This window comes from Andreprevotia lacus DSM 23236 (assembly GCF_900176275.1).
Taxonomy (GTDB): domain Bacteria; phylum Pseudomonadota; class Gammaproteobacteria; order Burkholderiales; family Chitinibacteraceae; genus Andreprevotia; species Andreprevotia lacus.
The window spans coordinates 1-47,983 of the sequence record NZ_FWXD01000027.1; the positions used below are offsets into that span (position 1 = coordinate 1).

Annotated in this window: 41 protein-coding genes, 1 tRNA gene and 1 pseudogene; 23 read left to right on the forward strand and 20 right to left on the reverse strand. The window is 61.2% G+C overall.

What is annotated here, in order from left to right:
- Positions 1 to 327 (forward strand): annotated as a pseudogene (locus tag B9A19_RS17420) (IS4 family transposase); the annotation flags it as partial.
- Positions 328 to 368: 41 nt separating this feature from the next.
- Here the strand turns inward: B9A19_RS17420 and B9A19_RS17425 are convergent.
- From B9A19_RS17425 to B9A19_RS17485, 13 genes are all read right to left on the reverse strand, one after another.
- Complete coding sequence (locus B9A19_RS17425; protein WP_084092441.1) at positions 369 to 1,388, reverse strand: type II secretion system protein GspK; 1,020 nt, start codon at positions 1,386 to 1,388, stop codon at positions 369 to 371.
- Between the two features lies 1 nt (position 1,389).
- Entirely contained in the window at positions 1,390 to 2,028 is a 639-nt protein-coding gene (locus tag B9A19_RS17430) for a prepilin-type N-terminal cleavage/methylation domain-containing protein (RefSeq protein ID WP_084092442.1), read from the reverse strand.
- Entirely contained in the window at positions 2,028 to 2,453 is a 426-nt protein-coding gene (locus B9A19_RS17435; protein ID WP_084092443.1) for a hypothetical protein, read from the reverse strand. The genes B9A19_RS17430 and B9A19_RS17435 overlap by 1 nt, the downstream gene beginning before the upstream one ends.
- The gene (locus tag B9A19_RS17440) at positions 2,453 to 2,860 is read right to left on the reverse strand and encodes a prepilin-type N-terminal cleavage/methylation domain-containing protein (RefSeq protein WP_084092444.1); all 408 of its coding nucleotides are present in this window, start codon (positions 2,858 to 2,860) and stop codon (positions 2,453 to 2,455) included. The genes B9A19_RS17435 and B9A19_RS17440 overlap by 1 nt, the downstream gene beginning before the upstream one ends.
- A gap of 11 nt (positions 2,861 to 2,871) precedes the next feature.
- Positions 2,872 to 3,381: a type II secretion system major pseudopilin GspG gene (gene gspG, locus B9A19_RS17445; protein WP_084092445.1), complete on the reverse strand. Its 510-nt coding sequence runs from the start codon at positions 3,379 to 3,381 to the stop codon at positions 2,872 to 2,874.
- The gene (locus B9A19_RS17450; protein ID WP_084092446.1) at positions 3,381 to 4,580 is read right to left on the reverse strand and encodes a type II secretion system F family protein; all 1,200 of its coding nucleotides are present in this window, start codon (positions 4,578 to 4,580) and stop codon (positions 3,381 to 3,383) included. The genes gspG and B9A19_RS17450 overlap by 1 nt, the downstream gene beginning before the upstream one ends.
- 23 nt (positions 4,581 to 4,603) lie before the next feature.
- Positions 4,604 to 6,364 (reverse strand): GspE/PulE family protein, encoded by a 1,761-nt coding sequence (locus tag B9A19_RS17455; protein WP_217807106.1) that lies wholly within the window; start codon positions 6,362 to 6,364, stop codon positions 4,604 to 4,606.
- 75 nt (positions 6,365 to 6,439) lie between these two features.
- Complete coding sequence (locus tag B9A19_RS17460) at positions 6,440 to 7,003, reverse strand: hypothetical protein (protein WP_084092448.1); 564 nt, start codon at positions 7,001 to 7,003, stop codon at positions 6,440 to 6,442.
- Positions 7,004 to 7,092: 89 nt separating this feature from the next.
- Complete coding sequence (locus B9A19_RS17465; RefSeq protein WP_084092449.1) at positions 7,093 to 8,934, reverse strand: hypothetical protein; 1,842 nt, start codon at positions 8,932 to 8,934, stop codon at positions 7,093 to 7,095.
- Positions 8,935 to 9,506: 572 nt separating this feature from the next.
- A complete protein-coding gene (locus tag B9A19_RS17470; RefSeq protein WP_176217000.1) occupies positions 9,507 to 11,909 on the reverse strand; it encodes a secretin GspD/PilQ domain-containing protein in 2,403 nt (800 codons plus the stop codon).
- Positions 11,910 to 11,975: 66 nt separating this feature from the next.
- Positions 11,976 to 12,419, reverse strand: a complete 444-nt coding sequence (locus tag B9A19_RS17475; protein ID WP_084092451.1) for a hypothetical protein — start codon at positions 12,417 to 12,419, stop codon at positions 11,976 to 11,978.
- A complete protein-coding gene (locus tag B9A19_RS17480; RefSeq protein WP_084092452.1) occupies positions 12,413 to 13,222 on the reverse strand; it encodes a hypothetical protein in 810 nt (269 codons plus the stop codon). Before B9A19_RS17480 ends, B9A19_RS17475 begins: the two co-directional genes overlap by 7 nt.
- 37 nt (positions 13,223 to 13,259) lie before the next feature.
- Complete coding sequence (locus B9A19_RS17485) at positions 13,260 to 14,342, reverse strand: hypothetical protein (protein WP_139798940.1); 1,083 nt, start codon at positions 14,340 to 14,342, stop codon at positions 13,260 to 13,262.
- A 434-nt stretch (positions 14,343 to 14,776) separates the two neighbouring features.
- Between B9A19_RS17485 and B9A19_RS17490 the strand changes: the two genes are divergently transcribed.
- The 7 genes from B9A19_RS17490 (at position 14,777) to B9A19_RS17520 (ending at position 23,722) form a co-directional block, all read left to right on the forward strand.
- On the forward strand, positions 14,777 to 15,382 hold the full coding sequence (locus tag B9A19_RS17490) for a methyltransferase domain-containing protein (RefSeq protein WP_084092454.1): 606 nt from the start codon (positions 14,777 to 14,779) through the stop codon (positions 15,380 to 15,382).
- A complete protein-coding gene (locus B9A19_RS17495) occupies positions 15,379 to 16,203 on the forward strand; it encodes an ABC transporter permease (RefSeq protein WP_217807107.1) in 825 nt (274 codons plus the stop codon). Before B9A19_RS17490 ends, B9A19_RS17495 begins: the two co-directional genes overlap by 4 nt.
- Complete coding sequence (locus B9A19_RS17500; RefSeq protein WP_084092455.1) at positions 16,193 to 17,506, forward strand: ABC transporter ATP-binding protein; 1,314 nt, start codon at positions 16,193 to 16,195, stop codon at positions 17,504 to 17,506. Before B9A19_RS17495 ends, B9A19_RS17500 begins: the two co-directional genes overlap by 11 nt.
- 86 nt (positions 17,507 to 17,592) lie before the next feature.
- The gene (locus B9A19_RS17505; RefSeq protein ID WP_245804376.1) at positions 17,593 to 19,041 is read left to right on the forward strand and encodes a methyltransferase domain-containing protein; all 1,449 of its coding nucleotides are present in this window, start codon (positions 17,593 to 17,595) and stop codon (positions 19,039 to 19,041) included.
- Between the two features lie 55 nt (positions 19,042 to 19,096).
- Positions 19,097 to 20,272: a glycosyltransferase family protein gene (locus tag B9A19_RS17510; RefSeq protein ID WP_084092457.1), complete on the forward strand. Its 1,176-nt coding sequence runs from the start codon at positions 19,097 to 19,099 to the stop codon at positions 20,270 to 20,272.
- A gap of 1 nt (position 20,273) precedes the next feature.
- Positions 20,274 to 22,442, forward strand: coding sequence for a glycosyltransferase (locus B9A19_RS17515; RefSeq protein ID WP_084092458.1), 2,169 nt, complete (start codon positions 20,274 to 20,276; stop codon positions 22,440 to 22,442).
- Complete coding sequence (locus B9A19_RS17520) at positions 22,442 to 23,722, forward strand: glycosyltransferase WbsX family protein (RefSeq protein ID WP_084092459.1); 1,281 nt, start codon at positions 22,442 to 22,444, stop codon at positions 23,720 to 23,722. The genes B9A19_RS17515 and B9A19_RS17520 overlap by 1 nt, the downstream gene beginning before the upstream one ends.
- A 95-nt stretch (positions 23,723 to 23,817) precedes the next feature.
- Here B9A19_RS17520 and B9A19_RS17525 read toward each other — a convergent pair whose 3' ends face one another.
- From B9A19_RS17525 to leuS, 5 genes are all read right to left on the reverse strand, one after another.
- Positions 23,818 to 25,740: a reprolysin-like metallopeptidase gene (locus tag B9A19_RS17525; RefSeq protein ID WP_176217001.1), complete on the reverse strand. Its 1,923-nt coding sequence runs from the start codon at positions 25,738 to 25,740 to the stop codon at positions 23,818 to 23,820.
- A 111-nt stretch (positions 25,741 to 25,851) separates the two neighbouring features.
- A complete protein-coding gene (rng, locus tag B9A19_RS17530; RefSeq protein ID WP_084092461.1) occupies positions 25,852 to 27,303 on the reverse strand; it encodes a ribonuclease G in 1,452 nt (483 codons plus the stop codon).
- A 7-nt stretch (positions 27,304 to 27,310) separates the two neighbouring features.
- Positions 27,311 to 28,324 (reverse strand): DNA polymerase III subunit delta, encoded by a 1,014-nt coding sequence (gene holA / locus B9A19_RS17535; protein WP_084092462.1) that lies wholly within the window; start codon positions 28,322 to 28,324, stop codon positions 27,311 to 27,313.
- Complete coding sequence (locus tag B9A19_RS17540) at positions 28,314 to 28,820, reverse strand: LPS-assembly lipoprotein LptE (RefSeq protein ID WP_084092463.1); 507 nt, start codon at positions 28,818 to 28,820, stop codon at positions 28,314 to 28,316. Before B9A19_RS17540 ends, holA begins: the two co-directional genes overlap by 11 nt.
- A gap of 54 nt (positions 28,821 to 28,874) precedes the next feature.
- The gene (leuS, locus tag B9A19_RS17545; protein ID WP_084092464.1) at positions 28,875 to 31,490 is read right to left on the reverse strand and encodes a leucine--tRNA ligase; all 2,616 of its coding nucleotides are present in this window, start codon (positions 31,488 to 31,490) and stop codon (positions 28,875 to 28,877) included.
- A gap of 59 nt (positions 31,491 to 31,549) precedes the next feature.
- On the opposite strand from leuS, the gene B9A19_RS17550 reads away from it, so the two are divergent.
- Positions 31,550 to 32,434, forward strand: a complete 885-nt coding sequence (locus B9A19_RS17550) for a FecR domain-containing protein (protein ID WP_084092465.1) — start codon at positions 31,550 to 31,552, stop codon at positions 32,432 to 32,434.
- A 203-nt stretch (positions 32,435 to 32,637) separates the two neighbouring features.
- Positions 32,638 to 32,865, forward strand: coding sequence for a hypothetical protein (locus B9A19_RS17555; protein ID WP_084092466.1), 228 nt, complete (start codon positions 32,638 to 32,640; stop codon positions 32,863 to 32,865).
- A gap of 124 nt (positions 32,866 to 32,989) precedes the next feature.
- On the opposite strand, the gene B9A19_RS17560 is transcribed toward B9A19_RS17555, so the two are convergent.
- A tRNA-Pro gene (locus B9A19_RS17560) sits at positions 32,990 to 33,066 on the reverse strand.
- Between the two features lie 66 nt (positions 33,067 to 33,132).
- Positions 33,133 to 34,101, reverse strand: coding sequence for an octaprenyl diphosphate synthase (gene ispB / locus B9A19_RS17565; protein WP_084092467.1), 969 nt, complete (start codon positions 34,099 to 34,101; stop codon positions 33,133 to 33,135).
- 224 nt (positions 34,102 to 34,325) lie between these two features.
- Here ispB and rplU point away from each other — a divergent pair, with 224 nt between their 5' ends.
- The 13 genes from rplU to B9A19_RS17630 all read left to right on the forward strand — a co-directional run bounded on the left by rplU (position 34,326) and on the right by B9A19_RS17630 (position 47,316).
- Positions 34,326 to 34,640 carry a 50S ribosomal protein L21 gene (gene rplU, locus B9A19_RS17570; protein WP_084092468.1) on the forward strand — a complete coding sequence of 105 codons (315 nt, stop codon included), beginning with the start codon at positions 34,326 to 34,328 and terminating at the stop codon, positions 34,638 to 34,640.
- A 17-nt stretch (positions 34,641 to 34,657) separates the two neighbouring features.
- Positions 34,658 to 34,930, forward strand: a complete 273-nt coding sequence (rpmA, locus tag B9A19_RS17575) for a 50S ribosomal protein L27 (protein WP_070529294.1) — start codon at positions 34,658 to 34,660, stop codon at positions 34,928 to 34,930.
- Positions 34,931 to 34,993: 63 nt separating this feature from the next.
- Positions 34,994 to 35,695, forward strand: a complete 702-nt coding sequence (locus B9A19_RS17580) for a substrate-binding periplasmic protein (RefSeq protein WP_084092469.1) — start codon at positions 34,994 to 34,996, stop codon at positions 35,693 to 35,695.
- Entirely contained in the window at positions 35,692 to 36,831 is a 1,140-nt protein-coding gene (obgE, locus tag B9A19_RS17585) for a GTPase ObgE (RefSeq protein ID WP_084092470.1), read from the forward strand. Before B9A19_RS17580 ends, obgE begins: the two co-directional genes overlap by 4 nt.
- Before the next feature lie 18 nt (positions 36,832 to 36,849).
- Positions 36,850 to 37,716 (forward strand): beta-1,6-N-acetylglucosaminyltransferase, encoded by an 867-nt coding sequence (locus tag B9A19_RS17590; protein ID WP_176217002.1) that lies wholly within the window; start codon positions 36,850 to 36,852, stop codon positions 37,714 to 37,716.
- 11 nt (positions 37,717 to 37,727) lie between these two features.
- Positions 37,728 to 39,002 (forward strand): hypothetical protein, encoded by a 1,275-nt coding sequence (locus B9A19_RS17595; RefSeq protein ID WP_084092472.1) that lies wholly within the window; start codon positions 37,728 to 37,730, stop codon positions 39,000 to 39,002.
- Between the two features lie 82 nt (positions 39,003 to 39,084).
- Positions 39,085 to 39,735 (forward strand): RING finger protein, encoded by a 651-nt coding sequence (locus B9A19_RS17600; RefSeq protein WP_084092473.1) that lies wholly within the window; start codon positions 39,085 to 39,087, stop codon positions 39,733 to 39,735.
- A 197-nt stretch (positions 39,736 to 39,932) separates the two neighbouring features.
- On the forward strand, positions 39,933 to 40,619 hold the full coding sequence (locus B9A19_RS17605) for a hypothetical protein (protein WP_084092481.1): 687 nt from the start codon (positions 39,933 to 39,935) through the stop codon (positions 40,617 to 40,619).
- Positions 40,609 to 41,163 carry a GNAT family N-acetyltransferase gene (locus tag B9A19_RS17610; RefSeq protein ID WP_176217003.1) on the forward strand — a complete coding sequence of 185 codons (555 nt, stop codon included), beginning with the start codon at positions 40,609 to 40,611 and terminating at the stop codon, positions 41,161 to 41,163. Before B9A19_RS17605 ends, B9A19_RS17610 begins: the two co-directional genes overlap by 11 nt.
- Positions 41,163 to 43,982, forward strand: a complete 2,820-nt coding sequence (locus B9A19_RS17615; protein ID WP_084092475.1) for an AAA family ATPase — start codon at positions 41,163 to 41,165, stop codon at positions 43,980 to 43,982. The genes B9A19_RS17610 and B9A19_RS17615 overlap by 1 nt, the downstream gene beginning before the upstream one ends.
- Before the next feature lie 23 nt (positions 43,983 to 44,005).
- Positions 44,006 to 44,356 carry an MmcQ/YjbR family DNA-binding protein gene (locus B9A19_RS17620; protein WP_084092476.1) on the forward strand — a complete coding sequence of 117 codons (351 nt, stop codon included), beginning with the start codon at positions 44,006 to 44,008 and terminating at the stop codon, positions 44,354 to 44,356.
- Positions 44,357 to 44,481: 125 nt separating this feature from the next.
- A complete protein-coding gene (locus B9A19_RS17625) occupies positions 44,482 to 46,140 on the forward strand; it encodes a methyl-accepting chemotaxis protein (protein WP_139798941.1) in 1,659 nt (552 codons plus the stop codon).
- 15 nt (positions 46,141 to 46,155) lie between these two features.
- Positions 46,156 to 47,316: a THUMP domain-containing class I SAM-dependent RNA methyltransferase gene (locus tag B9A19_RS17630; protein ID WP_084092478.1), complete on the forward strand. Its 1,161-nt coding sequence runs from the start codon at positions 46,156 to 46,158 to the stop codon at positions 47,314 to 47,316.
- Positions 47,317 to 47,983 lie beyond the last annotated feature (667 nt).

The following is a 47,983-nucleotide window of genomic DNA, read 5'->3' on the forward strand; positions in this document are numbered from 1 at the left end:
CGCAGCAAGCAACCGGCCTTGGTGCGTCAGGAGTTGTGGGGCGTGTTGATTGCCTACACCTTGTTGCGACGGCTGATGCGTCTGATGGCGGAGCAGCTGCAGGTGGCCCCGCAGCGAATCGGCTTTCATGTTGCAGCGATGGCGATCATCGATCTACTGCGCTTTGCGCCCTTGGAGTCTGCTGGAAACCTGCCTAAACGACTGGCATTGCTCTTTGAACAGGCACGGTTATTCGTGCTGCCGCCTCGGCGCGAGGGGCGGACTTATCCTCGAGTGGTCAAACGGCGTTCGGCGAAATACCCAAACAAAAATGCCAGTCAGGCTTAACTGACTGGCATTACGCGCGATGCGGGCTTTTTCATGCTGTCTCAAAAGCTGGCAAACGGGTCTTTCTTGAGTTCTTCTTCGATATCGATGCGATAGGCCGATACGTTGGGCATTTTGAGCAATGCCTTGCGCTCGACCGCACTGGCCAGCCGGAATTCTTGCAGATCGTTGCTGCGCCAGCCGTGCGTATCGCCATCCGGCGTGATCGTCATGGTGCTGCGCCAGGCGCGGCGACTGTCGGGTACGGCGATGGTGATGACCACCGTGGTGGAGGGGAACAGCACCGCTTTGTGGGTCTGCAGCATGTCGACCGCTTTCACATAGGGGCTGGCCAACACGCGCATTCCTTCAGTGCTCAGATCCTTGCGGGCCTGGATGAAGTTGCGTGCTTCTTCATTCGACATGCCCAATGCCGCGACCAGCGTGCGCCACGTCGCCGTTGCCGGGTTGACGCCGGTGCTGCTCGCCAGTACTACGTGGTTGAGGATGGGGTCCTCTTCATTCCACAATGCGGCAGCATCGCCCCAGCCGTAGACGCGTGCCAATTCGGTGGTGGAGACCAGTGGCTGGTTGCGTGGCGGCAACATGTGCCTGGCGAGATATTCACCCTTCTCGGCGCCTTGCAGGCGGCGCAGGTCGTCATCGTCGACGTAGTCTTCCAGCGTGTCGAGCAGGGTGGCGTTGGCTTCTGCCTTGATGCCATACGTGGTCAGCAAGGCTTCGCGCCACATGCGGGGTGCTGTCTGCAGGTTGATCAGGCCGCGTGCATCCTGCAGCGATAGTGCCATGCCGTTGCCCATGTCATACCAGCGGCCATCCAGCCGGATGGCGATTTCGTTGCCGCCGAGCCCGATGGCAGTGCGTCGAGTCGTTGCGAGCAGAAAATCGGCCTGGGCAATGGCGTCACGCGCTTGTTTTTCCTGTCTGGCAAAGTCTTGCTCGGCAACGGCCAGATGCAGTGCGGTGGAAATGCGTTGGCCCACATAGGCGCCCACCAGCGCCAGCAGGGCCAGCGCCGCGATGGTCATGACGAGAATGTAGCCGGAGTGTCGCTGGCGCATGTCAGGGCCCCAACTTGTCTGCGCCGATCAGGAAGCTGGGCGGCGTTTTGTCATCGCGCCACGGATCGCTGCTGACGCTGGCCAGCCAGTAGCTCACCTGGCGGGTGTTGTTATCGCTCATGACCTTGAGTGCGATTGCCTGTGGCACGTGTTCGTCCGGCTGGGTGAGGCTGGTCCAGTTGCTTAGCGGTTTGCCGGCCAGGTTGTAGTACTCGAAGCTGGCCGTGCCTTCGGCCCAGCGTGCCAGCTCTAGCTTGCTGCCGTCCTGCCCGGTGTAGTTGAGCACAGTGACGCCATCATCCAGTTTTTGCAGCCGTAGTTCGACTTGGGTAGGGGCGTCGACCGCTGAGGCGCTCAGCGGGTGCAGCGTGAGCGCCCGAAAGCCGGTTTCATCTGCGTCAAAGTGTTCCTGCACGCCAGCCTTGAGTGGTTGCAGCCCGGCAATGATCTGCCGGTACCACAGTTGCTGGCGTGTGCTCTGCTCGCCGGAAATCACTTCGGTGCTCAGTTTTTCGCGGATTTGCAGCACATAGAATGAGGCGCCCATCAGCAAGGTCATCACCAGCGCGGTCATCACCAGCGCAACCATAACCTCGATCAGCGTAAAGCCCTGCTGGCGCAGCGTGAGCGTCGTCCGCATCAGAAAGGCGCCTTGAAGCTGCGCGCCTTGAAGCCGCGCAAGACGATGGCGCTGTCCTCAAACCATTGTTGATCTGCTTGCTCCGGGTCACGTACCTGGTAGGTGTATTGGTACAAACGTGCATCGTAGCCGCCATAGCCACTCGGGTAGCCGGTTTGTGGCGCGGTGGACAGCATTTTGCGCTGCCAGCTGATCTTGAGCTCGCCCAGAGTAAGGTCTCCCTTGTCGGCAGTGCCGTCCGGCAGGCTGCGCATGAAGTCCTGTGTCATACGCATCGCTGCCATGCGCGCATACTCGCTGCGCAGCCGCATCACCGAGTGCAGACCGCTTTCGGCCCACAGCACGATGGCCACACCGACCGAGGTGACCAGCACCAGCGCCACCAGCACTTCAAGCATGACGAAGCCGTTGCGATGCACGCGCATTACAGATCGCTCTCGACCGGCATGCAGTCTGGTCCGGTGATCTGGTAGCGTGCGGCGGCTACGCCTTTGTCGTCGCTGATGTCTATGGTGGTGGTCGAGCACATCTGCTGGGCGGAAATACGCAGCGGCGGTGTGAAGCTGGCTTGCCAGTGCTCCGGCAAGGACAGAATGTCCTCACCACCTGCCGTACGCGGCTCGGTGAGTTTGTCGAGTACGATGGCATCGCCCGACAGCCGGGCCCAGCGCGGCAGCTGGGCGAGCTGGCCTTGGAACTGGTCCAGCGCAAAGCGCCGGCTGGATCGTTCCAGCTGGCCGACGTAGTTGGGGGCAACCAGGCCGATCAGCAGGCCCAGCAGGGCCAGCACGACCATGATTTCAAGCAGCGTGAAGCCTGCCGCCTTGCGCATGGCCAAGCTGCTTATTTGCCCTGCTGCTGCAGGTCGTCGCTGGTGGTGGTGCCGTTGCTGTTCTTGGGCAACATGCCAACATCGGCATCATTGCCCTCGCCACCCGGCTTGCCATCGGCGCCGAAGGAATAGATGCCGAACGGGTGGCCATTCGGGCCCGGTACTACGTATTGGTAGGGGTTGTTCCAAGGGTCATCCGGTAGCTCGTCTTCCAGATACGGGCCTTTCCAGCGTTTGGCCAGCTTTTCATCGCTGGGGCGGGTCACCAGCATGCGCAGGCCTTGCTCTGGCGTCGGGTAGGTGCCGATATCAAGGCGCATGGTTTCCAGCGCGCCGCGCAGTTGCTTGACCTGTGTGGCCGCGGTTTGCACCTTGGCGGTGTCGACACGCGCAAACAACTTCGGGCCGACCAGGCCGACCAGCATGCCGATGATGACCAGTACCACCAGCATTTCCAACAGGGTAAAACCGCCTTGGCGGTGTGCGCGGGCATGTAGGGCCCGGACGCTTGCGTATTTCATCAGAACTTAACCTCTGTCAAACTCGTCATCGCCAGCACCACGCCGACCATGACAAAACCAATTACCACGCCCAGGATCAGGATGCTGGCCGGCTCGATCAGCGACACCACGCGCCGCTGCAGCGACTGGTTCTTGTCGCTCCAGTAGTGGGCCACGTGTTGCAGCATCGGCCCCAGCTCACCCGATTGCTCACCCACACGGACCATGGAAAGCGATGTAGGTTCCAGCAATTGCTGGTGCTCGATCGCTTGCGACAGCTTGCGGCCGCGATTGACCTGCGTGCGCACGTCTTCCAAGCGCGCTGCCGTCTGGCGCAAGCGCACCGAACCGGCGGCCAGCTCAAGTGCACCCAGGATGGCGACGCGGCTTTGCAGCAACATCGCCAGGCCGTTGGTCCAGCGCGCGGTTTCGCCGCTATTGATCCATTCGCCGATGATGGGCAAGCGCGCCGCACCTTCGATGATGCGCAAACGCAGCGCATCGTTGCGCGATGCCGCCACGATGCCGACCACGAGTGCGACCAGTGCGACGATGGCCTCGACAAAATGGGCATTGAAAAACATGCCGGTACGCAGCACCACTTCCGAAATCCACGGCAGATTCTGGATTCTACCCTTGAGCAGGCCGGCGAAACGGGGTACGACGAAAGAAAAAATGAACAGGATGGCGATGGAGCCGGTGCTGACCAGGATGATGGGGTAGACCAGTGCCTCGCGCGTTTGCGAGCGCATCTTGGCGTCGAATTCCATCTGGTCTGCGGCGCGATTGAGCGCCAGCCCCAGGTTGCTGGTGGCCTCGCCGGCGCGCACCATGGCAAACACGTATTCCGGCAGCGCCAGACCGGTCTTGCCCAAGGCGGTGGAGAAACCTTCGCCGGCGTGGATGGCTGTGAGCATGCGGCCCAGCGGTACTTGCAGCGGCGTATCGCGGCTGGCGTCCTTCAGCGTTTCCAGCGCTTCTGCAAGGCTGATGCCGGCATTGGCCAGGGTGGACAACTCGCGGATCAGCACCACCAGATCGGCGTGACCAACCTTGCCACGACTGCGGCGGACGGGCTGGGCGCCTGCCTCCTTGAGCTCGAATACCAGCAGCAGCCGGTCTTCCAGCTGGCGCATGGCGTCGTCGGCGGATTCCGCATTTACCTGGCCTGTTTCTACGCGGCCATCTGCCGCTGCGGCACGAAAACTGTATTCCGGCATTGCTCAGCCTCTCCGTTGCCGCATCATGCTTCGGCCCCGCGTTGCGATACGGCAGAGCCGGCTACGGCAAAGACTTCTTCCAGGCTGGTCAGCCCGCGCGCAGCCTTGATCAGGCCGTCTTCGTAGAGGAAGCGGAAATCATCGTTGAGCGCACGTACCAGATCGTAGTGTGACGGCGATGGCTGGCTGAGCACGGCACGGATGCGGTCCGAGGCGGGCAACAGCTCGTAGATGGCGCTACGGCCGCGATAGCCGGTATCCGAACACGCCGTGCAGCCGACCGGCTTGCGGAAGCGCCATTCGCTGCGCGGCACCTTGAGCTTGTCGAGCGCCTTGGCAGCGTAATCCGGCAGGATGTTGCTGACGTCCAGCGGCTGGCTGCAGTGGGTACACAGCTTGCGCACCAGACGCTGCGCAATCACACCGCGTACCGTAGCGCCGACGAGGAATTGCTCGACGCCCAGATCGGTCAGGCGCAGAAAGGCGGTGGCGCTGTCATTGGTGTGCAGGGTGGACAGCACGCGGTGGCCGGTGAGCGACGATTGCACCGCGATGCGCGCGGTTTCGACGTCACGAATTTCACCAATCATGATGGTGTCCGGGTCATGACGCAGGATGGAGCGCAGCGCGGCCGGAAAGGTAAAGCCGATTTCGCTGTTGGCCTGGAACTGCGTCACGCCATCGATCTTGTATTCGACCGGGTCTTCGACGGTGAGGATGCGCTCGCGCTCGCGGTCGCACGCCGACAGTGCCGCATACAGTGTGGTGCTCTTGCCCGAGCCGGTCGGGCCGGTAACGAGGATGATGCCGTCCGGCATGGTCATCCAGCTCTGGAACATGGCCAGATGGTCTTGTTCGAAGCCGAGGATATCCAGCGAGAAGCGTTTGTTCTGTGACACCGGCAGCAGACGCATCACCAGCGATTCGCCACGCACCGAGGGAATCACCGACACGCGGATATCGGTTTCCACACCGGCTGAGCGGCTGGAAAAGCGGCCATCCTGCGGCAAGCGGCGTTCGGCGATATCCAGGCCGGATACCAGCTTGATGCGGCTGACGACGGCATCGAAGCGGTCGCGCGGGTAGTGTTCGGTAGCCTGCAGCACGCCGTCCACGCGGTAGCGCACGACAAAGCCGTATTCAAGCGGCTCGATGTGGATGTCCGAGGCGGCCTTGTCGGTCGCGCGGGCCAGCACGCCGTTGACCAGTTCCACCACCGGCGCATCTTCCGCCAGCCGGCGCAGATCCTGATCACCGCTGCGGTTTTCCTGGCCGTCGCGATACACCTCACCCAGCAGACGCTCGAAGTCACGCTGGGCAATCAGCGCCCAATCGCAGCCCTGGCCATCCAGCAAATGGCTGAACAGGTATTCCTGCAGACCGGAATCGAGCGGATCACGGCTGATGACCAGCGGTTTCCGCCCATCGCGCGGCAGGACGAGGAAGGCAAAGCGCAGCGCCAAAGCGCGACTGATGCGCTGCGCGGAATGGAGCACCTGCATGCCCTGCGCAGCCTCGGGGTGGCTGGCAGCATCGAATACCGGAAAGCCCAGCTGCGCGCTGAGCACCTCAAGCAAGGTGAATTCCGAGATCAGCCCCAGCCGGATCAGGATCGCACCAAGACGATCGCCGGCGCTGTCGCGCTGCAGGGCGAGGGCTTTGTCCAGGGCGGATTGATCAAGCGCTTGGCGACTGATGAGCAATTCGCCCAGGCGGGCTGCAGGTTGCATTTCTAGGTTGGTGCTGGGGTTGGAAGCCATGGCCGCGATTGTAGCATTACTCATGTTGCCAGCCTTGCCCAGCGGCCAGTGGAAAAGCCATCGGCGGCTGCATTGCTGCAGCCGGCGAGGGGGGCGCTGCTATTTTTTGGCTGCTTTGCCAGCCTGGTCGGCGTCCTTGCTGCACAGCAGCTTGTGGATGTGCGCGGCCCAGTCAGTCGGCTTGAACGGGATTTCAGCAGTAAAGCCATCGATATCTTCCTCGTGCGGAATGCCCAGATATTGCGAGGGTTTGATATCGGCGACGTGCTTGAGTTCACTGCTTTCAAGCTGGATCACTTCGGCATTGTGCAGCCATTTGGCGTTTTCGGTGGTGCAATCGAGGCGCAGCGCGGTTTTGATGTAAAAACCATCGCGCGCGGTGCTGATTAGTGCGGATATTTCGGTCTGCGTTGCACCGTCCGCAATGCGCTTGCGTTCAGCATCGACTTGGCCGATTTTCAGCCACGTGCTTTTGGGAGAGGTTAGTTCGGCACTGCCAAGCTTGGCATAGCCGCTGGGGTCACTCGTTTTACCGGCTGCTTCAAGCGTGTAAGCACCATAAGTCTTGGTCTGCGGCTTTTCATTCCCTGTGGGCGCAGCAAGGGCGCATGCACCACTAACAAGAATGAGGAAAGCGGGGATCTTGGTTTGGAGGGCAAACATTGGAGGCCACCATTGAAATGTAGATACAAAAAAACCGGGAGGTTGCCCTCCCGGTTTGACCTGCAACAACTCAGTTTGGTGCGAAGGGCTTAGTTGCCGCCGTTCAGACCAACTTGAGCGTCTTGATCTTGGTACTGACCTTCCGAAGCCGGAGCGCGGTTGGTGGTGCCAGTGAAGTCAACGCCTTGGCTGCCCGAAGCTTCGATGAAGTTCTGCGAAGCCGGGTTGTACAGGTAGTTCTGTACGCGCAGGGTGTCGCCGTTGTCCGAAGTGATACGCAGACGCGGAGCATCGCCAGCGTTCGACGGGATGCCGGTAGCGTCGTTGTTGGCAGCAGTCGGGTGAGCCGGCAGGCTGGTCAGCTTGCTGTCCACCACGTCCGGGGTCAGGTTAACCACAGCGCGCGGAGCCAGTGTTGCAACCTTGCCCCACTTGCCATACAGGCCGGTAGCCAGGATGTACTGACCGTATACGTCAACAGTGCGTGTTTCGCTGTTGTTGATCAGGCGCAGCACCGACAGCCAGCCGTCCTTGCGGGCGTTGGATGCGTAGTTGCGAACGTCGATCTTCAACGAGCCGGACAGGGCGTACAGCGGGCCCTTGCAGAAGTTGTTCTGCTCATTCAGGTCGGTACCCGCAGCAGCCTTGACCAGAGTCGCAGCGTCAATATTGAACGAACTGCCCGGAATGATCACGTTACCCGGCACGCTGTAGCAAACGTGTACCGGGTTGTTACCCACGGTGGCGACCGGGTGATCCGGAGCGTTCAATGCGTGGCTCAATGCACCCGCTACGTTAGCCGTATCAAGAGTCAGTGTGATCGGGCCTGCTGCGTTGCTCGAGGTGATAGCGACTGTCGAGTTGGGGACAGCAGCCGCGCAGCTGGAGAGGTCCGAAGACAGGAACAGCGAACCGCCAACCACAAAGCCTTGCGATGCCGAAACCTTGATGTCGAATTGCTTGACTTCGACCTTACCGGTGTTTTGTACGGCAGTCGCGCCAGCCAAAATGCCCGGGGCAGGAGCGCCAGCGTCCGAAATCAGGTACGGTGTGGATACGTCGCTATCATTACCATTCGCATTCTGCTTCAGCGAAACATAGCCAAGGTTGACCTTTGTGGCGCTGATGTACGATTGATACTGGTTATTTGCATCCGGGGCCACGCTTGCGCCCGAACCCGAGAAACCCACGTTGCCGCCAGAAATATCCAGCTTGGCATTGCCAACCGACTTGGTCACTTGTACCAAGATGTTGGTCGGGAATGTAACCAGGGTTGCGGTGTTGGTCGCGCCCGAACGAACGTGTTCGTCAGGTGTTGCGTTGCTGTCGGTTGCCAGCGACGCCGGCGAGGTCAGGGCAGTGTAGTGCTTGACGCTGACCGGAAGAGTCTTGACCGAAGTATCGCACTCGGTGACCGCTTGTACGACTGTGTACAGGTTGTTCACAGTCGGCTTCGTGCCCGCAGCAACAGCCAGGGAAATCTGCGGCTGACCAATGTTGCGGCCTGCCTTGATCGTGATTGTTGCGTACAGAGTGGTCTTGTCTGCGCTCAGGGCCAGAGCGTCAACCGAGTAATCCGCGGCGACCAGCTGTTGACCAGCATTAGCACCTGCTTGCGGAACGATTACGATGTTCGAATCAGGAACGGCCGGGGAAGCAAGGGTATTTGCTGCGCTGTTACCTGCGGTTGCCCACTTGGCACCGCCGCCCAGAACAAACTGGATCTGGAAGGTCTGAGCTTGCGAAGTTGCGTTTACGTCACCAGAAAAACGGTAGGTAATCGTCGGTGCGTTTACGGCTTGGGTGTCTGTCGTGATGACTTCACGAGCGATCGACAGCGACGACGACTGGATTTGGCCGGCGAAGCTGCTAGCTGCAGCGATGGTAGCCAGCGCGCCTACGACGAGGCGGGAAATCAGCTTTTGGTTCATGGTTTGCTTAGTCCTCAAACTTAATGCATTCGAATGCATGCCAACCTGAGCAGGTTTGTGCGCATGCCGCCTAGCTAATTCGGCGATGCAATATTAACTGCACGGATTGGTCCAATGCAACTTGTTTGCCGGGCAACGCTAGGATTTAAGGGGTTTGGCTAACGCCAAACTGTCATTTCCTCGCAGCGGCGTGCAGTGCGCCAGCCACTTTGATAGTAGGCGCGAGGCAAGCCACTGACCCGGCATTGCCCGCTCTGCCCGACACGACAAAGCCGCTGACATTGAGATTAATTCACCTCTGCCGTTACTGCCAAACTAAACTTTGCACAGGGTAGCGCGGTGCTGAGGGCATGTGACTGCATTCACATGCAGCATGGATAGGGCTGAGCAAGGGGGGGGGTCCCCATGCAGCATATCAATATTAGTGTGCGCTTATTCTTTTAGCAGAAACAGGGACTTAGTGTGTGTGCTTCGCGCCAGGGTTTGGGCGGCTTGGCGTGGCAGGCCAGGTACGGTGCCACGAGCGGCTGGGCAATGGGTGTTGCTGTGCTGCAACACCTCTGCCTGCTGGGTTACTTGTTCAGGCTACCTTTCAGTGCTTCCAGCAACTCCTTTTTCAGTGCTTCGTCAGTGACGGATTTGCCTTTGCTGGGGTCACCAGACACGTCCTGTGTTTGATTCCGAGAGGGGCTTGTCGATGCCTGCGGCGTGTTGCTTGCAGCATTGCTCGCGTTACTATTTACGCTGGGCGCTTCCACGCTGATCTGGGTGCTGAGGCCGCCATCCGCATCGTTGCTGGTGTTGGTTTTCGGTATGTATGGTCTGGCTTTGTTGCCACTGGTCGATGGCGTGTTTTCGCTGGGCGTGCTTTGCTCGCCGGCATTGCGTTTGGGTGCTTCGCGGAACAAGCTGCCCGACCATGGGAAGCGATTGCGGAAAGCATCGGAAATCGATTGGGTATCGAAATCGTCTTCGATTGAATACGCAGTAATCAGCACGATCAGTTCGGTACGGTCGGTTGATTTGCTGTCGCTTTTGAACAGCAGTCCGAGGCCGGGAATGTCTTTGGCATATGGAACGCCGGAATTGGTATTGTTGCGGTTATCAGACATCAGGCCGCCCAGCACGACGGTATTGCCGTCCAGTACGGTGAGTTTGGTATCTACTTTGCGGGTTGAAATGGTGGGGGCCAGCGCAGTGCCGCCTTTAACCTCCGCTACAGTGCTGACTTCCTGGCTGACGTTCAGATCAATCCGTCCGCCGGCATGGACGACCGGCTTGACCTTGAGGATGACGCCGGTGTTGCGGTATTGAATGGTTTGCAATACGCCACCGGTCGAGCTGCCGCTATCGGCATTCGATTGCTGGCTGGTGATGGTGGGGACTTCCTGGCCGACGGTAATGGTGGCTTCTTCGCCGCTACGGGTGAGGATGGTCGGGTTGGATAGCACGCGCGCTTTGGTGGCGGTTGCCAGCGCATTCAGGATGACCGCAGGAGAGGTGCTTTCGCCCAGGGTGAGTGAAAGGCCGCCGATGCCCTTGGTGGCAAATGCCCCTGCTGTGCCGATATTGCCGGTCAGTCCACCCAGCTTGATATTCTTGATCAGCCATTCAAAGCCCAGTTGCTCGCCATCCTGCAGGCGAACTTCGGCAACCGAAACGGTAACCAGTGCACTCTTGGCGGGGCGGTCCAGTTCCTTGATCAGGCCGAACCACTGTTGGTATTCGCTGGCGGTAGACTGGAAGATCAGGCTGTTGGTGGCCTTGTTGACCACGATGCGCGGTGACGCTTTGGTCGTGGCGCTAGAGGCGTTGCCGCTGGTGGTAGTGGTTGTTGCGGCTTGTTGGCCACCATTCATCACTTGCGACAGTGTTGCCGCAATGTCTGTAGCATCGGCATTGCGTACCGGGTAGATGAAGTAGTTGCCGCTATTGGCCTGAGAGGGTTGGTCCAGCTCTTCGGCCCATTTCAACGTATGGTCGAGGGTGGCTTGGCTGGCCGCAAATACCAGCACCGAGTTGATGGCTGGAATGGGCACCAGTACCACGGGTGCGCTGCCACTTGCGGTGGTTGAGTTGTAGTAGCCCTCAGCATTCAGGATGTCGTTCAGTCGCTTGGAAAGTTCATCAGCAGTCCAGTAAACGGGTGTGATGCGCACGCTTTGTTTGCCGCGCATCATGGGCTGATCGAGAACTTGAAGTGCCTGCAGTGCAGCGGAAACGGTCTGGGGTGTGCCGCCCAGCAGCAACGCGTTGCGCGTCGGGTCTTCCTGCAGGTTTAGTTTGTCCTTGAACGCGGTGCGCAGCCAGTTGCTGGCATTTGAAATGTGGGTGTTTTCCAGCTCTGCCAGGTAGAACAAGGGGCGCAACGTCTCTGGTACTTCCGGCAGGGCGCGGCCGCGGCGGATTTCCGGTAGCGAGCTGGTATCGGCGGCGTCCGGGACGAAGCGGGTCAGGCCCGGCAATTCCTGCACCACGATGCCGTAAGAGCGCAGCACTGTCTTGGCAGCGGTGTAGAGTTCCGCATTGTTCAGCGGCTTGCCGGTTTTCATGCTGACCAGGTCACGGCGTTGTGCCACCACCGGGTCGATGTTGATGGTCTTTTTCAGGATGACGCCAAAGACCGAATCAATGAACTGCGGCAGCGGCATGCTGTTGAAGGCAACGGCTGATTCCTTGCCGGCAACGTTCTGCTCGGTATAGGCCGGCGAGACCGCTAGCGGCGGCGCCTTGCGGGTGGGCACGGTCGGGGTCTGGTAGAAGCGGTTGGCGTTCGGGTCAGTCTGTTGCTTCTGGTCCGGGGCGCCGGTCACCTCGGGGCGCTCGCGCGGCGGCAGTTCGGGAAAGGCGTTGTCCAGCCACTGGTTCTGGCTTGCACACCCGCCCAGCATGCTGATCGCCAGCAGGCTGGCGACGACGGTGCGCAGCCGGGTTTGCGGTACGTTCGGGCTGCGGTGTGGGAGGGTTGCTTTCATCAATTGTGCCTGCATGCTTCTGTATTCGGGTGGGCGCGGTGGCGTTTGGGCTGCTGCCGGCCGGGATTAGTTCAATAGACGGTAGGTTTGTGGCTTGCCGCTGACCGGGCGTACCACGATTTCTTCCGGGCTGACCTTGGTCAGCTTGCCGCCGTCGGGCAGGGTATCGCCAGCGCTGAACGGCTTGAGTTCACCCTTGGGCCCGCTCAGCAGCACGTAGGCGCTCTTGCCCTCGCGCACCACGGCAATGCGGGTCCAGGTTTCTAGCGGTGCCGACGCGGCCGCAGCAACCGGGGCGGCACTCAGTGTGCGACCCCAGAGGTCGCTTTGGCCCAGTGTAGTGAGGTCTGCACGCAGGTTGGGCGGGCGGGGGATGTCCAGTTGTGCCTGATGGCGGGTTGCACCAATGACCTTGCCTTCCGGTGGCAGGGCAAAGGTGGCCCAGCAATAAGCGCCAACGGCGGCCCAGATCAGCAGGGCGAGGATGCTGCAACGATAAAAAACTACCATTTCACTTCCACCACGGGTTTGGGGCCGCTGGCCGCGGCGTTGGCCGGCATGCTGGCTGCTGCCGCCGATGCTGCGCTGGCCATGCTGGCCATGCTGGCGGCGCGTGCAGCGGATGCATCGAGTTTTTCGGGGGCGTCGCTCAGGCGGGCCAGGGTCAGGGCCGTCAGCTCGACACGGCGTTCTGCACTGTTGATGGTGATTTGCTCTATGCGCAGTGCGTGATCGGCAGCTTCAAGCTTGGCCAGGGTGCGCGGGAAGGTCGCGGGGTCAAAGGTAAAACGCAGTTGTGCGCGCAATTCAATCAGGCGGCATTGGCTGCGGTCCTTGCATTGCGTGCCTTCTTCGCTGATCGGTGCGCTTGCGTCGCCTGCGGCTGTCGGATTGAAGTAGCGGAAGGTCGGTTGGCTGATGCGCAGTTCGCGCGCGCCGCCTTCCTGCAGGTTCTGGTTCAGCCAGTCGTTGAATTCGGCTTGGGCAATGACGGGGGTGGCAAATTGCCACAGCGACAGGTCGATCTGCTCGCTGGCGCGGTCAAGCTGGGCTTGCAGCGCAATTTGCTGTCCGCTGTGGCCGAGCTGCCGGTGCAGTTCGCTGCTGGTTTTGCGCAGCGAGGCAATCTGGCGCAGTTCGGCGACGCGATAGTCATCCAGCGCGAGCAGTCCTGTGGTGATGCCGATCAGCAGTATGCCGGCCAGCCCCCACTGCAGTCGCGGGTTGGCTGCGAGCTCGGCGCGTAGTTGCTGGAGTTGTTGGGTCAGCTTGCCTGCAGGGCGGGTGCTGTTGGTATGAGGGGAGGATGACATTCTGGTTCCGGATGCGTCTCGATTGCCCTGCCAGGGATCAGTGTTCATTGCCGGCCGGCGCAGTGGCGGCATCCACCGGGAGCTTGAGCTGTATGCGCAGGGTGCCTTGTGGCGGATCGGGCAGCAGGATCACGTCATCAAACAGCGTGGCTTTTTCCAGCATGGCCAGCACGTCGGCGCTCTTGGCCTTCGGGCCCAGTCGCAAGGTGGCAGTCACGTTGTTGCCGCGAAAGTTCCATTCCGAAATGTAAACATCGCTGACCTGGCCGACGATGCCCAGTCGCGCCAACTGGGCCAGCCATTGCAATTGCCGCGGCGACTGGTTGTAGGTGATCAAGGCCTCCGCAGTCGGGCGCAGCTCGCCCAGCGCGCTTTCAAGGCGGGCAGCGTCGCTGGTCTGTGCGCGCAGCTGGCGGATTTGCTGCTTCAGGATGACGGTTTGCTGTTTCAGCCGGTACAGCTGCACACTCTCGGCAACGCCTATGGCGCCGGCCAGCGTGATCAGCAGCAGGCAGAGCAGCAACCAGCCGGGTACGGGCTTTGCCGTTGCGCTGACCGCCCGCCAGCCCGCTGCCGGCTCGGTGTGCAGCGAGGCAATTTGCGGAGTCAGTGGCAGCAAGGTTTGCTCAAGGCCCAGGTCGCGGCAAAACGCGGTCTGCTCTTCTTGTCCCGGCGCTTGGGCAAACCAGCGGGAGCGATAAATGCCCTGCGGGTTGACGCCCTCCAGCTCAAAGCCTTCCGTGCAACGCAAGAGACGCATCCCCTCGGCGGGTGCATCGCGCCAGAGCGCCTCCGGCCATGGTTGGATCTGGCCGGCCGGCAATAACTGCAGGGCCTGCGCATCATCCCAATACCAGACCTGGGCATTCTCGCCGCTGTGTCGATAGGCAAAGCCGATTTGCGAGAACAAGCCCAATTGCTGCAGCCGCAGCTTGATGGCTGATTCCACATGCTTGTTCGGCACGCCGCGCAGCGGAACGGTCACAAAGTGGCAGCGTTGGCGCGGCAACACTTGCGCAGCGGGCAGCAGACCCAGCCAGCGGCCAAAGCGCTGCGCGATATTGCCCGGTGCTGCAGCGATGGCGGTCAGCAGGGGGGCGGATGTTGCGGAGGTATTCACGTTGTCGTTCAACCAGAAGATGACACTAAGGGTTGCTGCTTCGTCGGACTGTGCCGGCAAAAGTTTCGCAAACCACAAGAGCGCACGCGCCCGGGCAAGGCCGGGCGCAAAAAAACGAGGCTGAACTATAGCACCAAATTGGTTAAAAAATGCGCAGGGGCGTGTATTGCCTGCTCGGGTGAGCCCGGTTCGATGTCGGGTTTGTAAGGTGTTGTGGTGGCGATTTTAACATCCACGCAAGCTTGCCCGCTGGCTGGGCAGCCCTTATCATCTCGCGCTGAAATTAGTTGCGAAATTGTCACGCCTCGTCGTGGCATGCCGCTGCTTGTTTGTCCCTCGACCGGGGCGCGAGCCGGAGCCTGTTCGCTGTGCTTGCAGAAGCGATCGGTCGGGGCCTTGCCTTATAGACAATTCAGATTCAGGAAGCTGGCTCCATGCACGGCAGTTCGTTGTACAAAATGAAGATGTTCCGGCAGCAACATTTGGCCGAGTTTGCCGGCAAGCCACTGAAAATTCTTGATTTGGGCAGTACCGAAATCGGTGCCAGCTATCGAACCATTTTCGACGATCCGGCGTGGACTTATACCGGTGCCGACCTGCAGCCTGGCCTGAATGTCGATGTGGTTTTGAAAGCGCCTTATCATTGGCGCGAGATTCCCACCGGGTCGATCGATCTGTTCATTTCTGGCCAGGTATTCGAGCACGTCGAGTATTTCTGGCTGACCTTGCTCGAGATGTCGCGCGTGCTCAAACCTGGCGGTCTGGTGTGCATCATCGTGCCGTCCAGTGGCCCCGAGCATCGCTTCCCTGTCGATTGCTGGCGCTTTTATCCGGATGGCGCACGCGCCATGGGCAAGTTTGCCGGCATGGAAATCCTGAAGGCAGAAACGCACTGGGGCGGCGACGATCCAACCGATGACAGCATGGTGTGGCAGGACACTACGCTGGTGTGCCGCAAACCCGTTTTGTCGAGCTGGGCTGCCTTGCGCCGTTACTGTCGTCAGCGCCTGCAGCACTTTTCGCTCTCGTTGTCGCTGTGAACACTCAGGGGGGCACCGTCTCGGGTTGGCATTTTTTCGGTGGGCTGGTCCAGCAACGGCAGCTGATTGCCAAGCTGATCTGGCGCGAAATGCATGGCCGTTACCGCGGCTCGCTGCTTGGGGTGCTGTGGTCATTCGTCACGCCCTTGCTGATGCTTGCCGTCTACACCTACGTATTCGGCGTGGTCTTCAATGCACGCTGGGGTGTGCAGCAAGCAAATCACGGCAGCTTCGCCTTGCTGCTGTTTGCCGGCATTACCGTGTTTTCGCTGTTTGCCGAGGTTGTCGGCCGGGCGCCCGTATTGATCGTCCAGCAGGCCAATTACGTCAAGAAGGTGGTTTTTCCGCTGGAGGTTCTGCCTGTCGTTGCGGTGGGCGTTGCTGCGTTGCATACGCTGATTACGCTGCTGTTGCTGGTTGTTGCTGCTACGGTGATGACGCATGGGCTGCCGGCCAGCGCATTTTGCATCCCTTTGATTTTTGCGCCGCTGCTACTCCTTTTGTTGGGGCTGGGCTGGATCTTGTCGGCAATCGGCACTTACTTGCGCGACATCGGGCAGGTAATCGGATTGCTGGTGACGGCATTGCAGTTTCTCTCCCCGGTGTTTTATCCGGTGTCTGCCTTGCCGGCTGGCATGCAACCTTGGTTGCGCTTCAACCCGGTTTCCCTGCCCATCGAGGCATTACGCGCAGCCCTGTTTGAGGGGCGCTGGCCTGATTGGGCTGCTCTGGGTGCCTACAGCGTTTGCGCTTTGGGCATCGCAGCTTTGGGTGCTTGGTTGTTTGTACGGCTGCGACCGGGGTTTGCCGATGTCCTTTGATACCAACTGTGCAGTGATCGCAGTCGATGGGTTGAGCAAGTCCTTCCCGGTGTTCGAGAAGCCACATCACCGTTTGCTGGAAGCATTGCTCCATACGCATGGCCGCTGGAGCCGCGAGTTTCATGCGCTGCGCGATGTCAGTTTTGAGGTCGGGCGCGGAGAAACCGTCGGGATTATCGGCCGCAACGGTTCCGGCAAGTCAACCTTGCTGCAGCTGATTTGTGGCACATTGACGCCGACGTCAGGCCGGGCCGAGGTCAAGGGACGCGTTGCGGCCTTGCTTGAGCTAGGGGCCGGCTTCAACCCGGAATTTACCGGCATCGAGAATATTTATCTCAATGCGGCCATTCTGGGTTTGCCGTCGGAAAAGGTAGGCGCGCGCCTGCCTGAGATACTGGCATTTGCCGATATTGGCGATTTCGTGCATCAACCAGTCAAGACCTATTCCAGCGGCATGTTTGTCCGGCTGGCCTTTGCGGTCATTGCCCATGTCGACGCAGATATCCTGGTGATCGATGAGGCGCTGGCGGTTGGTGACGCATTTTTCACCCAGAAGTGCATGCGGTTTTTGCGGCGCTTTCGGGAAAATGGCGGTACTTTGCTGTTTGTCAGCCATGACAGCGGTGCCGTGACAACGTTGTGTGATCGCGCCATCTGGCTGGACAAGGGGCAGATCAGGGCGCAAGGCTCATCCAAATGGGTGACAGAGCAGTATTTGCAAAGCAAATATGCGAGTGATGACCCCTCGCCGAACATTGGCTTGGAACTCGCCGCAGAGACAGCTGCCGATGATGAATCGGCTGGTGGTCAGGGGGGCTTTACTGTCCCGGCCAGCGAACACGCGTTTGGCTCCGGCGAGGCGAAGATTGCACTGGCCAGGCTTGAAACCGAGCAAGGCCAGCCGCTGCTTGCGATTGTTGGCGGAGAGGATGTGGTGTTGCGTATCGAGGCAACAGCGCTGGCCCGACTGGCACGACCGATCTTGGGCTTTTACATCAAGAATCGTCTTGGCCAGGTGATCTTCGGCGAGAATTCGACGATCAGCCCGAACATGCTGGCGCGTGAAGTGGTTGCCGGGGAGTCTCTGGCGGCGGAGTTCCGGTTCCGGATGCCGCATCTGCTGGCGGGCGACTATGTGATTACGGCTGCCATTGCAGAAGGCGATCAGGATGAGCATCGCGTATTGCACTGGATACACGACGCTGCGGTGTTTCAGTCGCAAAGCAAGGTGCTGCATGGCCTGCTGGCCTTGCCCACCAAGGTGGCTGTCTCGCGCGGCGCGGGTGCGGCAGGTGGTGAGTGAAGGAGGGGCAGGGAGTGCTGGAAACGCATGTATATGAGCGTGAAGTCGTGGGCGAGGAGGGCGACTCGCTAAGCCACATCGTCGCCATGCTGACCGAGCCCGGCGACGTGCTGGATGTCGGTACCGGCAGTGGCGCGCTTGGCCGCTATCTGCGTCAGCAAGATGGCCGATTGATTGACGGCTTGACCTATAACCAGGCCGAGCTTGAGCGTGCCCAGCCATTCTATCGTCAGATATGGCTGGCAGACCTGACCCAGCCGCAGGCGCTGGATGTGCTGGGTGAGCGTCGCTACCGATACATTGTCTGCGCCGACGTGCTGGAGCATCTGGCAGATCCCGAAACGGTGCTGGCGGCACTGACCAAGCGATTGGCGGTGGATGGTGAGCTGGTGATCTCCATCCCCAACATTGGATATGCCGGCGTGCTGGCCGAGCTGCTCGCAGGCGAATTCCTCTATCGCAACGAAGGGTTGCTGGACCGTACTCATCTGCGATTCTTTACACGCAAATCGTTGTTGCGCTTGCTGGATGGGGCCGGGTTGGGTGCCACGCAATGGCACTCGGTCGTGCGGCCGCTGCCGTGGAGCGAATTTGCCCCCAAATACCTGGACCATTTGCCCCCGCAGGTGCAGCGCTATCTGTGCGCCCGCGAAGATGCCCATGCCTACCAGTTTATTGTAAAGGCGGCGCTTGGCGTCGATACGACGCTGCAAGAACGGCTGGCGCCACAGAATGCGCCACATTTTATGGCGCAGCTCTACTGGAGTACCGCAGCTGGCGATGCATCGTTTGCAGAGGCGGCGAGTGTCAGGGCATTCGGCATTGCCGGTTTGGGCCGGCAAACTTTGCGTTTTGAGCTGCCAGCCGGCCTGGCGCCATTGCAGGCGCTGCGCATTGATCCGGCAGACCGGCCTGGGGCACTCGAGCTGTTTTCGGTGCGTTTGCGTGCACAAGATGGCACCGTGCTGTGGCAATGGCAGCCACGTGATGGCGGTATTGATGCATTGGGAGGCATGCAGCGCTTGCCAGCCACCCATGGAGAGCAAGCCGCATTCTTCGCAGTGTTTGACGAGGATCCCTGGCTGGTTCTGAAGCTCGGACAGCAAGTGGCTGCGGCGATGATAGAGATCGAATTGTCATGGCCGCAATTGCCGGAGGCGGAGGTGCTGGCGCAAGCGCAGCGCCTGTGCAATGCAGAGCTTGCTCGCCTCGGTGCTGAAAGCGCGCATTATCGCCAAAAGGGGGCGCATTATCGGCAGGTTGCTGCCTGGTATCGTCAGGAGGCGGCACGCAGCAGTGAGGAGGTCGTCCGCAATCGCGAGGAAGCGTCGGCTATGGCGGCGCAGTTGCGGCAGCAAATTGCGGCACAGTCTGAGTTTCTTGAGCACATGAAGGCGCAGAACGCCCGCGATCTGCAGTCGATGCAGGCATTGCAGGAAGAGCTTGCCCATGCCCGGGGCATGCTGCAAGGTGTGCGCGCCAGCAAGCTGTGGCGATTGGGGCGATGGCTGGGCCTCACGAAAATTTCACTCTGATTTGTTAAATTGTCTTAAACAGTCGGGCCAGGCCCGTGTCTATTGGGATCGCAACATGGTTGTCTTTTTTACCAGCATTACCACCAATTACCTGCCCAAGGCACGCGTATTGGCCGAGTCCGTCAAGCATCATCATCCGGATGCGCATTTCATGCTGTTGCTGTCGGATACCCGACCAGACTGGCTGAATCTTGAACAAGAGCCCTTCGACAGTGTTGTCACCTCGGACCAGTTGGGGATTCCTGATTTCTCCCGCTGGGCTTTCATGCATTCCGTGGTTGAACTGTGTACGGCGGTAAAGGGGCCTGCTTTCCGCTGGCTCTTCGAGCAGGGCAAAGCTGACAAGGCCTTTTATCTCGATCCGGACATGGTGGTTTTTTCACCGATGACGCCGCTGATCGACAAGCTGGACGAGGCAAGCGTGTTGCTGACCCCGCATCAGACCGAACCGGAACAAACACCTGGGGCCGTGATCGACAATGAAATCTGCAGCCTCAAGCACGGTGTGTTCAATCTGGGCTTCCTGGCTGTGCGCAACAGCCCGGAAGGCCGCCGTTTCTCCAACTGGTGGGCGGATCGTTTGCTGGATCACTGCTACGACGACATTCCTGGCGGCATTTTTACAGACCAGCGCTGGGTGGATCTGGCCCCTTGCCTGTTCAGCGATATTTTTGTCGTGCGTGATCCGGACTATAACGTGGCGACCTGGAATCTGACCCATCGTGAAGTTGCCGGCACACTGGAGTCGGGCCTGACCGTGAACGGCAATCCGCTGCGCCTCTATCATTTCTCGGGTTTTGACAGCGGAGCCCAGGCCGTCATGCTGAAGAAGTACGGTGGCGATAATGCCACGCTGTGGGCCATGCGCGACTGGTATATCGCCGAGTGCGAGAAGAAAGGCCAGAGCGAGCTTGGGCGCATTCCCTGTGTTTATGGCGTGTACGCCAATGGCGTCAAGGTCGAACAGCGGCAGCGGGTGCTTTACCGTACCCGCCAGGATCTGATCAATGCCTACCCGGACCCGTTCAACTGTGATGACCCGCAACGCAGCTACTATCACTGGTATCAGGTCGCTGAAGCCCAAGATGATCTGGGCGAGGAAAACTCTGCCGAATTGCTGCGCAATGAGCTATACCGCCAGCGTGAAGCGTTGCGCTTGATTCACAATTCCCGCTCCTGGAAGCTGGCACGCAAGCTGGGCTCGGTTGCCCGGGCGTTGCGTCTGGTCTGAGATGGTCTGCGTCGTACTGTTTGCCGCCGATGATGCGGCGGCTACCCTGCGAACTCTACAGCAGGGTATGCAGCATGCCGTGCTGGACTGGCCGCTCCGCCTGATCTGCAGCGAGCGGCAGCACCTTGCCTTGTTGGCCATCCCTGAAGCCGCGGCGTTGTTTTCCCTGCCCGGGGTGGACGTGCTGACGGGTGAACAGGTGCTTGATGCTGCCAGTTTGGGCCAGTGGGGCGATATTGTCTGGCTGGATGCTGGCGTACATCTGCCGTTGGGGTGGGATGCCCGTTTGCAGGCGGCAGCACGGGCTGAGCCGGCGTGCGCCAGCATTTCGCCGCTTTGTAGCGGTTTCCCAATGTATGAGCCGCGCTTTGCCGCGCAGTTTGCCGGCACGGATCTCGCGATGAGAGATCGCCTTTGCGTCAACGAGAGCAGCGGCATGGTTGATGCAACCCCCACGTCGCTGCCGGTTTGTGCATACCTGCGCTCATCCTGCTTGCTTGGCGCCAAGGACACGCGAGATTTGCGTACGACCGAGGCGCGCAGCGCGCTGGGGTGGGCCCTGTCCGCACAGGGCGCGTGCCATGGCCTCTGCGATTGGTTGCTGGTTGAATGGGGAGGCAAGGCAGTTCGCACCAATGTGCCGGAACACCTGCAGCCGCGCGTTAGTTCATATCTGCAGGCCAGTTCGTTGGCGCATCGCAGGTTCGGTACCTCAGCCTTGCCTGCCGGATTGATGGATGGCCGGCTGGTTCAGCTGCATGTCATGCACAGTTGGGGGGGCGGGCTTGAGCGGTGGGTGCAGGATTATTCGGCAGCATCGACCGGTCGGCAGAATCTGGTGCTCAAGTCCATCGGCAGCGTTGGCTTGTATGGTCAGCGTTTGGCGCTGTTTCTCGACATTTCGCATGCCGAACCCATTCAGGTGTGGGATTTTGCCGATGGTATCCGCGGTACTGCACATCACCATATCGAATATGCGCGTGCGCTGCGTGAAATCGTGGAAACCTATATGGTGGATGCGGTTGTAGTCTCATCGCTGATCGGGCATTCGCTGGACGTGCTGGCTACCGGCTTGCCCACATTGCACGTGCTGCACGAGTTTCATCCCTATTGTCCGGCGCTATATATCCACTTCGGTTCAGTCTGCGGTAGCTGCAACGCGACGCGGCTAGCCCGTTGCCATCAGGAAAACCCGGTCAACCACCTGTTCCGCTCGATTCTGCCTGAGGAATGGCTGGCGCTGCGCGCGGCCTATTTCCAGCAGGTCAAGGAAAACAAGGTCAAGCTGGTTGCGCCGTCGCAGTCTGTGATCAACCACTATCAGCAGCTGGTGCCGGATTTTCATACGCTTGAGCCGGTGGTCATTACGCACGGGATGGCTTGGGAAAGCCAGCCGCCCAAGGCGCGTGAGCCTGGCCGGCGTTTGCGCCTGGTAGTGCTGGGTGCGTTGACCGAGCACAAGGGATTGCATCTCTTTGAGGGGGTGCTCGAGCAGGTCAAAGATAGCTGTGAATTCATTTTGCTGGGGTGTGGCGAAAGTGGCGCGCGTTTTGGCGGCCATCCTGCCGTGACCGTCATTCCTCGCTATGACCGCGACAAATTACCCGCGCTGCTGGCGGAGCTGGCGCCCGATGCAGGTGTGCTGATGAGCATATGGCCAGAGACCTTCAGCTACACGCTGAGCGAACTGTTGTGCGCAGGGATTCCTGCGGTGGCCCCCAGCCATGGCGCATACCCGGATCGGATTCGGGACGGCGAGAACGGGTTCCTGTGCACGCCTGTGGCTGAACACTTTGTCGCCGTACTGCACCGATTGCATGCAGACCGCTCCCTTCTGCTGCACGCCCGACAAGCGCTGGCGGGGCAGGCTCACCGCAGTTGTGCGGATATGGTGGCTGATTACGACCGCTTGCTGCCGGGCCGGCCAATGCAGGGCGGCTTTTACCCACAAAGGCGTGCCTACTCGCTGGAAGGCATCTCGCTGGCCAGCCATGGATTCCCGTTGTCAATGAGGCAGGCGCTGTTCAATGCGCATGGTTTCCTGCGGGGCAAGGTCGCCAATACCCCGCGCCTGCGCCGCTGGCAGCGTCGCCTGCTGGGGGGGAGCCTGGAGTTCACGATGCGTGTCATCTACCGGGTCTGGCGCTTGGTCGGCAAGGAACGCTGGTGATGCAGGCGCTGCAGCTGATCGCTTTCCACCTGCCGCAGTTTCACCCGATTCCAGAAAACGACGCGTGGTGGGGCAAAGGTTTTACCGAGTGGCGCAATGTCGTACGCGGCGAGCCCAACTTTGCCGGCCATTACCAGCCTCATCTGCCTGCCGATCTGGGTTTTTATGATCTGCGCCTGGAGCAGGCGCGTGCTGCGCAGGCAGAGCTGGCTGCACGCTACGGTGTAACCGGCTTCTGCTTTCATTATTACTGGTTTGACGGTAAACGGCTGCTGGAGCAGCCGCTTGAGGCCATGCTGGCAGGTGGTGCGCCCGACTTCCCGTTCTGCCTCTGCTGGGCCAATGAGAACTGGACGCGGCGCTGGAATGGTGACGAGCGTAATGTACTGATCGCGCAGTCGCACTCGCCCGAGGACGACATTGCCATGATGCAGGACGTGGCACGGCATTTTGCCGATCATCGCTACATCCGCTTCAATGGCCGTCCGGTACTGCTGGTCTATCGCATCGACATCCTGCCCGATCCAGCTGCAACGGTGCAGCGCTGGCGTGAGGTGTGCCGCGAGCTGGGCGTGGGCGACCCTTATCTGTGCGCGGTGCAGAGCTTCGGCATTGGCGACCCCACCGTGCACGGTTTTGATGCGGCAGTCGAGTTTCCGCCACACGGCATGATTGCCGCCGAATGGCCGGGCAAGCAGATGGATGCGGTGGATGATTTCACCGGGCGCATTTTCAGTTATCCGGATGCCGCGCGCTTTGCGCTGGAAAAACCGGCGGTGGACTATCCGCGTTTTCGTGGCGTGATGCCGAGTTGGGACAATACGGCCCGGCGCTTGCGCTACGGCCATTGCTATTACGGCAGCCATCCGCTGTTGTATCGGGCCTGGCTGGCGGAGGTCATTGAACAGGCACGGCAGAATGACAAGTTGCCGGTGCCGGCGGTGTTCATCAACGCCTGGAATGAATGGGCCGAAGGCTGTCATCTGGAGCCGGACCTGCGCTATGGCAGCGCATGGCTGGATGCGACCAAGGCTGCGCGTGAGCAGGGGCCGGCCCCGGCACCGTTGCTGGCTGCCATGCTGCATGGTCAGCAGCCGGATGCAGCATTGCCTGCCGATGCCGCATGGGCAGATTGCCGCCTGCACGCCGCGCAACAGGCAGTGCCTGCTGCCGGCCTGGCTGGCAGCTTCTACCTGCGTTTGCGTCTGTGGGTGAACCGGCACCAGCGTATCAAGCGTGCATTGATGCCCGTGGCGCGGGCGCTGCGCTGGGTGGAGTAGCAGCGGCCAGGCGATAGCCTGCTTGGGTAGCCCTGCGTTACTTGATGGAAAAAACGCTCGCGTATGGCGAGCGTTTTTTTTGGTGCGCAGGCTGCTTAAAAGCTGAAGCGCGTCAGCGGTACTACGGACGGGTTGCGGCCAGTGATCGTGACCGCAATCGTATCGTTGCAGCGGTCCAGCGTGGTGTTGTTTGGATTGACCGCACTGTTGGTCACTGATGCGCTGCGGAAGGCTCCGCCCAGATACATGCCGTTGCCATAGCGCAACCAGGAACCATCCTGCATGGCAGCGGTGCAGCTGCTGGTGACCGACCAGGCGTCATTGCTGACATACCAGACCGGGTCGCCGGTGACGTCGTACAGGAAGGCAACGCTGAATACATTGTTTTGCTGTGATTCGAAGAAATAGCCGGTACCGGCCTGGGCAGAATTCCAGTACCAGCCATCCACGTTCGATAGCGTGCTCGTCGGGTTGGCCACGCCGCCGCTGACTATGTCAAAGCGTTCAACATTGGTGGTCAAGCCCGGGAGCACCAGGGTGGCATGGCGTGCGTCGCTAAAGGTCAGGCTGACTTGACCTATCGTGGTCGGAGATGACGGAGATGTGTAGTTGCCGGTCAAGGTCTGACCATTGCGATAGTAAAGCAGATTACCGGTGTAGCTCGTACTGCTCGACATCGCACCAGTGGATACATACCAGATGGGCTTGCCCTGCGTGTTGTACATGAAGAAGCCAATGAAGGCCTTGCCGTTCCTGATTTCCACCGAGTAACCAACACCAGGCTGGCTGCTGTTCCAGTACCAGCCCGATTCCGGTGTGAAGCTGCTGCTGCTTGCGGCAGGAAGATAATTGGCGACGTACTGCCAGGTCTGGTTGATTGACGACACCGTATCGGCGTAGTTGGCGACGCCGCAGCGGTCGCCAGCGTTGTCGCAGAGCAGGTTGGGGCTGGAAAACTTGGCGACCTTGGGGAAGTAATAACTCATGATGTCGCCGAACACATTGTTGATGCCATAGCCATAGGAATAGCTGTGCGCCGGGGTGAAGCCCGACGAATGCTCGTGATCATGTGCCTGACCCAGGTTATGGCCGAGCTCGTGCGCCAGCGTGGTGTCGTCGCAGTAGTAGTTGTCAGCCCGTGTGCCATCGGCGATGACCGAGAAGCCCAGGCTGGGGTCAAAAAACGACGAGGACAGATTGGGGATCCAGGCCAGGCCGCAATAGTTGCCGCTGGCCGCAGTAAACGGCCGGATCATGGTGACCAGATCGGCATGCACATTGTTGCGCTGCGTGCTCAAGCCGGTAAACGGACTGGCGTTGTGATTTGTGATGGCATCCAGCGCGGTGGGTAGATCGTTATCGGGATAGCTCACCTGCTGCGTCCCGACCAGGCGCAATCTGGCATTGATGCCGCTATCAATATACGCCTGGTTGGTCAGGGCCACGAGGTAGTCAATGCGCTGGCCCGGATTGCCACCTTGGGCGCTGGCAAAGGCAGGGGTGTAGTACACCAGCAGGTCCAGCGTGCTGTCATTGCCGCTGGCACCGCCGGCAGTAGCCGCTGCCAGCGGTGCCTTGGCACGGCTGGCAGCACTGGGGCGCGGAATCGCCATGTCGCCTTCGCCGACCGGAGCCGGGTGCAGCTTGTATTGCCACGACGGTGTAACGATCTGCTGGCCGTTCCGGGTGCTGACCAGCACGTCGCCCGACGGGGTGAGGCAGTGGCCGGTAATGCTGCCCGGATTGTGGGTCAGTACGCAGCGATATGATTTGCCATAGTCGGCCAGATAGCCGACAAAAGTGCGGTTGCCGCTGCCATGCGCTTCCTCGCGCTCGAAGACCACGGTATAGCTACGGTCGTTTGGTATGGTCAGCGTGAACTTGCTGCCGGCAGTGCTACTCATGGCCTGCGTGCGGTTGAAGGCGACGGCGTAGCCAGGCAGGGTGTTGTCCATGCCACGCACAATACTGCCAGCCAGAGGCTTGAACAGCTCTGCCGGGTTGGCCAGGAGCGGCATGGACAGTATTAGAGCACTGCAAGCTAATGCGAGTTTCATGGCGATCTTGGCTGCTTGGCAGCGGCAACAGGGAGTGGGGCATTGTGACAAATCCGCCCCGACTCTGCAAAATTACACCAAAACTACATCAAACCTTTCCTGTGTGTAGGCACTTTCGACCAGCAAATAAATCGGCTTGCCAATGAAATCTGCCAGCTGTGCCAGGCTCGATGATTCCTCGTCGAGGAACAGGTCGATCACGCTTTGCGCGGCCAGGATGCGGTATTCCTTGGCGTTGAACTGGCGCGCCTCGCGCAGGATTTCGCGCAGGATTTCGTAGCACACCGTCTCGGCGGTCTTGATTTCACCGCGCCCCTGGCAGGTGGGGCAGGTTTCGCACAGCACATGCGCCAGCGATTCTCGCGTGCGCTTGCGGGTGATTTCGATCAGCCCCAAGCTGGTGAAGCTGCTGATCGTTACCTTGGTGCGGTCGCGCGACAGGGCTTTTTTCAGCTCATCGAGCACCGCAGTCTTGTGCTCCTCATTATCCATGTCGATGAAGTCGACAATGATGATGCCGCCCAGATTGCGCAAGCGCAGCTGACGAGCGATCACTTGCGTGGCTTCAAGGTTGGTTTTGAAGATGGTGTCGTCGAACGAACGGGTGCCGACGAAGCCACCGGTGTTCACGTCGATGGTGGTCATCGCCTCGGTCTGGTCGATGATCAGGTAGCCGCCGAACTTGAGGTTGACCCGGCGGCTGAGTGCACGCTCGATTTCGGCCTCGACGCCGTATAGTTCCAGCAGCGGGCGCTCGCCGGCGTAATGCTGCACGCGCGGCAGCACGTCCGAGACGAAGGCGGTGGCGAACTCGGTCATCTTGGCAAAGTTCTCGCGGCTGTCCACCAGCACCGCGTCGGTTTCATCGTTGACCATGTCGCGCAGCACGCGCAACTGCAGCGACAGGTCCTGAAACAGCAGGCTGGCTGGCGGCAGCGTTTGCGACTTGTGGCGGATATCGGCCCAGATGCGGTTCAGGTACTCGATGTCGGCACGCAGTTCGATATCGGTGGCGTGCTCGGCCGAGGTGCGGATGATGTAGCCCTGATGCTCGCCATCCAGCAGTTTTTCCATCCGGCCACGCAGTTGCGAGCGCTCGCTGTCGTCCTCGATGCGCTGCGAAATGCCGATATGGTGCTCCTGTGGCAGGAACACCAGGAAGCGGCCGGCGATGCTGATCTGCGTCGAGAGGCGCGCGCCCTTGGTGCCGATCGGGTCCTTGATCACCTGCACCAGCACCGGCTGGCCTTCGTGCACCAGCTTTTCGATGCGCAGCACCTCGTTCGGGTGCTGGCGCTGCTCGATCACGTCGGCAATGTGCAGGAAGGCGGCGCGCTCCAGGCCGATTTCGATAAAGGCCGACTGCATGCCGGGCAGCACGCGCTTGACCACGCCCAGATAGATATTGCCTACCAGTCCACGCTGGCTGCTGCGCTCGATATGGATGTCCTGCACCACACCTTCTTCAATGGTGGCGACACGGGTTTCCATCGGGGTGACGTTGACGAGAATCTGTTCTTTCACAATATGCTCACGGCTTGACCACGGCCCGACCCATCAAGGCCAGCCCCAGTTGTTTCAATTCGTCCCAGGCATCGCCTTCGCCCACGCCCTTCACCAGCCGGTCGATCTCGCCTGCATGTGCCAGCGCGGCGCGCAAGGTGCTGGCTTTCACGCGGCCGAGTGCGCCATCGATCAGGCGCTGCTTGTTGCCCCAGATGCGGTTGTCTTTCATGAGCTGCGGCATGGGCAGCCCGCGCGAACGCCCCTGGCCGATGCGGTACAGCGCGCGCGTTTCCTCGCTCAGTGCCCACAGCACCAGATGCGGCGCTTCGCCCTCGGCACGCAGTCCGTCCAGCATGCGCACAAAGCGCTCAGCGTCGCCAGACAGCAGTGTTTCGCCTAGCTGGAATACATCGAAGCGCGCCACATTGGCCACGGCGGCCTGCACGTCCGTAAAGCTGATTTCGCCCTGCGGATAAAGCAGCCCGAGCTTCTGGATTTCCTGATGCGCGGCAAACAGATTGCCCTCGACGCGGTCGGCGAGAAAATCCAGCGCCTCGCTACCCAGCCGCTGGCCTTGGGCGACCAGCCGGCCGGTGATCCAGTCCGGCAACTGGTAGCGCTCGACGGCCTTGGCCTCGATCATCTCGCCGGCGCCCGCCAGCGCCTGGAACCACTTGGCATTCTGCGCGGTGCGATCGAGCTTGGGGCAGATCACGATCGTGAGCGTATCGGGCGGCAGATCGCTGCAGAAGGCCTCGATGGCCTTGGCACCTTCCACACCGGGTTTGCCGGTGGTGATGCGCAGCTCCAGCAGCTTCTGCTCGGCAAACAACGACAGTGAATTGCCGCTCATGCCCAGCCGGCTCCACTGAAAGCCCGGCTCCACCGTCATGACTTCGCGTTCGGTATAACCCTGGCGGCGCGCGGCATCGCGCAGTTGCTGTGCCGCCTCCTGGGTCAGAAAGGCTTCGTCGCCGTGCAGGGTATAGAGCGGCGCGAGCGGGCCGGCCAGATGCCGGCCCAGTTGATCAGTGCGCATCGCTGCTGACGGGGGCCGCGTTGCGGCTGGCGGCGCTGATGCGGCGCAGGATCTGCAGCGCGGCATCTTGCTGCATGTTGGCGATCAGTGTGTCGGCCTCGTTGGTCTTGCCGAGCACGTTGTTGTCGTCATAGGTGTAATCGCGATAAAGCGAGATGCTGCCGTTATCGATCAGCATCTGTTCGCCCTGCCGCGCCCGAAAATTCACGGTATAAAACAGCCGATACTCGCTCACGCGGCCCAGGCTGGTCAGCGTCAGTACTTGCTGGCGGCTGTCTTCGCGCAGCACGTCGATCAGCAGGGCATCGGTGGCGGGGGTGTTGAGCAGGGTGATGTGCGGGGTCAGCGACAGCGAATTGCGCACCTGCGCCGCAGTGCCGCCACCGCCGGTCACGTAGGCGCTGTGCACCAGCAGGTTGGCATCCAGACCGGAGCCGCGCAGATGAAAGCCGCAGCCGGTCAGGGTCAGCAGCAGGGCAAGCAGCAAGGCACGCATGGTTATTCCTGTTATTGAAAAAACCGGCACCGCGAAGGGTGCCGGTATGGGCGATCAGGCCACGATATTGACCAGTCGGCCCGGTACGATGATGACCTTTTTCGGCGCACCGCTGAGGAACTTCTGTACGTTCTCGTCCGCCAGTGCCGCCGCCTCGATCACATCCTTGCCGGCATCCTTGCTGACCTTGATCTGGCCGCGCAGCTTGCCGTTCACCTGCACCACCAGCTCGATTTCGTCCTGTACCAGTGCGGTCTCATCCACCTTCGGCCAGGTCTGGTCCAGCAGCTCGCTGCCCGGGCGCAGTGCGGTCCACAGGGCATCGGACGCGTGCGGCACAATGGGGGCCAGCAGCAGGGTGACAGCTTCCAGCACTTCCTGGCCAACCGCGCGCGCAGCAGCATCGCTGCCCTTGGCCTTGCCATAGGTGTTGAGCAATTCCATCACTGCGGCGATGGCGGTATTGAATTGCTTGCGGCGGCCGTAGTCGTCGCTCACCTTCTGGATGGTGTGATGCAGTGCAAAGCGCAGTGCCTTCAGCTCTGCGCTCAGCTCGCCACCGGCATAGGCGGCTACGCTGCCCGCTGCCACATGCTCGTGCACGATGGTCCACAGGCGCTTGAGGAAGCGATAAGCACCCTGCACGCCGGCGTCCGACCACTCCAGGCCCTGTTCGGGCGGGGCGGCAAACATCATGAACAGGCGCGCGGTGTCAGCGCCGAATTCGTCGATCAGTGCCTGCGGGTCCACGCCGTTGTTCTTGGACTTGGACATCTTCTCGCTGCCGCCCACCACGACCGGCTGGCCGTCGCTCTTCAGAATGGCGCCGGTGGTGCGGCCCTTGTCGTCGCGTTGTACCTCTACATCGGCCGGGTTGATCCAGTCTTTCTGACCATCGGCTAGCTCGCGGTAAAACGTATCCGCACCGACCATGCCTTGCGTCAGCAGGTTCTTGAACGGCTCATCACCCGATACCACGCCTTCATCGCGCATCAGCTTGTGGAAGAAGCGGGCGTACAGCAGGTGCAAAATGGCGTGCTCGATGCCGCCGATGTATTGGTCAACCGGCAGCCACTGATCGCCAGCGGCCTTGTCCACCATGCCGCCGTCGAATTGCGGCGACGCGTAGCGTGCGTAATACCAGCTGGATTCGACGAAGGTATCCATGGTGTCGGTTTCGCGCTTGGCCGCAGTGCCGCACTTGGGGCAACTGCACTCGTAAAACTCGGGCATGCGCGCCAGCGGGTTGCCACGGCCGTCCGGAATCACGTTTTCCGGCAGCACCACCGGCAGTTGTTCAGCCGGCACCGGCACATCGCCACAGCTCGGGCAATGAATGATGGGGATCGGGCAGCCCCAGTAGCGCTGGCGCGAGATGCCCCAGTCGCGCAGGCGGAACTGCGTACGCTTGGTGCCGTGGTTGCTGGCTTCGAGATCGGCCACGATGGCGTCGAAGGCACCGTTGAAATCCAGACCGTCATACTTGCCGCAGTTGATGGTCTTGAGCGAGCCATCCTTGGCGCCGTACCACTCTTGCCACTCGGTGCTGCTGAAGTTGTCGTCGTAGGCGTGAGGCATGTAGACCTGCTTGATGGTCAGGCCGTACTTGTTGGCGAATTCGAAATCGCGTTCGTCGTGTGCCGGCACGGCCATCACCGCACCTTCGCCGTAGCCCCACAGCACATAGTTGGCGATCCACACTGGCAGCTTGGCGCCAGTCAGCGGGTGAATGACGAACTGGCCAGTGGCCATGCCCTTCTTTTCCATCGTTGCCACGTCGGCTTCGGCCACCGAGCCGGATTTGCACTCGGCGATGAAGGCCTGCAGCTCCGGCTTGTCGGCAGCGGCGTGCGTAGCCAGCGGGTGTTCGGCGGCGACAGCCACATAGGTGGCACCCATCAGCGTGTCGGGGCGGGTGGTGTAGACCTTGAGCTGGCCGGCCACGCCGGTGCTGGCTTCGTCATAGTCAAAGACGATTTCCGCGCCAAAGCTCTTGCCGATCCAGTTGCGCTGCATGGTCTTGACCTGCTCGGGCCAGCCATCCAGTTTGTCGAGGTCGGCCAGCAGCTCGTTGGCGTACTGGGTGATGCCGAAGTAATACATCGGGATTTCGCGCTTTTCCACCAGCGCGCCCGAGCGCCAGCCACGGCCGTCGATCACTTGCTCATTGGCCAGCACGGTCTGGTCAACCGGGTCCCAATTCACGTTGCCCAGGCGCTTGTAGATCACGCCGCGTTCGAACAAACGGGTGAACAGCCACTGCTCCCAACGATAGTAATCGGGCTTGCAGGTGGTGACTTCGCGATCCCAGTCGATAGCGAGGCCCAGCGATTTGAGCTGGCCCTTCATGTATTCGATATTGGCGTAGGTCCACTCGGCCGGCGCGCGGCCGCCTTTGAGTGCGGCGTTTTCCGCCGGCAGGCCGAAGGCATCCCAGCCCATGGGTTGCAGCACGTTGTAGCCGTTCAATTTATGGAAGCGGCTCAGTACGTCGCCTATGGTGTAGTTGCGGACGTGCCCCATGTGCAGCTTGCCGCTGGGGTAGGGAAACATCGATAGGCAGTAGTACTTGGGCTTGGCAGCGTCTTCAACAGCCTTGAACGCTTGTTGTTGATCCCATTTCTGTTGTGCGGCGGCCTCGATATCGGCCGGTGTGTAATGTTCTTGCATGCCAGGAACCCGAAGATGCATCTATCAAACGTCGGATTATATCTTGCCAGGAGACACCCATGCGTGCCGTATTGCTGTTCATTGCTGCACTAGTCGTCAGCCCGCTGGTACTGGCCGATCCCGCCAGGGTGGAGGCGGTGCAATTCCCCGCCTGGGTTGAGCGCGGGGCAGTCAAAAAGCCCTTGTTGCCCGGCCAGGAGTTGGCCGGCGGGGACCGCATCAGCACCGGGGCTGGCGCGCGCGTTTATCTGTTGCTGCCGGAAGGGAGTCGGGTAAAGCTGGGTGAAAACGCCAGCTTCGTGGTCGAGCGCATCAATGGTGATGACGGCAAGCGGGGCGTGTTCCGTGCGGCGCTGGGCGTGCTCAAGGGCGCGTTCCGCTTTACCACCGACAGCGTAGCCAAGGACAACCGCCGCGAGGTGGACATCCACGTGGCCACCGTCACGGCGGGCATCCGTGGCACTGATCTATGGGGCAAGGCGGCCGACGACAAGGATCTGGTCTGTTTGCTGGAGGGCAAGATTGCCGTGCACGCCGAGGGGCAGCCCGAGCAGCAGATGGATCAGGCGCTGACTTTCTATGTGGCGCCCAAGGGGCAGGCACCGCTGCCGGTAGCGCCGGTGGACATGGACAAGCTCAAGCAGTGGGCGACCGAGACCGACCTGGTGGCTTTGGCGGGGGAGAGCCGTCGCAGCGGGGGGTGGCAACTACGCCTGGCTCAGCAAAGCCGTCAGGCCGATGCCTTGGCATTGTATGACCAGCTGCGGGCGGCGGGTTACCCGGCCCGCATCCGCACCGTCGGTAGTGGCAAGAATAAATACTATCGCGTGCTGGTGACTGGCTATGTGTCGCAGGCCGAGGCCCGTGGCGCCGGGCAGCGACTGCAGGCTGTGGTGAATACCCCGCTGCAACAGGCCGAGCCGGCGGTGCGCGAGCGCTCTTGATTGGGGTGTGCGGTCATTGCCGGGTATGCTGTGATCTTGAGGTGACCGTGGTCAGGGCTGGGCGCTTGGCGAGTGGCCCGCATTTTTGAGGGAAGGGCAATTTATGAATTTGTTGCGAGGCCGGCACATACGTCTGGCCGTCAGCACATAGGGGTGTGGAATGGTTCTGCACAGCTGGCGGCCGGAACTCCAAGGAGTTTTGTATGGCCAAGTCTATGGATCGTGCGCTGCGGCGCCATCACGCTGAGCGCCTCAAACGCAATCGCCGTTTTTATTACGGTCACGATCTCGCGCTTGATCCGGTGCGGCTGGGGCGGGCGCTGGCAACTGCGGCGGTGTGTTCGTGCTGGATGTGCGGCAATCCGCGTAAACACTTCGGTGATCGCGGCATACAGGAATTGCGACTGCTGCAGGATGTGGGTGAGGCGTGACGGATCGTTGTCTCCGTGCTGTGCGGAGGGCGGGTCTGCATCAGGGTGTGGTGTTTTTGACTTTTGATGCGGATGACGCAAAAACAAAAACAGCGGACCGAAGTCCGCTGTTTTTGTGATGTCCTGGTCGGGGTGAGAGGATTCGAACCTCCGGCCTCTACGTCCCGAACGTAGCGCTCTACCAGGCTAAGCTACACCCCGTCTCGATCAGAGAAGCGCGATTATGGCGAAGGTGTTTCACCTTGTCAACGCGCGACTTACAATTTTTTAGCGGTCGCGCTGCACCGCCAGTTCGGCCAGGATCAGCAGGCTCTGGCGGGCCGGACTGTCAGGCAGGGTGTCCAGCAGCGCGCGTGCGGCCGCAGCTTCCTGCTGGGCCACGCCGTGGGCATAGTCGAGTGCGCCGCAGGCTTGCACGGCTGCAAGCACGGCAGGCAGGGCTTCGCGCTGGCCGTTCTGCAGTGCCTCGCGCACCACACTGGCCTGAGCTTCCGTACCGTTGCGCATGGCGTAGATCAGCGGCAGGGTGGGTTTACCCTCGGCCAGGTCGTCACCCAGGCTCTTGCCGATGTCGTCCTGCTTGCCCGAGTAATCCAGCACGTCGTCAATGATCTGGAAGGCAGTGCCCAGATGCATGCCGTAGCGCGCCAGCTTGTCCTCGGCTTCGGCGGGGGCATCGACCAGAATGGCGCCGAGGCGCGCGGCAGCCTCGAACAGCTTGGCGGTCTTGTACTGGATGACCTGTACATAGCCGGCTTCGTCGATATCGACGTTGCCGATGTTCATCAGCTGCAGCACTTCGCCTTCGGCAATGATGTTGGTGGCGTCGGCCAGCACCTGCATCACGCGCATCGAGTCGCAGCTCACCATCAGCTGGAAAGCGCGCGTATACATGAAGTCGCCCACCAGTACGCTGGCGGCATTGCCGAACAGCGCGTTGGCGGTGGGGTTGCCGCGCCGCAGGGCGGACTCATCCACCACGTCGTCGTGCAACAGCGTCGAGGTGTGGATGAATTCGATGACCGCCGCCAGCTTGCGATGGTTTTCGCCCTGATAGCCCATGGCTTGCGCGGCCAGCAGCACCAGCATGGGGCGCAGGCGCTTGCCGCCGCCGCCGACGATGTGCTCGGCGACTTGGCGGATCAGGACGACATCTGAATACAGTTGGGTGCGGATGATGGCATCGACTGCCTGCATCTCGGCCCCAACGACGGATTTGACGAACTCCAGCGACATGCGTTGTTCCGCTGTGGTTGGTTTTTCAAACCGGCGATTTTAGCACGGATCGGCTTGTTGCAGCCCGCGCCGCACGTCTGTGCGTGGCTGCAAAGTGCAATAAGTAATTGACGTAGCAGGAAGTCTTGTTTAGAGTGCTTGGTTTCCCGCGTTGGGCGGGAGGCGTCGTGCTCGCCGCAAGGCCGGGTGCAGCGTTTTCGAGCACAAACTCTTTGGAGCTTGTTATGTCTTATGCAGTCGTAAAAACCGGTGGCAAGCAGTATAAAGTTGCTATCGGCGAAAAACTCAAAGTAGAACAGATTACTGCAGACATCGACAGCCAGATCGTACTGAATGAAGTATTGATGGTGGCAAACGGTGATGCAGTGACCATTGGCGCGCCCCTGGTGGCTGGCGCTACAGTCAAGGCAACGGTGATCTCGCAAGGTCGTCACGACAAGGTTCGCATTTTCAAGATGCGCCGTCGCAAGCACTACCAGAAGCGTCAGGGCCACCGTCAGAACTACACCGAAATCCGCATCGACGCGATCGAAGCGTAATCAGGAGCTAACATACCATGGCACACAAAAAAGCTGGCGGTAGTTCCCGTAACGGCCGCGACTCACAAGCAAAACGACTGGGTATCAAGGTATATGGCGGCGAGCTGATTCCGGCTGGCTCCATCATCGTGCGTCAGCGCGGTACCGAGTTCCACCCGGGCGAAAACGTCGGCATCGGCAAGGATCACACCTTGTTCGCCCTCGTTGACGGCTACGTCAAGTACGCAATCAAGGGTGCTGCCAAGCGTCGCACCGTGACCGTGCTGCCGTACACCGGCGAAGAAGCTTGATCGGTTTCTTCCGGTTCGAAAGAAGCCCTATCCTGCGATAGGGCTTTTTTGTTTCTGGTGACGATGCGCGCCTTTTTCCTGTTTCTTGCATTGATGGCGGCTTGTTGTGGCAGCAGCCTGGCGGCGGTGCCGGTGTTGCTGATCGACGTCGAGCCCATGGTGCTGCCGGGTAATCCACCGGGTTACGGCCCGGATTTTTTCGCTGCGCTGGGGCAGGAAACCGGCCTTGAATTCGAGACACGGGTGCAGCCGGCTGCGCGGGTACTTGCCGAATTGAGGCAGGGCCAGCAGCTTGGATTGTTGCCGGAAGTCGATGCCACGCTGCAGCGCATAGCGCCGGTGCTGGATATCGACCTGATGATCTTGCCGGCTGCCGGAGTGCACGCAGGCAAGATTGCCGATTTTTCCGGCCTGCGTGTGGGCCGCGTGCGCGGCGGCTGTGTGGCATTGTTGCAATTGCCGGAAGTGAACGTCTATGACGTGAATACGCCCGACCAGGGCATGCGCATGCTGCGTGCCGGCCGGCTGGACGGCTTTTGCAGTAACAGCACGGTATTGGGTTGGCAACTGAAAAAGAGCGCACTGCGCTGGCGTGATTTTCCGCCGGCGGTAGCCATCGGCAAACAGAATCTGTGGCTGATGGCCGGGCCGGATGTGCAGCCGGCAATGCTTGCCCGTTTGCGGGCAGGTGTTGAGGTCATGGTGCGCAAGGGGCGCATCAAGGCGCTGCACGACAAGTACCATATGGGTATGGACGACAAATGAAATTCATTGACGAAGCAAAAATCGAAGTAATCGCCGGCAAGGGTGGCAAGGGCTCGGCCAGCATGCGCCGCGAGAAGTTCATCCCGCGCGGCGGCCCGGATGGTGGGGACGGCGGCAAGGGCGGCACGGTATGGGCCGTGGCCGACCAGAACATCAACACGCTGGTCGATTACCGCTTCGTCAAGAAATACAAGGCGCAGGATGGTGAATCCGGCCGCGGTGCCGATTGCTATGGCGCAGCCGGCGACGACGTGTTCCTGCGCTTCCCGGTGGGCACCTTGATGACTGACGCCGAAACCGGCGACGTGATTGCCGACCTGACGCACGACGGCCAGCAAGTGTGCCTGGCCAAGGGCGGCAAGGGTGGCTGGGGCAACATCCACTTCAAGAGCTCGGTCAACCGCGCGCCGCGCCAGACCACGCCGGGCGAAGAAGGCGAGCGCCGCGAGCTGAAGCTGGAGCTGAAAGTGCTGGCCGACGTCGGCCTGCTGGGCATGCCCAATGCCGGCAAGTCCACCTTCATTGCCAGCGTATCGGCCGCGCGCCCCAAGATTGCCGATTATCCGTTCACCACCTTGCACCCCAATCTGGGTGTGGTGCGCATCGACGAAAACCGCAGCTTCGTGATTGCCGACATTCCCGGCCTGATCGAAGGTGCGGCGGAAGGCGCTGGCCTGGGCCATCGCTTCCTCAAGCATCTGGCGCGCACGCGCGTGCTGCTGCATCTGGTGGACCTGGCGCCGTTCGATCCCGAAGTGGACCCGGTGCAGGAAGCCAAGGCGATTGTCGAAGAGCTGCGCAAGTACGACGAAAACCTCTACAACAAGCCGCGCTGGCTGGTGCTCAACAAGCTGGACATGATTCCGGAAGACGAGCGTGAACAGCGCGTGGCCGATTTCCTTGCCGCCTATGGCTGGAAGGCGCCGGAAAACGAATATGTGTTCGACCCGCAAGCGCTGCGTGTGTTCAGCATTTCCGGCCTGACCGGCGAAAACACCCGCGAGCTGACCTACGCCATCATGGATTACCTCGACGCGGTGCGCCCGGTCGACGTGGCGGAAGAAGCTGCGCCCCAACCAGCGCTGCAACCGGCCGACGTTGGCGCGCTGGAAGCCTTCGACGGCGACGAGGCCTGATTCCGGCCGCTGTACGCCGTGCGTATCGCTTATCTGATCCTCGCGCATGACCAGCCGGCCCAACTGGGCCGCTTGGTGGCGCGGCTGCTTGCGCCGGGTGTGAGCTTCCATCTGCATATCGACGCCAATACGCCGGATGGCAAGTTTGCCGCAATGCAGGCAGCCATGCCGGCCGATGCCGATGTGTGCTTTGTGGCACGCCAGCGTTGCCGCTGGGGCGGTTTTTCGCTGGTGGCGGCCACGCTGGCGTTGCTTGAATCCGCGCTCGCGCGCGATGCCGACTGGCTGGTACTGCTGTCGGGGCAGGATTACCCGCTCAAGTCGCATGCCGCTATCGTGGCCCGGCTTGCTGCCGATGATGTTGCGGCCCATATCGATAGCCGCAGCGCTGCCGAATTCGACGTGCGCTACCGCTGGCAGGCCTGGCATTTCGAGTTCTTCAATCGGCACCCGTTCAACCGTGTCTGGCAAAAGCTGCAGCGTGTCGCCAACAAGCTGGGCTTGGTGCGCCGGCTGCCCGCACCGTTGCGCGAAATGCGCGCCGGGTCGCAATGGTGGTGCATGCGCGCCGATGCCGCGCGGGCGGTGCAGGCTTTTGTTGCCGCCAACCCGCAGGTGATCCGCTTCTTCCGGACCACGCTGGTGCCAGACGAGGCATTTTTCCAGACCGTGCTGGCCCATGCCTTGCGGGCCGATCAGATACAGACTGACAATCTGCGCTATCTGCAATGGCAACCGGGGGCGTGGTCACCGCGTACTTTTGATGACGGTGATCTGCCGGCACTGCAGGCCAGCCCGGCCTTGTTTGCGCGCAAGTTCGCGCCGGATGGTGAATTATCCGCCCGGCTTGATGCCGCACTCGCCAGCGCAGGCGCAAGCCGGTAATCTTACGTTCAATGCAAACTCCGACTCACAATTTCGCCGCTGATTCGGCGCTGGATGATTTTTTCCAGCCCGGCTTTGACCCGCGTGACCTTGGTCCGCTGGCCGGGCTGCTGCGCGCCAAGCCCTACCTCGATGCGCTGATCACCTTGTTCCGTGGCGGCGAAGATGAAGTGCTGGTGCGCCTGTTGATGCTGCGCGAAATCGGCGCGCGCGCCGATGCGCCGCGCTGGAGCCCGCAAGAGCTGGATGCGCACTTTGCCTACATCAACCCGATCAAGCGCGACACGGTGCTCAAGCGCCTGCGCGATAACGGCCTGCTGGTGTGGGACAGCGATGACGCGCTGTATTCGCTGAGCGAGCCGGGCCGCGTGGCGCTGGCCGCCGTTGGCACGCTGACGCAGTTTGCCGATGGCGATGCCGAGCTGGGCTATCTGACTGCACAGGTGGCTGCCGGGCAGGCGCTGGGCAACATCGCGCCGGAAATGCTGCAGCACTTGCTGGCGCGGTTGAACGAGCTGCATGGCAACTTTGCCGATGCGCTCGAATCGCAATCCGAATTCCAGATTCGCCAGGCACGTGCCAAGCTCGACAGCGTATGGCGCTGGGTGGAAAAAGGCACCGATGTCATCAGGCAGGTGCTGGCCGACGACGATGGCGACCGCCAAGTGCAGCAAGTGGCACAGGCCATTGCACTGGCACAGGGCCGCATGTTGCGCATGACCGGCGTATTCCAGCGCCGGCTGGCCGAGCTGGCTGCCCAGCGCGTGCACCTGGGGCAATCCGGGTTGACCTCGACCAATGTCGCCGACTGGCTGCGCGGGCGCAGCCAGGAGCAACTGGCCGCGCTGGGGCGTGATCTGCTCAGCTTCCACCCTGAGCCGCCGCTGGTGGTGTCGGACATTCTGCTCGACGTGACCGAGTTTGAATTGCTGGAGCGCGAGCGCGATACGCAGACCGAATCGGTGCTGCCGACGTCTGAACTGGCCCAGTCGGTCAGTGCGGTAGAGGCAGAACGCCTGCTGCTGGCCGAGGAATTGTTCGATTTCCTGAAAGACGTGCGCATCGATACTGCGCTGGCCGATGCCGTGCTGGCAGATACCTACCCGGAAACGGCCTACCGTCTGTCGCTGTTGTCGCTGCTGGGCGATGCCGATGCGGCGCTGGAGCAGAGCGTGGTGGCGGATATCGTCAAGCTGCCGCTGCGGCTGGCCACCGATGATGCGGTGGATGAACTCGATCATCCTGAGGTGGCGTCGCTGACGCGCGGCAGGTTGATTCCGCGATAAGGCACGATGGTGTCACAGCGGGGATATAAAATAGGCAACGAAGGACCAGTGCCGGATCAAACGGGCTGGCAGGACAGACAAGATGGGCTTACTCGACGAACTGAAGAAACAGGCGGAATCCGCCGCAGCCAACGACAGCGATGCCAAGGCACGCCTGCGCGCCAATATCGAGCAGATCGATGAAGCGCTACGTCAGGTCTTCGCTTATCTGGACGAGCTGGTGCCGCAACTGCGTACCATCAAGCCCAGCAACCCGCATACCTTCAAGGCGTGGAGCGCAGGGGAATGGACGCAGCTGGCGTTCGAGAACTGCGCGGTCAATTTCCGCCGCGAGAAGATCGACGACGTCGAGTGGGTGCACCTGGTCGAGTTTGCCCTTGGCTGGCGCGCGCCGCGCCCGCTGCAAGTGTCGTTCGGCAGCCAGGTCGAGGCGCAATTCCTCAAGGACCGGCTGTGGCAACTGGGCTGCAAGCTGGAAGAAAAGATCACCCGCGCCTCGGATCAGCGTTTCCAGCGCTCGGCGATCACCGTCGAGCCCAAGCTGATCACGCGTTTCCGCTTCGAGGCACAGTTCGAGGCCGGCAAGATCCAGCTCACCGTGCGCAATCTCGACCAGTTGCACGAAGACGTGCTGCTGCTCACCCCGGCCGAGTGCAACCACACGCTGTGCGAAGAGCTGGCCAAGACCTTGCTGGGCCGCCCCAGCCAGATCAACGCCTTGCTCAAGCGCTGAGCGCGAGGGCCGCTGCGGCGGGGCCGGCTTCGCACCCCTTGCCGGGGCGGTGTTCCCCTGCCGTCTGTGGCGTTCGGCCACGGCATGCGCTGTTGCTTATCCGGTGCATGGGCTGGCGCTTTTCATCCGGCCCCGCGCTGCATAACATACTCTGAGTGTTCCCGGCCGCCACTAGCGCGGCCACCATCGGGCAAGTCATGGATCAAGCTTTGAATATTCTGGTGGCGCGCCTGCTGGCGCACCGCTTCATCCCCCGCCGCGACCCGCTGGCGCGCCGCGCGCTGATCGACGAAACGTTCCGCGCCAGCCTCGACCACCGGCTGGAGGAATGCGGGCTGCTGTTGCTGGAGAACCCCTATGCCGAGCATATTGCCGTTGGCCTCAAGCCCGAGATGGAAGAGTGGGTATTTGGCGAGGGCGACAACTGGCTCAGCAACAATATGGGCTTGCCGCGCGATGCGATCGCGCTGCTGGTGGTGGTGTGGGCGCTGATCATTCTGCCCAAGCGCGAGCGGCAGATTGCCCGTGCCGAGCGCAGCGGCGATACCCAGTCGGACATGTTTGGTGCCGAAAAGCCCATCGCACATGGCGAGGAGATGGCGCCGGGCGTGCCCGAGGATGCCATCTATGCCGATTTCGGCAAGAAGCTGGGCGGCAAGGCGCGCTTTTCGATGAACCTGGGCCAGCTGGCCAAACTGGGCTTCGTCATCCGCCGCAACAAGCTGATTCATGAAGGCCCGCTGCTCGATCTGATGATCGACTACGCCAGGCTGGCGCCGCGCATCATCGAAGGCGCACTGGGCGAGGTGCTACAGCTGTCGGGCACGCAGATTGCCGTTGAACCGGTGACCGAAGACCTGCTCGATGCAATCAATGATGACTGACGTCATCAGCCTGCGCGCGGCCGAGCCGCTGGATGCGCTGTTCTGGGCGCAGTTGCGTGCCCAGCCTTGTGCGCAGCCCTATATGCCCTTTGCCACCGCCACGCCCGGCCAGCTGTCCGACCGCCTGCGCGCATGTGCGCCACATATTGATGTGCATGATGACGCCGAGCTGCGCCGCATTGTCGTCGTCAATGGGGTTCCCGCCGGCATGCTGGGTGCGGTGGATCGTTCGCCGCAAATGGCCAGCGCCGAGCTGTCCTACCAGATATGCAGTCAGTACCAGCGGCGCGGCATTGCCACGCAGGCGCTGCGCCTGTTCGTGCAGGCGCTGTTTGCGGCCGGCTACCGCCGCTTGTATGCCACCGTGTCGGTGGATAACCAGCCTTCGCGCGCGCTGCTGGCACGGCTGGGTTTCCAGGTCGAGGGCTGTTTGCGCCAGCATTACGTGATCGACGGCCGGGCCGTCGACCAGATGATTTATGGCTTGCTCTGTAGCGAATCGCCGTTGGCGAAGCGCGCGGCAAGCCAGTTTAAGGAAGTGTGATGTTCCAGATTCGCGAACTCGAAATGGTGCACTGGGATTTCTGGCGCGCAATCCGCGTGCCGCTCGATGCCCAGATCGTCACCATTGTCGGCCCCAATGGCTCGGGCAAGACTACCTTGCTCGATGCGCTGCGTACCTTGCTGGCACTCAAGTGCTCGGGCCGCCGCGATTACAAGCGCTATGTGCGCAACAACCGCGAGAACTACGCCTGGCTGCGTGGCGTGGTGAACAACCCGCGCCGGCAGGGGGGCGGGTTGTTTCCCTATCTGTTCTTTCCGGCTACCAGTGATGAAGTCACGCTGTTTTGCCGCATCCGCAAGCAAGGCGGGGACTGGATGCGTCAATACGCCATTGCCGAAGGCAATGTCATGCTGGATGCCGAGACCGAAAGCAAGGTGCAGTGGCTGGGCGTGAACGAATACAAACGCCGGCTGGAGCAGGCCGGCCTGACACCGGCGATTGCCGAGGTGCTGGCGCTGGAGCAGGGCGATACCGACAAGCTGTGCGAATACAGCCCCAAGGCTTTGCTGGAGCTGGTGTTCCAGGTGTTTGGCGACAAGGAGGTACTCGACCACTACAGCGAAACCAAGCTACGCCTGAAAGAGGCCGAGGCCGAGCTGGGCAAGCTGGAGCAACAGCTGTCGCAACTGGGGCTGGATGTCGAGCGCCTCAGGTTGCGCAGCAACAGTTATGCCGAGTGGCGCGCGCTGCAGGACGATATCGAGCAGCTGGAGCAACAAGCTGTACCCGCATTGCGCTATGTCGAGCAATGGGAAAGCCTGCGAGGTTATATCAATCAGTTCAAGGGTAGCCGGCGCGGCCTCAAGCAAAAGCAGGACGAGCTGGACCTGATCGATGCCGAGTTCCGCACGGTCGAGCAACAGCAGCAGCAGGTGCTGGATGACGAGCAGGCCGCGCGACGTGAGTACGACGAGGCCTTTGCCGCCTTCCAGTCGGCACGCGATGCCGCGCGCGACAGCGAAAAAACCTTGAAAGAAGCCGAGCGGCTGCGCCAGCTGGCCGAGCTGGAACACGGTGCCGATGCCGTCGCGCTGAACGACGCGCTGGGCAAGAAGAAAGATGCGGCAGCCCAGCTCAAGCACGCTATCCGCGCCATGAAGGATGAGCGTCAGCAGCTGTCCGAAGCGCAATTCGCGCTGCAGCAGGGCCGCCAGCCCCATCCGGACTTCGTGCGCACCATGCGCGCCGCGCTGGATGAGGCCGGTATTGCCCACCAACTGCTGACCGAGATCGTCGAAGTGCGCGACAACAGCTGGCAGGATGCGGTCGAGGCGCTGTTGGCACCCTATCGGCACATCATCCTGCTCAACCGCGCCAGCGACCGTGCCCGCGCGTGGGAAATCGGCCAGCAGCTGCGTTTTCGCCATTTCATCGTGCCCGAGCGCGAGGCGGCGGGGGCGGCAGCGCCCAACAGCATTCTCGAAATCGTTGACTTCAAGGCCGATGCACCGGGCTGGCTGGTGGGCTTGCTCAACCGCACCGGGCGCGCCAAATCGGTAGCCGATGGCAACAGGATGGACGGCGACTGGATCACCCGCGACGGTTTTCACAAGGAACGCCGGGGCGCGCGCGATATCTCGGCCAAGCCGGGCGACTATGCCTTCGGTGAAGCGGCGCGCCATGCGCGGCTGGCCGAAGTGAGCCGCCGCCTGCGCGATCTGAACGAGCACGTGCTGCGCGACGAGGGCCGGCTGCAGGAACTGGAGCGCGAAGTCTCCGGCCTCACCCAGTCGCTGATGGGCATGCAGGCCGTGGTGCAGCTGGCTGCACGGCAGGATGAGTTTGCCGCCGTGGCCGAGCGCTTTCCGGAAGAGGAGCAGCGTGCGCAGCAGGCGGGCGCAGCGCTGGCTGCTACGCAGGCCGCCTGGGAAGAAACACGCAACGCGCGCGAGGACGGCCGCATCCGCTATGAAAAACTCAAGGACCAGCGTGGCCGCCTGGATGGCCAGGTCAATGTGCTGATCGAACAGCTGTCGCGCCAGCGCGATGAGCAAAGCCGTTTGATCCGCAGTCTGCGCAATACCAAGGCAGGCTTGCCGGCCGAGATGGCCAAGCCGGCTGCACTGCGTGAACTGAAGGAGAAGTACGGCGGTTCGCGAGAAGTACTGCACATGATCGAGCATGAGCGTGCGCGCTTGGCCGGGGGTGATTGGGAAACCGATCCGACCATCCTCGCCCGGCGCGACAAGCTGGCCGGCGATTACGATGCGCTCGAACGCGATACCCAGGTACACCGCAACGAGGTGTTGCGCACCGGCGCGCTGACCGATGAAGCGCGTGCGGCCTATATCAACAAGCTGCGTGCCACCGTGCGCGCCTACGGCCGCAACGTGAAGCGGCTGGGTGAGCTGGCCGGCATCGATGTCGAACTCGACTTGCCACAGCTCGACAATGACGATCTGACCCTGGCGCAGGCCGGCTTGTCGGCCCGCTTCAACTTCGACCAGAAGGGTATGATGGGGCTGAACGACGGCGAAGCATCCGGCGGCCAGCAGGTGATGAAGTCGCTGATCCTGCTGATCGGCCTGATGATGGACGACGCCAACCCGTCCGGCTTCGTGTTCATCGACGAGCCGTTTGCGCATCTGGACATTTTCAACATCGACCGCGTGGGTGGCTTCCTCAAGGCCACGCAGGCGCAGTACCTGATCACCACGCCATTGACGCACAATACCAATGTCTACGGTCCGTCCGAGCTGACGCTGACCACGCGCAAGAAACAGGCCGGCGAACAATGGGCGCCGGTGATCGCGCAAACGCGCCGCCGCGTACGCGCCGCTGAAACAACGACCGGCTGAAATGCCGGCAAGGAGCAAGCCGCATGACCGCTGACGAATTCCGTGCCTGCTGCGCCGCCCTGCCGGGGGCGACCATGGACATCAAGTGGGAACACAACGAGGTCTACTCGGTGGGGGACAAGATGTTTGCCATGCTTGGCCTCATCAGCGGCAATGTCGGCTTCAAGGTAGACCCGGCACGCTTTCTGGAGCTGACCGATCTGCCTGGCGTTCGCCCCGCGCCGTATCTGGCGCGCTATCACTGGATTTCGCTGGCGCACCCGGGCGTGTTGCCGGTGGCAGACCTGGCTGCGCTGGTCGGCGAGTCCTATGCCTTGGTGCGCGCCAGGCTGCCGGCCGGGGTACGCAAGGCGCTGCCGCCCCACGCGGCGTAAGCGAGGCAGCAAGGGGCGGTAGCCCTCGGGCCGGAGCGCAACCCGCCCCGGCGATATTGCAAACATGGCAGTATCTTCTTTCTTTCTTGTTTTATCATGATTGCATATCAAGAAAGGAGAAGGTCTTGTCCACCCCCGTCCCCGTTGTTGCTGCTCATTCCGGTTCGCTGTTCCGTCGCATCCTTGGCTGGATATTGCTGGTGCAGGCGCTGGTCATCGTTGCGTTTGCTGCCAATACCTATTTCGACAAGGCAAGCGACGTGCGGGCGGAGATCGATGGCCGTTTGCGGGCGGCCGCGCACGCGGTGCCGTTCATGGTGGAGCCGGGTTATGTGGCACGTGCCAAGGGGCCGGGCGCCATCGGCGCCGATGAATACCGCAAGCTGGTGCTCAAGCTGGGCAGTTATGCACAGAACGTCGGGCTGTCCTACACCTATCTGATGACGGTGCAGGACGGCAAGGTTTACTACATTGCCGACGGCGCGCCGCAAAAAGAGCTGGATGCCGGCAACTATGCCAAATTCTTCGAGCACTACAAGGACGCCGCGCCCGAGGTGCTGCAAGCGTGGGAGAGCGGACAGACCCGCTTTGCCGAATACACCGACAAGTACGGCACCTTCCGCTCGATTTTCATGCCGATGCGCTCGTCAGATGGCGTTGCCTATGTGATCGGGGTGGATGTCACCATGGCGCGCGTGGCCGATGCGTTGTGGACCAGCTTCTGGCAGCTGCTGGCCATTGCCGTGGTGTGCCTGCTGCTGGGCGGCGCACTGGCCGTACTGGCGGCACGGCGGATCGTCGGGCGCATACGCAGCGTCGCTGCCGATATCGATACGGTGGCCGAATCGCGCGACCTGCGCCAGAGCGTGCGCGTACTGGGGCGCGACGAAATCGCCCGCATCGCAGAAAAACTCAACCGCCTGCTGGCCTTGATCCGCGATGTCTTCGCCGCTGGCCGGCGCAGTGCCGAGCAGACCGCGGCGATGGCGCAGCAGTTCATCGGCATTGCGCAGGAAGTGCGCAGCGAAATTGCCACGAGTGCCGGTCAGCTGGGGCAGATCAACCAGGAGGCAGGGCATATCCGCACGGCGGCTGGCGATGCTGCGGCCCAGGCGGATTCGGTGCGCAGTTGCGTGCAGGAGGCCGGCCACAAGCTCGCAGCGGCCAAGGCCGAGCTGGACCGCATGGTGGCCGGCGTGCATGACGGCGCCGGGGCCAGCCAGCGACTGGCGGGCGAGCTGCAGCAGTTGTCGGTCGATACCGCGCAGATCACGCGCATTCTGGATGCGGTGCAGGCGATCTCCGGCCAGATCAATCTGCTGGCCTTGAATGCAGCAATTGAAGCGGCGCGCGCTGGCGAGTCGGGGCGCGGCTTTGCCGTGGTGGCCGATGAGGTCCGCAAGCTGGCCGGCCAAACCGATCTGGCACTGGCCGATTCACGCCGGGTCATCGACGGCGTGGTGGGGGCGATCAATCATAGCGCTGGCGACATGACGGCAACGGCCGAACAGGCGCAAGCGCTGGTGGCTACCTCGAATGATGCACTGGGGGCGATTGCCGCCACCGTGGGCATGATGCAGGACGCCAATCAGCGCGTGGGCGAGTCGGTTGCGCAGTCACGCTCGATTGAAAACTCGGTGTCGCGCATCAGTGGCGAGCTGGATGCGGTCAACCACTCGCTCGCTGTTAGCGCCAAAGACGCGGGCGAGATTTATACTGCGGCAGTTGACCTTGGACGCAAGTCCGAAGAGCTGCGCCGCGAGCTCGATCAGTTCCGCGGCTGATTCCAGGAAGATTGAGTGCAGAATTTCTCGCAAAGCTTTAATTTTTTCGCCTCTTGCCCGCGCGGGCTTGAGGCTGCCCTCGCCAGCGAACTGACCACGCTGGGCGGTAAATACGTCAGTGCCACCGATGGCGGGGTTGCCTTTGCCGGCACATGGCCGTTGATCATGAAGGCCAACCTGCATTCGCGGCTGGCCAGTCGCATCCTGTGGCGGCTGGATGAAAAAGCCTACCGCAGCGAGGAAGACCTGTACCGCCAGGCCATGAATATAGACTGGCCGGCGCTGTTCACGGTGCAGCAAACCATCAAGATCAGCGTCACCTCGGTCAAGAGCCCGCTGCGCAGCGCGGACTTTGCCGGCCTCAAGATCAAGGACGCCATCTGTGACCGCTTCCGCCGCGCCACGGGCGAGCGTCCCAGCGTCGATACCCAGTCGCCGGACATGCGTATCCACCTTTATCTGACCGATCGTACCGCCACGATCTACATGGATACCTCGGGCGAGGCACTGTTCAAGCGCGGCTATCGCGTAGAAACCGGTGATGCGCCGCTGCGCGAGAATCTGGCCGCCGGCATGCTGGCGCTGTCTGGCTGGCAGCCGGATGAACCGTTCTACGATCCGATGTGTGGCTCGGGCACCTTGCTGATCGAAGCCGCCTGGCAGGCGTGCAATATCGCCGCCGGTTCGCGCCGCAGCTTTGCCTTTCAGCAACTGCGCAATCATGACGAAACCGGCTGGCAGCGCATCCGTGCCGAAGCCAAGGCGGCCGAGCGGCATGATGTCGCACTGCAGATATCCGGCAGCGACGTATCGTCCACCGTGCTGCAGGCCGCGCAGGCCAACCTGCAATCGGCCGGCGTGGCCGATGTGGTGACGCTCAAGCAGCTCAATTTTGTCGATGCCAAGGCACCGGCTGATCATGGCGTACTGTTGTGCAACCCGCCCTACGGCGTGCGGCTGGATGAACTCGACCAACTGGCCCAGGCGTATCCGCAGTGGGGGCATGTGCTCAAGCAGCGCTTCAGTGGCTGGCGTGCCTACTTCCTCACCGGCGATCCGGAGCTGGCACGCGGCATCCGCCTCAAGGCCACCCGTCGCACCCCGCTGTTCAACGGCAACATCGAGTGTCGCCTGTTTGAATACAAGATGGTGTCCGGCGGCAACCGGGAGCACTGAGCATATATATGTATATATATCCCGCCTGCCAGGCAGGATGACCACCAAACAAACAGCCCCGCATCGCGGGGCTGTTTGTTTTCGGGGTGGCTACGCGGTTTCAGGTGTCGCTGATGGTGTTTGGCCTGCTGCACAGCCCAAGGCCGGTGCTTTTCGCGCTGTTTGGTCGTTGTGCTGCCTGTTTTTTGCGCAAAGTGCGCGTTGGACGGACGGATTTCGGGGTGATGCAGGCGTTTTTGGCCTGTTTTGCAGGGCAGGTGCTTCAAGGTGCGCTGGAGAGACTGCAGAGGTTCACTGATTCTGGCGCCAGACGGTGGTGGTCTGGTGTGTTACAGATCAATGACTTAGTGGTTTAGGTGAAGAATTTTGCGTTGAAGTGTTGACGACTTCAGAGGGGGTGCGTATATTTCGGTTTCTCCGCTGCAGACACAGCGAAAGACGAAGCGAAACGAAGAGTTTAGCAGAGTTTTCCGGTGGCGCAGCAAACGATCTTTAACAAATTACAGCCGATGAGTGTGAGTGCTTGAAGAAGACATCAAGTGCTCGCACTAAGACAGAAAGAAACAAAGTACAACTTTGTTGATTTCTTGAGTTTTGTGAGCGCGAAAAGTAGTAACAGAGATTGAACTAAAGAGTTTGATCCTGGCTCAGATTGAACGCTGGCGGA

Excerpts from the sequence above, each read along its gene's own strand:
- B9A19_RS17425 (WP_084092441.1), bottom strand. The coding sequence starts at position 1,388 with ATGCGCCAGCGACACTCCGGCTACATTCTCGTCATGACCATCGCGGCG.
- B9A19_RS17430 (WP_084092442.1), bottom strand. The coding sequence starts at position 2,028 with ATGCGGACGACGCTCACGCTGCGCCAGCAGGGCTTTACGCTGATCGAG.
- B9A19_RS17435 (WP_084092443.1), bottom strand. The coding sequence starts at position 2,453 with ATGCGCGTGCATCGCAACGGCTTCGTCATGCTTGAAGTGCTGGTGGCG.
- B9A19_RS17440 (WP_084092444.1), bottom strand. The coding sequence starts at position 2,860 with ATGCGCAAGGCGGCAGGCTTCACGCTGCTTGAAATCATGGTCGTGCTG.
- gspG (WP_084092445.1), bottom strand. The coding sequence starts at position 3,381 with ATGAAATACGCAAGCGTCCGGGCCCTACATGCCCGCGCACACCGCCAA.
- B9A19_RS17450 (WP_084092446.1), bottom strand. The coding sequence starts at position 4,580 with ATGCCGGAATACAGTTTTCGTGCCGCAGCGGCAGATGGCCGCGTAGAA.
- B9A19_RS17455 (WP_217807106.1), bottom strand. The coding sequence starts at position 6,364 with ATGAGTAATGCTACAATCGCGGCCATGGCTTCCAACCCCAGCACCAAC.
- B9A19_RS17460 (WP_084092448.1), bottom strand. The coding sequence starts at position 7,003 with ATGTTTGCCCTCCAAACCAAGATCCCCGCTTTCCTCATTCTTGTTAGT.
- B9A19_RS17465 (WP_084092449.1), bottom strand. The coding sequence starts at position 8,934 with ATGAACCAAAAGCTGATTTCCCGCCTCGTCGTAGGCGCGCTGGCTACC.
- B9A19_RS17470 (WP_176217000.1), bottom strand. The coding sequence starts at position 11,909 with ATGAAAGCAACCCTCCCACACCGCAGCCCGAACGTACCGCAAACCCGG.
- B9A19_RS17475 (WP_084092451.1), bottom strand. The coding sequence starts at position 12,419 with ATGGTAGTTTTTTATCGTTGCAGCATCCTCGCCCTGCTGATCTGGGCC.
- B9A19_RS17480 (WP_084092452.1), bottom strand. The coding sequence starts at position 13,222 with ATGTCATCCTCCCCTCATACCAACAGCACCCGCCCTGCAGGCAAGCTG.
- B9A19_RS17490 (WP_084092454.1), top strand. The coding sequence starts at position 14,777 with ATGCACGGCAGTTCGTTGTACAAAATGAAGATGTTCCGGCAGCAACAT.
- B9A19_RS17500 (WP_084092455.1), top strand. The coding sequence starts at position 16,193 with ATGTCCTTTGATACCAACTGTGCAGTGATCGCAGTCGATGGGTTGAGC.
- B9A19_RS17505 (WP_245804376.1), top strand. The coding sequence starts at position 17,593 with ATGCTGACCGAGCCCGGCGACGTGCTGGATGTCGGTACCGGCAGTGGC.
- B9A19_RS17510 (WP_084092457.1), top strand. The coding sequence starts at position 19,097 with ATGGTTGTCTTTTTTACCAGCATTACCACCAATTACCTGCCCAAGGCA.
- B9A19_RS17515 (WP_084092458.1), top strand. The coding sequence starts at position 20,274 with ATGGTCTGCGTCGTACTGTTTGCCGCCGATGATGCGGCGGCTACCCTG.
- B9A19_RS17520 (WP_084092459.1), top strand. The coding sequence starts at position 22,442 with ATGCAGGCGCTGCAGCTGATCGCTTTCCACCTGCCGCAGTTTCACCCG.
- B9A19_RS17525 (WP_176217001.1), bottom strand. The coding sequence starts at position 25,740 with ATGCCGCTCCTGGCCAACCCGGCAGAGCTGTTCAAGCCTCTGGCTGGC.
- holA (WP_084092462.1), bottom strand. The coding sequence starts at position 28,324 with ATGCGCACTGATCAACTGGGCCGGCATCTGGCCGGCCCGCTCGCGCCG.
- B9A19_RS17540 (WP_084092463.1), bottom strand. The coding sequence starts at position 28,820 with ATGCGTGCCTTGCTGCTTGCCCTGCTGCTGACCCTGACCGGCTGCGGC.
- leuS (WP_084092464.1), bottom strand. The coding sequence starts at position 31,490 with ATGCAAGAACATTACACACCGGCCGATATCGAGGCCGCCGCACAACAG.
- B9A19_RS17550 (WP_084092465.1), top strand. The coding sequence starts at position 31,550 with ATGCGTGCCGTATTGCTGTTCATTGCTGCACTAGTCGTCAGCCCGCTG.
- B9A19_RS17555 (WP_084092466.1), top strand. The coding sequence starts at position 32,638 with ATGGCCAAGTCTATGGATCGTGCGCTGCGGCGCCATCACGCTGAGCGC.
- ispB (WP_084092467.1), bottom strand. The coding sequence starts at position 34,101 with ATGTCGCTGGAGTTCGTCAAATCCGTCGTTGGGGCCGAGATGCAGGCA.
- rplU (WP_084092468.1), top strand. The coding sequence starts at position 34,326 with ATGTCTTATGCAGTCGTAAAAACCGGTGGCAAGCAGTATAAAGTTGCT.
- rpmA (WP_070529294.1), top strand. The coding sequence starts at position 34,658 with ATGGCACACAAAAAAGCTGGCGGTAGTTCCCGTAACGGCCGCGACTCA.
- B9A19_RS17580 (WP_084092469.1), top strand. The coding sequence starts at position 34,994 with ATGCGCGCCTTTTTCCTGTTTCTTGCATTGATGGCGGCTTGTTGTGGC.
- obgE (WP_084092470.1), top strand. The coding sequence starts at position 35,692 with ATGAAATTCATTGACGAAGCAAAAATCGAAGTAATCGCCGGCAAGGGT.
- B9A19_RS17595 (WP_084092472.1), top strand. The coding sequence starts at position 37,728 with ATGCAAACTCCGACTCACAATTTCGCCGCTGATTCGGCGCTGGATGAT.
- B9A19_RS17600 (WP_084092473.1), top strand. The coding sequence starts at position 39,085 with ATGGGCTTACTCGACGAACTGAAGAAACAGGCGGAATCCGCCGCAGCC.
- B9A19_RS17605 (WP_084092481.1), top strand. The coding sequence starts at position 39,933 with ATGGATCAAGCTTTGAATATTCTGGTGGCGCGCCTGCTGGCGCACCGC.
- B9A19_RS17610 (WP_176217003.1), top strand. The coding sequence starts at position 40,609 with ATGATGACTGACGTCATCAGCCTGCGCGCGGCCGAGCCGCTGGATGCG.
- B9A19_RS17615 (WP_084092475.1), top strand. The coding sequence starts at position 41,163 with ATGTTCCAGATTCGCGAACTCGAAATGGTGCACTGGGATTTCTGGCGC.
- B9A19_RS17620 (WP_084092476.1), top strand. The coding sequence starts at position 44,006 with ATGACCGCTGACGAATTCCGTGCCTGCTGCGCCGCCCTGCCGGGGGCG.